We start from the raw sequence: 54,163 nt of genomic DNA on the forward strand, positions 1-54,163 counted from the left end.
CCAGCAGCCCGTCGGCCTGCAGGCCGCGGGCGAACTTGTGCGCGGCGGCCATCGGGCCGCCGGTGTGGGAGCTCGACGGGCCGATACCGATCTTGAAGAGGTCGAAGACACTGATCGCCATTGATACAGCCCAACTCTCAAGATATGCCGGGGTCCTGGCTGGACCCCGGCGGAGTGTGTCAGTTGTCGCCGGAGGTGAGCGCGGTGTACTCCTCCGCGCTCAGCAGGTCCTCGGGGTCGCCTTCCAGGCGGACGCGGAACATCCAGCCCTCGCCGTACGGCTCGCTGTTGACCAGGTCGGGCTTGTCGACGACGGCCTGATTGACCTCGACGACCTCGCCGCCGACCGGGGCGTAGATCTCGCTCACCGACTTGGTCGACTCGACCTCGCCGATGGAGTCGCCCGCCTCGACCGTGGTGCCGACCTCGGGAAGCTGCACGAAGACCACGTCACCCAGCGCTTCGGCCGCGTAGGCGGTGATGCCCACGGTCACGGTCAGGCCGTCGTCGAGTCCGGCGACCCACTCGTGCTCCTTGGTGTAGCTCAGGTCGTCAGGGATGGTGCTCACTTGTTCCTCCTGTAGAAAGGCAGCTCCACCAGGTCCACAGCCTCTTGGCTGCCCCGGATGTCAACGGCCAGACCTTCTTCTATCCCAGTGTCCACGTACGCCATCGCGATGGGCTTACCGAGGGTCTGCGACGGGGCGCCGCTGGTCACCTCGCCCACGACGACGCCGTCCTTGGTGACCGGGAACCCGTGACGCGGGACCCGGCGGCCCGTCGCGACCAGGCCGACGAGTCGGCGGCGCGGCGGAACATCCTTGACGGGCTCCAGCGCCGCCCTGCCGACGAAGTCACCCGGCTTGTCGAACTTCACCACGCGGCCGAGGCCGGCGTCGAACGGCGTGAGCGAGGCGTTGAGCTCGTTGCCGTAGAGGGGCATGCCCGCCTCGAGGCGCAGCGTGTCGCGGCTGGACAGGCCCGCGGGCAGCAGGCCGTACGGCTCGCCCGCCTTCGTCAGCGCGTGCCACAGCGGGGCGGCGTCGGCGTTGGCGACGAACAGCTCGAAGCCGTCCTCGCCGGTGTATCCGGTGCGCGCGATCAGCGCCTCGGCGCCCGCGACGGTGCCGGGCAGGCCCGCGTAGTACTTCAGGCCCTCGAGGTCGGCGTCGGTGAGCGTGGCCAGGATCTCCTGGGCCTTCGGGCCCTGGACGGCGATGAGCGCGTACTGGTCGGAGCGGTCCTCGACGGAGGCGCCGAAGCCGGAGGCGCGCTCGGTGAGCCGCGCGGCGACCATCGGGTAGTTGGAGGCGTTGGCGACGACCATGAACTCCTCGTCGCCGAGCCGGTAGACGATGAGGTCGTCGAGCACGCCGCCCTGCTCGTTCACGATCATCGTGTAGCGGGCGCGGCCGACGGCCAGCGCCGAGAGGTGGCCGACCAGCGCGTGGTCGAGCGCCTGACCCGCCTGCGGCCCGGTCACGAAGATCTCACCCATGTGGGACAGGTCGAACAGCCCGGCCCGCTCGCGGACGGCGTTGTGCTCGGCGGACTCGCTGCCGTAGCGCAGCGGCATCAGCCAGCCGGCGAAGTCGGTCAGCGTGGCGCCGAGACTCTCGTGGATGTCTCGCAGCGGCGTCGGTCGGGACATTGTGCGCACCTCAGAATGGGTCGGATGCCAGGATCCTCCCCCTCTGTCATCGGTGCCTGAGAGCTTCGCCCGAATTTTCCCGGACTTTCACCTTCGGCGAGGCCCAACAGGCCTGCTTTCCAGAGGTCACCTGGCCCGCGCGGTCCTTTGCCTTGAGAGGTTCGCGGGGAGGGCTTGCTCCTTCAGGGGTCATGGCCGGCTGCCAGGACGCTCTCCCGCGTGGGTTCATCGGTGTATGGGGGCAAGCCTAGTACGGATTCGACCACCAAGGGAAAGGTGCGGGCGGGGGGACTCGAACCCCCACAGTGTCTCCACCAACAGGACCTAAACCTGCCGCGTATGCCGATTTCGCCACGCCCGCGCGACTCCCGCTCAGAATAGCGCCCAGGGCGGCGGCGGAGATACTCGTTCACGATCAAGCCCGCCCGCGCGGCGGGCCCGACCGTGACGCCTCAGACGAGGCCGAGCTTCTTCTTCAGCGCCGCCACGTGTCCCGTGGCCTTCACGTTGTAGAGGGCCTGCTCGATCTTCCCGTCGGCGTCGATCACGAAGGTCGAGCGGATCACGCCGACGACCTCCTTGCCGTACAGCTTCTTGGCGCCGTACGCGCCGTAGGCCTTGTGCACCTCGAGACCGGGGTCGGACAGCAGAGGGAAGGTCAACGCGTCGCGCTCGACGAACTTGACCAGCTTGTCGGCCTTGTCCTTCGACACGCCGAGCACGACGAAACCCTCGTCGGTGAGCAGGTTCAGATTGTCGCGGAAATCGCACGCCTGCTTGGTGCACCCCGGCGTCATCGCGGCGGGGTAGAAGTACAGGATGACGCGCTTGCCACGGAAGGCGTCGAGGGAGACGGCGCCGCCGTCGGCTGCGGGCAGCGAGAAGTCCGGCGCGGCGTCGCCGGGCTGGAGCTTGGTTTCGGTCACGGGTCCTCCTTAGACGGCCCAACCTACCTCGCGCCCGCTGTGCCGTCCGGCACCGCGACCTGACAGACTGATCACCTGAGAGAGGAGAGCCATGGCCGACACCGACCCCGATGAGCTGGAGCGCCGGATCGCGCGGACGCGTGCGGAGCTCGCCCAGACCGTCGACGCCATCGCCGACCGGGTGAGCCCGAAGCGCGTCGCCCAGCGCGGCGTGGAGGAGGTCAAGTCGAGGGCCGAGCACCTGGTGTCGTCGGTCGGCGACCTCGTGGGCATCACGCCGCGGCCCGTGCGCTTCGGCGACGAGCCCGACGACCTGTGGGAGGACGAGCAGCCCAACCTCGGTCCCGCGCTGATCGCCGTGGGCGCCGTGCTGGTGATCGGCGCCACGCTGGTGATGTGGAGAAGGCGCAGGCGAGGCTGAGTCAGAGGAAGGTCTTGCCCTCGCCCCTGTAGGTCGGGACCTCCTCGACGACCTTGTCGCCCTCCACGAGCAGCAGGCCGGCGAACCGCTCGCACAGCTCGCCCGCCTTCGCGTGGCGGAACCACACCCTGTCTCCCACGCGCAGGTCCTCGGCGGGCTGGCCGAGCAGCGGTGTCTGCACCTCGCCCGCGCCCTCGTCGGCCGAGTAGCGCAACCCGGGGGGTAGGTACGGCTGGGGCAGCCGCGAGGGGCCTGGCGCCCCAGAGGCCAGGTAACCGCCGCCGAGCACGGTGACCACGTCGGGCGCGGGACGGCGGACCACCGGCAGCGCGAACAGCGCGGCGGGGCGCCCGCTGAAGCCTCGGTAGAAGTCGAAGAGCCTGGGGTGGAAGAAGCCCGACCCCGCCGCGCACTCGGTGACCGCCTTCTCCCTGACCGTACGCTCGATGCTGCCGGTGCCGCCGCCGTTGACGAACTCCAGGTCGGCCACCTGCCTGACGGCGTTGACGACGCGGCCGCGCCGCAGGATCAGCTCCCTGGCCGAGCGCGCCTGCATCAGCCTGACCACACGGGCGAAGGCGGCGCTGCCCGGAGGGTCGTCGCCGACGCCTGCGATCTGCGCCTCGTAGGCCATGAGGCCGACCAGCCTGAAGCCAGGACGCTTGGCGATGTCGGCCGCCAGGTCGGCGGCGTGCACGGGTTCGCGCACCGGCGAGCGCAGGGCGCCCGCGCGGAAGCGCCCGCCGAAGGCGAGATAACCGGCGTCGAGGTCGAGGCACAGGCGCAGCGGCGGGCTGTTCGCCGGCACGGCGGCCTCGATGTAGTCGAGATGCTCGGCCGAGTCGACCATGAGGGTGATCTCTCTCGCCGCCCGCTCCGACGCCGCGAGCCTGGCCAGCGCCGCCCTGTCGGCGGTCGGGTAGGCCACCAGCACGTCGGAGAAGCCGTGGGAGACCAGCCACAGCGCCTCCGGCAGGGTGAAGGCCATGACGCCGCGGAAGCCGTCCATGGCGAGGATGCGCTCCAGGATCGGGCGCGACCTGACGGACTTGCTCGCGACCCTGATCGGCTTGCCGCCCGCCCTGCGCACCAGGCTCTCGGCGTTGGCCCGCAGCGCCTCCATGTCGAGGATCGCGAAGGGCGGATCGAGCTCCGCTGTGGCCCTGTCGTAGCGCTGGCGGTCGTCCATACAAGCAGGGTAATACCGATGCTCGCGGGCAAAGATCCCGCAAACCGGCGGCGGGGAGGGCTTTATGGCCGGGCGGGCCCCTGTACCTCTGGTCGGTGTGATGACAACACTCCAGGAGCTCCTGCCTGGCGGAGCCGCCCTGACCGAAGGGGACACGCCTCGCCGCAGGGCGGCGAGAGTGCTCAAGCCCGCGCGCACCCCCGCGGGCGTCGTGGTCTCCGCCGCCCTGGCGGTGCTCTTCTCTCTGACCGCCGCCGAGGTCGTCGCCGCGCTGCTGGGCGGCAGGCTCGGCCTGGTGCCGATCGACAGGGTGGCGGACCTGGCCGCTGCCACCCCATGGTCGCACCCGAACCTGCAGTTGGGGGCCCTGGTCACCGCGGTCGTGGGGCTGGTGCTGCTCGGGCTCGCGGTGCTGCCGGGCAGGGCCAGGCTGCTGGCGCTGGGGACCTCCGATTCGAGGCTGGTCATCGGCATCACCAGGACGGGGCTGCGGCGCACGCTCAAGACCGCGGCCGAGGACGTCGACGGCGTGGAGAGCGTCAGGGTACGGCTGCGCCGCCGCATGATCGAGGTCACGGTCGTCTCCGACGCCGAGCGCACGGGCGCGATGCTGCGCAGGGCGGGCGTCGCCGTCGGCGACAGGCTGAACGGGCTGGGCGCGATCTACGCGGGCGAGGTCGTCGTGCGGCTGCGCAGGAAGGGGCTCTGATGCGGCAGTACGCGGGCAACAGGATCGGCCTGGCCGTGGTGGGTTTCGTCCTGCTGTCCGGGGGCGCCTACGCCTTCCTGCGCGGCTCGGGACGGCTGCCGCAGGCCAAGGACGCCAAGGTGCTGTCCTTCGACGTGGCCGCCTACCTCGCCGCCCACCCGTGGATCTCGTGGGCGGGCGCGCTGGCGCTGGTCATGGCCGCCATGGTCGCCACCAGGTGGCTGCTCATGGCGCTCGGCTGGGGCCGCTTCGGCCACCGGTCCGGCACGGGGACGGCGCTGCTGTGCGTCGGGCTGAAGGACGTGGAGGGCATCAGCCGTACCAAGGTGAGGCTCGTCGGCGCCGACAGGATGCGGATCTCGGTGACCTGCCCGTCCAGCGCGGACGTCGGCGCGGTGGTCGGCAAGCTGGACCGCGAGATCGTCGGCAGGATCAGGCGCGACGTCGGAGATGACGCCATGGGCGCGCTGGTCCGCCTCCACGTCCGCCGCTGAGCGTCTCTCCCGCCGCCCATACCGAGCCGGACGGCCGCCCTGGCAGCATGTGGACGAGGGGAGCTCCACCTGGTCCGGTGGGTCGGCGCGGACAGGGTGGAGGTGCGTCTGCCGGACGAGGAGCCGATCGGGGTCGACCTCGACCCCGCGACAGGCCGCCCCGTGGACGCGTGCCGGTAGGCGCTCAGCCTGTCGAGGTGGGGACGGGCGTCGGGACGCGGGTCTTGCTCGGCCCGGGGAACGGCACCGTCGGTGGATGGGCGGGATAGACGGGATACGGGTACGGGTAGGCGCAGGTTCTGCCGCCCGGGGTGTACCAGCACTCGCCGGGCTGCTGCCAGCCGTACCGCATGGGGCTCTGCCACTGGGCGGGATGGCGGTCGGCGATGCGATGGAGCACGGCGACCGCGCCGCCGCCGAGGATCGCGCCGATCAGCAGTCCGATGAGGCCCGCGCCGATGATCTGCGTGTACTTCTGCCGGACGAAGGCCGCGAAGCCGTCACTGTGAGCAGGAGGCGCGGGCCGAGGCGGTAAGGGGGCGGAAGCAGGTGGTGGGGCGCTCTCGGGGTCTGGGCCGCGCGGTGCTTCCTCTTCACCGCGCGGCCCGTCGGCGCGATCATGATCCGCCATCACGATCTCCCTTTACTCGCCCCTGAGGGCGCTCCCGATGCACAAGAATGCCGGACCCCCCATAAGTACCGTGTAAATGTGGTGTGCGACCAGGGTCGTACACCGACCTCCACCTCCAGGGGGAAGGAGGCACGCGCGGGCCTCCGTAGAGTGATGACGTGTTCGGCAAGATTCGCGCCTGGTCCCAGCGCCACCCCAAGCTCGTGGACTCCCTGTGGCTGGCGCCACTGGTCGGGCTGTGTGTCATGACCGCCATCAGTTACACCGGCCGCGCTCCCATCGGTCTGGGCGGCTACCTGGCCCTGTCGGCGGCGCTGCTGGTGCCGCTGTTCTGGCGGGGCAGCCATCCGCGCGTCGTCTTCGCGATCGTCTCCCTGATCAGCTTCTTCCAGTGGCTGGCCGGCGTCGACGCCTTCCCCGCCAACGCCGCGGTGCTGGTGGCCCTCTACACCGTGGCCACCAGGTGCGTGTTCAGATGGGCGCTGGCCGCCTGCCTGGTGTCAGAGTTCGGGATCTTCCTCGCGCTCGTGCAGTGGGACACCGTCTCCCTCAGCACGTTCTTCGGCTGCACGGTCTTCGTGGTCACGATCTGGCTCACCGGCCTGTACGCCAACACCCGCCATCGCTACCTCGAGGGCCTGGAGGAGCGGGCCGAAAGGGCCGAACGCGAGCGTGACCACCAGGCCAGGATGGCCGCCGCCGCCGAGCGGGCCAGGATCGCCAGGGAGCTGCACGACGTGGTCGCGCACAACGTCAGCGTGATCATCGTCCAGGCCGACGGGGCGGGCTACGCCATCGACAGCGACCCCGAGCAGGCACGCAAGGCCGTACAGGCGATCTCGAGGACCGGCAGGGAGGCGCTGGCGGAGATGCGGCGCATGGTCGGCGTCCTGAGGGAGGACGGCCCGGGCGCCGCCGACTACACCCCGCAGCCGGGGCTCGCGCAACTCGAGGAGCTGGTGCACGGCTCAGGCCTGCCGGTGGACCTGCGGGTCACCGGCGTCCCGCAGGAACTGCCCGAGGGTGAGCAGCTGGCGGTCTACCGGCTCGTGCAGGAGGCTCTGACCAACACGCTCAAGCACGGCGGTCCGGGGGCGCGCGCCCTGGTGGAGATGGAGTACGGCATGCACGAGCTCGTGGTGCGCGTGACCGACGACGGCAGAGGCGCCGCCGCGCCGCGCAGCCCCGACGGCCACGGCCTGCTCGGCATGCGCGAGCGCGTCTCCATGTACGGCGGCGCCGTCCAGGCCGCGCCCAGGCCGGGCGGCGGCTTCGAGGTGCTGGCCAGGCTGCCGGTCGCGGCATGATCAGGGTGATGCTGGTCGACGACCAGGAGCTGCTGAGGGCCGGGTTCAAGATGGTGCTCGCCGCCCAGCCCGACATCGAGGTGGTGGCCGAGGCGGCCGACGGAGCCCAGGCCCTGGAGCGGCTGGAGACGACCGAGGTGGACGTGGTCCTCATGGACGTGCGCATGCCCACCATGGACGGCGTCGAGGCCACCCGCAGGATCGAGGGACCGAAGGTGCTCATCCTGACCACCTTCGACCTCGACGAGTACGCCTACTCCGCGATCAAGGCGGGCGCCTCGGGCTTCCTGCTGAAGGACGTGCCGCCCTCCGACCTGGTGAGCGCGATCCGTTCGGTGCACAACGGCGACGCGGTGATGGCGCCGAGCGCCACGCGCAGGCTCCTCGACAGGTTCGGCTCGCACCTCACCACCGACAAGCTGCCCGACGGCAGCCTGCTGACCGCCCGCGAGCGCGAGGTCATGCTGCTGGTGGGCAGGGGGCTGTCCAACACCGAGATCGCCGAGCGGCTCACCCTGGCGGAGGCGACGGTGAAGACGCACCTGGGCAGGGTGCTGGCCAAGCTGGGGCTGCGCGACAGGGCGCAGGTGGTGGTCTACGTGTACGAGGCGGGGCTGATCGTGCCGTCGGATCGGCCGAAAGGTTGACCGGGGTCATCTGAGGGGTGACAGGAAGTCCGTCCTCAAGGCCCAGGGAAGGCCCGTTCCGCGCCCCTAGCGTGATCTGCGTGACGACGAACATGACATTCACCCAGGCCCCGCCCGCCGTCGTGGCCAGAGACGTGACGAAGACCTACGGCCTCGGTGACGCGCAGGTGCACGCGCTGAGGGGGGTGGACGTCGCGTTCGCCACCGGCGCCTTCACCGCGATCATGGGCCCCTCCGGCTCGGGCAAGTCGACGCTGATGCACTGCCTCGCGGGGCTGGACACGGTGACCTCAGGCACCGTCTCCATCGGCGACGTCGAGCTGACGGGGCTGGGCGACAAGCAGCTCACGCACCTGCGCAGAGACCGGATCGGCTTCATCTTCCAGGCCTTCAACCTGCTGCCCACGCTGACCGCCGAGCAGAACATCAGGCTGCCGCTGGAGATCGCCGGACGGCAGGCCGACCAGCTCCTGTTCGACCGCGTGATCCAGACCGTGGGGCTGCGCGACCGCCTCGGCCACAAGCCGACAGAGCTGTCGGGCGGCCAGCAGCAGCGCGTGGCCGTCGCCAGGGCGCTGATCAGCAAGCCACAGGTGATCTTCGCTGACGAGCCGACGGGCAACCTCGACTCGCGCAGCGGCGCCGAGGTGCTGTCCTTCCTGCGCACGAGCGTGCGGGAGCTGGGCCAGACCATCGTGATGGTCACCCACGACCCCCTCGCCGCCTCCTACGCCGACAGGGTCGTCTTCCTGCGCGACGGCGAGCTGGTCACCGAGATCTCCGAGCCCACCCCGCAGACGGTCCTCGACACCCTGATGAAGCTGGAGGCCTGAGTCCGTTGATCAGGACGACTCTCGCCGGACTGAAGGCGCACAAGCTGCGTCTCCTGCTCACCTCCGTGGCGATCACGCTGGGCGTGGGCTTCATCGCGGGCACGTTCGTGCTCACCGACACCATCCAGGCCGGTTTCCTGCAGAAGGTCACGGCGGACGCCGGCAGGGTGGCGGTGGCCGTCCTGCCGTCCCAAGGCGGGCAGCTGCCGGAGCAGGTGCTGGAGAAGGTACGCGGGATCGACGGCGTGACCGGCGCTCAGGGCCTGGTGCGTGGCAGCGCGCCGCTGCTAGGCGCCGACGGCAAGGCGGTCGGCGACCTTCCGACCTCCGCGATCTCCGTCAGCGACCGCACGACCATCACCGAAGGCGTGGCCCCCTCGGGCGGCGACGAGGCGATCGTGGACACCAACACCGCGAGGGCGCAGAACCTCAAGGTCGGCGACACCGTCGCGGTGCTCGACCAGAAGGGCGCCAAGCACGACTTCAGGCTCGTCGGCCTGTTCGACGTCGGCCTCGACCAGGAGCTCGGCTACACCGGGGCGGTCGGCTTCACCACCGCGACGGCGCAGCTCATGACGGGCGAGAAGGGCTACCGCGAGATCGACGTGACGGGCGCCGACCCCGACGCGCTCAAGCGGGCCATCGCCGCCGCCGTCGGCGGCGGCCACGAGCTCAAGACCGGCAAGGAGCTGGCCGCGGCCCTGTCGAAGAGCAACGGCGTCGAGCTGGAGTTCATCACGCTGGGCCTGCTGATCTTCGGCCTGATCGCGATGATGGTCGCCGCGCTGGTCATCTACAACACCTTCAACATCCTGGTGGCCCAGCGGACCAAGGAGATGGCGCTGCTGCGCTGCATCGGCGCGACCCGGGGCCAGGTGTTCGGCTCGATCCTGCTGGAGTCGGTGGTCGTCGGCCTGCTCTCCTCCGTGCTCGGCCTGGCCACGGGCTACGGGCTGGGTGCAGGGGCCATGGCTCTGCTCAGGGCGTTCGACGCGCCGCTGCCCACCGGCCTGGCCGCCACGCTGGCGCCCAGGACGATCGCCATCGGCCTGGTGGTCGGTCTCGTGGTCACCGTGGGCGCGGCGCTGCTGCCGGCCCGCTCGGCCACCGCCGTCGCGCCGATCGCGGCGCTGCGCGCCCAGGTGGAGGAGCAGACCTTCCGCGCGGGACTGGTCCGCGTGGTGCTCGCCGGGCTGCTGCTCCTGGCGGGGATCGGCGCCACCACCATGGCCGTGATGATGGAGCCCGGCAGCCAGGCGCCGCTGTTCATCGCGATGGCCGGCTGCTCGCTCGTCTTCCTCGCCGTGCTGGTCCTCGGCCCTGTGCTGGTCAAGCCGCTCAGCGCGCTGGTGGGCTGGATCCCCGGCAGGTTGTTCGGGGTGCCCGGCAGGCTGGCCGTGGACAACTCGGGCCGCAATCCGAGGCGGGCGGCGACCACCACGATCGCGTTGACCATCGGCGTGACGCTGATGACGCTCATCTCGGTGATCACGGCCTCGACGCGGGTGTCGATGGCCGCCAAGCTCGACTCCCAGTTCCCCGCCGACTACCTGATCACCGCGCAGGCGAGGGACGCCTCGATCCCCCGCTCGATCGGCGAGGGGCTGAGGGGCAGGCCCGAGCTCGACTCGGTCATCCAGCTGCGTGAGACGAGCGCCATGCTCGGCAGGAACGAGACCATGGTCGGCACCTTTGCCGGACCGGCCGCCATCAAGAGCCTCGGCCCCGGCGAGGTGGCGATCTCGGCGTCCCTGGCCAAGGAGTGGGGCCTGCGCAAGGGCTCCCCCGTCGAGCTCAAGACGAAGAGGGCGGGCACTGTCACGCTGAAGGTCAGCCAGCTGCTCGACAGCGAGAGCCTCCTGCCCGCGGTGACCGTGACCGCCCGCTCCTACGACGATTACTTCGGCAGGACGCCGGACTCGACGGTCTACGTCAAGATCAAGGACGGCGTCGATCCCGACCGGACCAGGAAGATGGTGGAGGCGGCCACCGCGGCCCACCCGACCGTGCAGGTGATCAGCTCCACCGACGTCCGCGGACAGTACGACGACGCGCTGGACATGACCCTCATGATCGTCACCGGCCTGCTGGGACTGGCGATCCTCATCTCGCTGCTGGGCATCGCCAACACGCTCTCGCTGTCGGTCCACGAACGCACCCGCGAGTCGGCCCTGCTGCGGGCGCTCGGGCTGACCAGGGCGCAGCTGCGCAGGATGCTCTCGGTGGAGGCGCTGGTGCTCGGCCTGATCGGCGCGCTGGTCGGGGTCACACTCGGCATCGCCTTCGGCTGGGCGGCCGTCAGAACGATGATGGACGGCGCGACCTTGGTGGTGCCCCTCGCGCAGGTCGCCCTGTTCGTCGCGCTGTCGGGCCTGGCAGGGGTCGTGGCGGCCGTGCTGCCGGCGAGAAAGGCCGCCAGGGCCTCGATCGTGGGCTCGCTGGCCGCGGGCTGAGCGACGGGCGGTGGCCCTGGCTGTCAGCGGGGGCGGCGGCCAGGCCACTGCTCGGCCACGGTCTCGGGGTTGAGCAGCGGTCTGATCACCACCTCGCCCGTGCTGCCGTCGATGACCACGCAGCCGCCGCCGACCGTCTCGGGAAGGGCGGCGGGGTCCTCCGGCTCGGGCGTCCTGGCCCACACCACGTAGCCGTCGCCGAAGGCGTACAGGCCCAGCTCAACCGGCTCCCTTGTGGCGCCGTTGAAGTACTCCTCCGCGACCGCGCGCGCCTGGTCCAGGTTCACCCCTGCTCCCCCCGCCTGTCGACGACCGCGCAGAACACCCCTGCCACCCGCTCGTAGGGCGGCTCCACCGCCATGTGCCCGCGCTGGCCGTCGATCCAGATGACCTCGCCCTCGGAGTTGACGGCGTTCCACGCGTGCGAGCCGCCGCCGGGCCAGCGGACCACGATGAGCGCGGCCGCCCCGTGTCCCGCCTCCGCCAGGCGTCGCGCGATCAGCGGGTAGGCGTGGCGGCCCTGGCCGACGTGCTCGAGCCGGCGGCCGATCCACCGCTCCATCCTGGCCGTTCCGCCGCTCTCCCCCGTGAGCAGCGGCCTGCCCACCGCGTCGTACTCGGGCTGCCGAGGCGCGGCCACCACCGGCTCCCCGTGCCAGGTGGAGAGCACCGCGAGCGCGCAGTCGGCCGCGTTGCTCGCCCTGAACGGGTCCGCGGCGGGCCCCATCCCGTTGACCAGCCTCACCCACGTGCCCCGCGGGTCGGCGAAGCGCGCGCCCTCGGGCACCGCGCGCGTCAGGTCCGCCTCAGACTGCGGGTCGGGGCGGGCCAGCCCGCCCTTCACGTCGTACGGCCTGCACTCGGTCAGCCTGGGCGGCCGGTGCGGAAGGTCGAACCAGTCGTGATCGCCCGGAACGGCCCTCTGCGCCGAGTCGGCGGCCCGTTCGTAGTCGCGCCATCGCACCCCGTCGGCGATCAGCGGGTCGTACCTGCCCTCGGGAAGGCTCTCGCGAAACATCTCGCCGCCTCCTTCGTGTTCGACGACCGATCGTAGGCGGCCGATCGCGCTCAGTCAGGAGCTTCGGAGATTTCCAAGGTGAAAGCAGGTCCCTCAGGCCACCCGTACGCTGACGGAGTGCCAGCCGGTCGCGCCGTCGGGCTCGATGGGGGCCTGCTGCCCCGTCTGGGTACGGCCAGCGGCGTCGGTCGCCCTCACCTCGATGGTGTGCTCGCCCGCCGGGGCGTCCCAGTCGAGCGCCCACTGCCGCCAGGTGTCGGGCCCCGGCACCTGCGCCAGCCTCGCCCGTTGCCAGGCGCCGCCGTCGATGCGCACCTCCACGGCCTCGATCCCGGTGTGCTGGGCCCACGCCACCCCCGCCACCGTCGTCCGGCCCGCCTGGACGGTCTGTCCCTGCTTGGGCAGGTCGATCCGCGACTGCGTCTTGATCGGCCCCTTCTCCGCCCAGCCTCTCGGCGTCCAGTAGGCCTTGTCGGTGTCGAACCTCGTCACCTTGATGTCCACGACCCACTTGGTGGCCGACACGTATCCGTACAGACCTGGCACGACCTGCCTGACGGGGAAGCCGTGCTCCACCGGCAGCGCCTCGCCGTTCATCGCGAAGGCGAACAGCGCGTCGCGGCCGTCCATCACCACGTCCACCGGGGTGCCGCAGGTGAAGCCGTCCGCCGACGTCGACAGCAGCATGTCGGCGTCGGCGCGCAGCCCCGCCTGCCTCAGGACGTCGGCCATCCGCACGCCGAGCCAGCGCGCGTTGCCCACGTACGGCCCGCCGACCTCGTTCGACACGCAGGTCAGCGTGATGTCGGCCTCGGTGAGCGGCCTCCTGAGCAGGTCGTCGAAGGTCAGCTCGACGGGCCTGTCCACCAGCCCGTGGATGCGCAGCGTCCAGTCCTTCGGGTCGACCTGCGGGACGACGATGGCGGTGTCGACGCGGTAGAAGTCCTTGTTGGGCGTGACGAAGGGCGACAGGCCGTCGAGGCGCAGGTCCGCTCCCCTGGGCAGCGGCGCGGCCGGAGTCGCCGGCCTGGGCAGGGCGATCTCCGCGCGCGCGGTGTCGCCCACCCTGCGCCCGGACAGCACCTGCCCCGCCAGCCCCGACGCGCCCGCCGCCGCGAGCCCGCCCGCCACGCCGACCATCAGTCGGCGCCGGTCGAAGGCGTACAGCTGCGCCCCTGCCCGCATGACGGCGGGCCGTTCGGCCTCCGCAGGCCCTTCGGGGTCTGGACGTGCCGGGGATCCTTCGCCGGCAAGGACTTCGGTCCGCGCCTGCTCGACCGGCGTGACCGCGCGGCCGAGCAGCAGCGTCAGCGCCCATGATCCGGCCAGCGCTCCCACCACCGTGGACAGGCCGTCGAGGGCGCCCGCGTCGGGCCTGGTGAGCACCGCCAGCAGCCCCACGACGGCGAACAGGGCCAAGCCCGCCTGCCCGAGGCGGACGCTCCGCCTGGACAGCACGCCGATCACCGCCGCCACCGCCGTCAGGACCACCGACACCCCGCTCACCAGAACGGTCTTGTCGCTCTCGCCGAAGGTCCTGATCGCCCAGTCCTTCAGCGGCGCGGGCGAGAGGTCCACCGCCGCGTCCGCCACGGCCACGACGGGGAAGGAGTCAGGCGCCAGCACCGCCGCGACCACGTAGGCGACGCCGAGCGCCACCGCCCCCGCGACCACACCGGCCAGCGCGCCCGCCCATGCGGGAACCACCTTGTTGCTGTCCACACCCCGACGCTACGCCGAGGGAGCGGAGGGAGATCTTACGGCCCTGTTACGAGGAGCCCCTCGGTCAGCTCAGCAGCGAGACGACGATGGGGGCCAGGGCGCGGAAGGCGCGGCCCCTGTGACTGATGGCGTCCTTCTCCTCGGCCGACATCTCCGCCGTCGTGCGCGACTCGCCGTCGGGCACGAAGATCGGGTCGTAGCCGAAGCCGTTGACGCCGCGGCGCTGCCTCAGCAGCCTGCCCTGGAGCACCCCCTCGACCACCCGCTCCTCGCCCGAGGGCAGCGCCAGCGCCGCCGAGCAGGTGAAGTGGGCGGTCCTGCGCTCGTCGGGGACGTCGGAGACCTGCGCGAGCAGCAGATCGAGGTTGGCGTCGTCGTCGCCGTGCCTGCCCGACCACCGCGCGGAGAAGACGCCCGGCATGCCGTTGAGCGCGTCGACGCACAGCCCCGAGTCGTCGGCCACCGCGGGCAGGCCCGACCCCTGGGCGACGGCGTGCGCCTTGAGCAGGGCGTTGTCGGCGAACGTCAGCCCGGTCTCGGCCACCTCGCCGATCTCGGGGAACTCCTCGAGACCGATCACGTCGAACCCGCCGAGGATGCGGCGCAGCTCGACGATCTTGCCCGCGTTGCGGGTCGCCAGCACGATCCTCATCGGCCCAGCGCCTCCTGCTGGTGGAGGGTGAGCTCCTCGCACCCGGCCACCGCCAGGTCGAGCAGCTGGTCGAGCGCCCGCCTGTCGAAGGGGGCGCCCTCGGCGGTGCCCTGCACCTCGACGAAGGTGCCCGACCCCGTCATCACGACGTTCATGTCGGTCTCGGCCGCGACGTCCTCGACGTAGCAGAGGTCGAGCATCGGCGTGGACTTGACCACGCCGACCGACACCGCGGCCACGGAGTCGACGAGCGGGTCGCCCGGGCACATCTTGCGCTCGCGCATCCACGCGACGGCGTCGGCCAGCGCGACGTAGGCGCCGGTGATCGCCGCGGTGCGGGTGCCGCCGTCGGCCTGCAGGACGTCGCAGTCGAGGACGATCGAGTTCTCGCCGAGCGCCTTGTAGTCGACGCAGGCGCGCAGCGAGCGGCCGATCAACCTGGAGATCTCGTGAGTGCGGCCGCCGATCCTGCCCTTGACCGACTCGCGGTCGTTGCGGGTGTTGGTCGCCCTCGGCAGCATGGCGTACTCGGCCGTCACCCAGCCCTGGCCGCTGCCCCTGCGCCAGCGCGGAACGCTGTCCTGGACAGAGGCCGCGCAGAGCACGCGGGTGCCGCCGAACTCGACCAGCACCGAGCCCTCGGCGTGGCCGAGCCACCCCCTGGTGATTTTCACGGGGCGGAGCTGGTCAGGTGTGCGTCCATCCTGTCGAGACATGCAGATCACCCTATCCCCGTGCAGGAACGGTCATGCCAGGGAGTACTCGGCGCCGCCGGCGGCCAGCTCGATCGGCCCGTCGAAGCCGCCGCCCGCGGCCTCCTCCAGCACCCTCGTGCTGTCGTTCCACGGCACCAGATGAGTCAGCACGAGCCTGCCGACCTCCGCCTTCGCCGCGTGAGCCGCGGCCTGCCGTCCCGTCAGGTGCAGGTCGGGGGTCAGGTCGGGGGCCTCGAGGAAGGAGGCCTCGCACAGCAGCAGGTCGGCGCCCTCGGCCAGCCTCACCAGTTCGTCGCACTCACCGGTGTCGCCCGAGTAGGCGAGCGTCACGCCGCCGTGCGTGACACGGAAGCCGTAGGCCTCCACGGGATGGTTCACCAGCCCCGCGGTGATCTCGAAGGGGCCGACGGAGAACCGGCCGGGCGACAGGGCGGAGAAGGCGAAGGCGGTCTCGAGGCCGGGCTCCTCCGGCATGCCGTAGGCCGCGGCCAGCCTGCGCGGGGCGTCCGCGGGCGCGTGCACGGGAACGCGCGGGTACGGCGCGGCGGGGCCGTACGTACGGGCCACGTGGTAGCCGCAGATGTCGAGACAGTGGTCGGCGTGCAGATGCGACAGGCAGATGGCGTCGACGTCGTACAGGCCGATGTGGCGTTGGAGGGCGCCGAGGGAGCCGCTGCCGAAGTCGAGCAGCATCCTGAACCCCTCGGCCTCGACCAGGTAGCAGGAGGCGGGGCTGTCGGGCCCCGGGAAGCTGCCTGAGCATCCGACGATCGTGACCTTCATGAGGACCTCCCGTTCGAGGTGGTGCTACCCCCAACAGCGGCCTGCTCGACGGCGTCGATCTCGGGTCCGAGAAAACGCCTGCCCAGCTGGGCGAAGAGCGCGGAGTCGCCGGTCGCGCGGAAACGGTGCAGGGGGGAGGTGGCACCGTTGACGAGACCGCGGTCGTGCAGGATCCGGTAGACGTCCTTGGCCGTCTCCTCCGCGCTGGAGACGAGCGTGACGCCGTCGCCGGCGACGTAGGAGATCGCGCCGGTGAGCAGCGGGTAGTGGGTGCAGCCCAGGATGAGGGTGTCGCATCCCGCCTCCTGGATGGGGGCGAGATACTCCCGCACCGCCTCGATGAGCTGCTCGCTCATCGTCTCGCCGCGCTCGACGTACTCCACCAGGCGGGGTGCGGCCACGCCTGTGAGGCTCACGTCGGGGGCGGCGGCGAAGGCGTCGTGGTAGGCCATCGACTCGATCGTGGCGCGGGTGGCGATGACGCCGACCCTGCCGTTGCGCGTCGCCTTGACCGCGCGTCTGGTCGCCGGCTGGATCACCTCGACCACCGGCACGTCGTAGCGCTCCCGCGCGTCGCGCAGGACCGCCGCGCTCGCGCTGTTGCAGGCGATGACCAGCATCTTGACGTCGTGCTCCACGAGGTGGTCCATCACCTCCAGCGCGTACTTGCGGACCTCGGCGATCCGCTTCGGCCCGTATGGCTGGCGGGCCGTGTCGGCCACGTAGGTGATGGACTCGTGGGGCAGCTGATCAATGATCGCTCTGGCGACCGTCAGGCCGCCGACCCCGCTGTCGAAGATTCCAATGCTCGCGTCCGGCACGCTTCAGAGGGTAGGCGACCTGCGAGATCGCAACAGCGTAAGAATCCTCACACGGCGTTTTCAGCCCCTCCCGACGCGGGCGAGCTGCCGCGACTGCGCCACCAGCCGTCCCGCCGAGTCCCAGACCTCGACCTCCTCGTCGAACCAGCCGTCGGCGATGAGCCTGCCGCCACCCAGCAGCGTGAGCCATCCGGGCGCGGGCAGCGCCCTCAGGTGCCAGGTCAGGTCGACGGTCGGAGCCCATCCGCGCAGCCCCGCCGAGAACACCACGGGCGGCAGGGCGTCGACCGCCAGCGCCAGCACGTAGGGGTCGGGGTCCTGGGGCTCGGCCATCCTGAAGTAGGCGCGCGCCTCGGGCCGCCCCGTCGGAGCGCCGTTGAGCCAGCCGATCGTGGGCGGGTCGAAACGCATCTCCATCTGCGCGTTCAGTGTCATGCCCGACTCGGGTCTGGGGTCGGGGAGCCTGACGCACTCGTCCACGGCCGGCATCGCCACACCGGGCTCCTCCGCGTAGAGCGGCTCCACCGCGGTCAGCGTGGCGGTCGTGACCAGCGCCTCGAGCTGTGCCACGTCGTCCTGCACCAGTCTCGCCCTGGTGAACGCCGCCGTCCTGCCCGCCTTCACCTGTTCCACCACGACCTTGGCGGGGCCAGGCCTGGGCGAGCGCAGGAACTGCGTGGTCGTGCTCACCGGATGCTCGTGCGGGGAGGCGTCGACCACGGCCCGCAGGATCACCGCCATCAGGTAGCCGCCGTTGAGCGGCCCGCCGATGGAGTAGCCGGGATCGAGGCACACGTCGTAGGTGCTCTCGTCGATCCTGATCGCCTGCGTCGCCTCGTCGAACTTCGTCATACCTGCTCCCGAACTAAGTTCTAGTGGCTCCATACTCTACGACATCTCGCCATCAGCGCGCCTACCTGCGGAAACACCCCCTGGGTGGAACAGTTGGATCATGAGTTTGACAGCCCTCATGGGGCAGTCGGTGTGGGACGTGCACGGCGTCTGGGTCGGCCACGTCGTCGACGTCCGCGTGATCAGGACCAAATCCGAGTCCATGCAGAGCCACACCGTCATAGGCCTCGTGGTGTCGGCGATACGCGCTCCCCTCCTGCTCGGGATCACGCGCGACAGGCAGGGCAGGTGGGGCTGGCTCTCGGAGTTGCTGGCCAGGGTGGTCTACGCGGGATGCACGTTCGTCCCGTGGGAGAGCGTGGACTCCAGCGACACGGGCGAGGTGCATCTGACGGCCATGCGCAAGGAGCTGACACGCGTCTAGCTGGATCACAAAACGGGCGTTTCAGTGCTTTGCAACCAGCGCTCTAGTCACATGCACTAACTTCTCAGTGGTCAATAAGTCCACTTTGTGAGTTGAGTGATGTCGGCGAATCTCCCCCCTGGCGGCCAGGACCCTGAGCGGACCACGGCCTACCGTTGGAATCAGGACCAGCCCCCGGCGCAGGGCGGTCAGCCGTACCAGCAGCCGTACCCACCCCAGCAACCCCCGTACGGGCAGCCCCAGCAGCCCCAGGGCCAGCAGCCCTACAACCAGCAGCAGCAGCCGTACCAGCAGCCGCAGCAGCCGCAGCAGCCACAGCAGCCGCAGTACGGGCAGCAGCAGGGCTACGGCCAGCAGCAGCCTGCCTATGGACAGCCACAGCAGCCCGCCTACGGGCAGCAGCCCCAGTACGGCCAGCAGCAGCCGCAGTACGGGCAGCAGCAGAACCAGCAGCAGCAGTCGTTCTCCTACGGTGAGCAGACCGTGCAGGAGCCCGCGCCCTGGCAGCAGGGCTCCGAGGGCTGGGGCCCGCCGCAGCAGCCGCCCGCCAAGAAGAGCGGCAGGGGCTGGCTGATCGCCGGCATCGCCGCGCTCCTGGTGGTGCTCGTCGGCGGCGGCGGCGTCTGGGCCGCGGGCGCGTTCCTCGGCGGCGGCGGCACGCAGCCCCACGAGGTGCTGCCCGCCGGCGCGATGGCCTACGTGCGGCTTGACCTCGACCCCGCGGCCAACCAGAAGCTCGCGCTGTTCGCTCTGGCCAAGAAGTTCACCGTCACCAAGGACAGGTTCACCGGCGACGACCCGCGCAAGGCGCTGTTCGACGCGGTCAAGGCCGACAGCGAGGACCTGGCGAAGGTCGACTTCGCCAAGGACGTCGACCCGTGGCTGGGCAGCAGGATCGGCATGGCCGTCCTCGCCCCCGCCGCCGCGGGTAAGGAGCCCGGCTTCGCCGTGGCCGTCCAGGTGAAGGACGAGGCGCAGGCCAAGGCCGGCATCGCCAAGCTGATGGGCGAGGAGAAGTACGGCCTCGCCTTCCGCGACGACTACGCGATCATCTCCGCCGACCAGGCGAACGCCGACAAGCACGCCACCGGCCCCACCCTGTCCGAGAGCGCCGACTTCACCGGCGACCTCGACGCGCTGGGCGAGCCCGGCGTGCTGTCGATGTGGATGAACGCCGGCAAGGTCGCCGAGCTCGGTGGCGAGGCCCTGCCCGCGGAGAACAAGGCGATGCTGAAGAACGCCAGGTTCGCCGCGGCGCTCCGCTTCGACTCCGCCTACGCCGAGTTCGCCGGCATCGTCCGCGGCGCCGAGGCCATGGCCGTCGGCGACCCGCAGGCCGCCGACATCTCGACGCTTCCCCCTTCCACGGTGGGCGCGCTGTCGATCTCCGGTATGGACGAGGCGATCACCAAGCAGTGGAGCCAGCTGCAGAAGAGCATGGCGGCCGCCCCCGACGGCGCCTCCTTCCAGCAGTTCGTGGACATGGCCCAGCAGAAGTACGGCCTGACCCTGCCCGCCGACCTGGCGACGCTGCTCGGCAAGAACCTCACCGTCGCGCTCGACGGCGACGGCCTGGCGACCATGGGTCAGAGCGGTCAGCTGCCCAAGGTCGGCGTCCGCATCGTCACCGACCCCGCCAAGGCGCAGGAGGTCATCGGCAAGATCGAGAAGGCCTTCACCGACGCGGGCCAGCCCGCTCCGCAGATCGCCAAGGTCCCCGGCGACGGCACGCTGACGCTGGCGACCACGCCTGAGTACGCCAAGCAGCTGTCGGAGGGGGGCACGCTCGGCGACAGCGAGGCCTTCAAGACGGCCATCCCCGACGCCGCAAGCTCCACCTTCGCGCTCTTCGTCGACGTGGACAAGCTGGAGCCGCTCTACCTGAACAGCCTCTCCGGCGACGACCAGGCCAACGCCAAGGTCTTCAGCGCCGTGGGACTCAGCGGCAAGCAGAGCGGCAGCGAGGCCAGCTTCTCGCTCCGCGTCCTGTTCAACTAGCCCGACCCGAAGGGGTCGCCGCCACGGATGGCGGCGACCCCTTCGTCATGTCCGCAGACCCGCTCGTCACGTTCGCAGGGTCGGTCGTCAGGCTCTCAGGCCCAGAGTTGGCCCTCGAGGCGGTCCTCCGCCTCGTCGAGTGTGCCCTCGTAGGCGCCGGTCGACAGGTACTTCCATCCGCCGTCGGCCACCACGAACGCGATGTCGGCCCGCACGCCCGCCTTCACCGCCTTGGCCGCCATGCCCAGCGCCGCGTGGAGCGCCGCGCCGGTGGAGACGCCCGCGAAGATGCCCTCGGCCGCCAGCAGCTCCCTGGTACGGCGCAGCGCGTCGCCCGAGCCGACCGAGAAGCGCGTCGTCAGCACCGACTCGTCGTACAGCTCGGGGATGAAGCCCTCGTCCACGTTGCGCAGCCCGTACACCAGCTCCCCGTAGCGCGGCTCGGCGGCGACGATCTGCACGTCGGGACGGTGCTCACGCAGGTAGCGGCCCACGCCCATGAGCGTGCCCGTGGTGCCGAGGCCCGCGACGAAGTGGGTGACGGTCGGCAGGTCCTGGAGGATCTCGGGGCCCGTGCTCTCGTAGTGGGAGCGCCAGTTGGCCGGGTTGCCGTACTGGTAGAGCATCACCCACGACGGGTTCTCCGCCGCGAGCTGCTTGGCCACCCTGACCGCCTCGTTCGACCCGCCTGCGGCGGGCGAGGAGATGATCTCCGAGCCCCACATGCGCAGCAGCTGGCGGCGCTCGTCGGAGGTGTTCTCGGGCATGACGCAGATCAGCTTGTAGCCCTTCAGCCTGGCCGACATGGCCAGCGAGATGCCGGTGTTGCCGCTGGTGGGCTCAAGGATGGTGCAGCCCGGGGTGAGCAGGCCGTCCTTCTCCGCCTGCTCGATCATCCACAGCGCGGGGCGGTCCTTGATCGACCCTGTGGGGTTACGGTCCTCGAGCTTGGCCCAGATCCGCACGTCGTCGGAGGGCGAGAGCCTGGGCAGTCCCACGAGCGGGGTGCGACCGACGGAGTCGATCAGAGAGTCAAAACGCATGATGTACGGCTTCCGCTTCGGCGTTCACAGGGATCTGGATGAAACGGGCCGCCGAACCTCGGCGCCCCTCGAAACCGCTCGTCTCCGGCGGCCAGGACCACCCCCAGGACCTCTGCCCCGGAGACCACGACCAACCCCGCCCTCTCGGCCCGGGACCTCGCGGCGGCCCCGGAACCCAGGATCCGGGGCCTCGGACCCAGCGGGGCGCCGGTCCCGGGGAGCTCGTAGCCACAGAGCCCGCGGTCCCCAGGCGCCGCATCCCTGAAGCCTGCGACCCTTGAAGACCTACGATCCCTGGAGACCTGCCGCCCCGAAGATCCACGGCTCGGAGAACCACAGCTCGGAGAACCACGCCCCGAAGATCCACGGCTGGGAGATCCGCAGGTCCGAAGACCCTGCGGATCCGAGGCCTCAGCGGCCTCAGCGGCCCGGTGCGGGTGCGGGTGCGAAGACCCTGCCGGTCCCCAGGCGTCATGCTCCCAGCCCTCCCTGACCCAAGGAGCCGCTGTCCCGAAGACCAGCGCCCCCGGAGACCTCCGGCCCGGCAGTCGGTCACCCGGCGGGCGGACGTGGGTGCTAGCGGGAGCCGCCCGCGACCGCGGGGAGCACGGTCACGGTGTCGCCGTCGGCGACGGGCGTGCCGAGCCCGCCCAGGAAGCGGACGTCCTCGTCGTTGAGATAGACGTTCACGAAGCGCCGCAGCGCCCCCTGGTCGACCAGACGGTCCTTGATGCCCGGGTGCTGGGCCTCCAGGTTGCTGATCAGCTCGTCGAGCGTGGCGCCCTCGGCGTCGACGGCTTTCGCGCCGTCGGTGTAGGTGCGCAGGATGGTCGGGATGCGAACCTCGATGGCCATCGCGGGTCAGTCTCCTCATTCATGTCGTCGTCCACCGGGGCAAACACCGGTGAGGGAAAAGGGATTCCGTGGAACTGCCGGTCAGCGACAGTCGTAGACGACGACAGACGGAGTGTGCGCGAAGAGGAAGCTCTGCACAGGCCGGACCGTCATGGACAGCAGTTTACCCATGGCGCGAGCGGCATGGACTCGCCGTCTCACGTGATGGTCACCTCCTCCTCGGTGATCACCCCGTCGACGATGCGGTAGGACCGGAGCTCGGCCTTCTCGCCCAGCTCCTCCCTGGTGGAGACGAGCACGTAGTGGGCGTCCGGCTCGGAGGCGTAGCTCACGTCGGTGCGCGAGGGGTAGGCCTCGGTGGCGGTGTGCGAGTGGTAGATCACGACGGGCTCCTCGTCGCGGTCGTCCATCTCGCGCCACACCCGCAGCTGCTCCATGGAGTCGAAGCGGTAGAAGGTGGGCGAGCGCTCGGCGTTCTCCATCGGGACGAACCGCTCGGGAACGCCACCACGCCCGGCGATCACCCCGCAAGCCTCGTCGGGGTGGTCGGCGCGGGCATGCGCAATGATCTTGTCGACAAGATCCTGCGAGATCGTCAGCATGGAGCAGAGAGTACCTGGGCCGCCAGAACCGCCTCGACGCCCGGTGCCGTGCCGCACGACGACCGAGCCGGACCGCCACCCTCCCAGGTGACACGAGCCGCCCCCGGCCTCACCAGAGGGCGCGGACCAAGGTGTCCTGGAGGTAGGTCAGCCAGTCGTAGGTCACGAACGCCGGGTACCGGGGGTCGTCCTCGGACATCGTCGCGATCTCCTCGTGCACCTCCTCGGTCACCTCCAGCCGCGTGCCGAGCGCCAGCCGTACGTCGTTGAGCGAGCGCAGCCACGCCTGGGCCTGCTCGGCCGTGAGCTCCGTGCGCCCCGGATGGGCGGTGTCGAGCATCGTCTGGGCGTCGGCCCGCTTGCCGTCGCGCAGTGTCGCCTCGGTGTAGCGGCGGAACTCCCCCGCCTCGGTCTCGTCGGCGTAGGCGGAGGGGAAGAGCCTGGCCAGCACGGGATCGGTGGGCTGCTGCGCGGAGCCGATGCCGAGCGCCCGCTCCAGCGGGTCGTCACCGGTTTCGCCCGGCGCCACCAGGCCGAGCACCTGAGTCACCAGCGAGCGCAGGATCGAGACCTCCGCGGCCTCGAACTGCGCGATGACCCCACCGCCGTGACGGGACTTGAAGCCCGAACTCACCTGCACCACCTCACGAGAGCGAGTCCGACTGGAGCGTCGCCCAGAGGCCGTAGGAGTGAAGAATCTGCACATCGCGTTCCATCTCTTCGCGCGTGCCGCTCGACACGACGGCCTTGCCCTTGTGGTGGACGTCCATCATGAGCTTCTCGGCCTTCTCCTTGGAGTAGCCGAACACGGTCTGGAACACATAAGTCACATACGACATCAGGTTGACCGGGTCATTCCAGACGATCGTGACCCATGGCAGATCGGGCCGGACGTCCGATGAAGGACGCTCGACGGCGATTGGAGCGGTGCTACCCACATCCTCGAGTCTGCCCTATCTGGGCCGTAGTCTCGAACTCGTGAGAATGACCATGAGCACTGCGTTGCTCACAGATCACTATGAGCTGACGATGTTGCAGGCCGCCCTCCGCAGCGGCGCGGCCCACCGGCGGGCGGTCTTCGAGGTGTTCGCGCGCCATTTGCCTGGAGGACGGCGGTATGGGGTGGTCGCCGGCACCGGCAGAGTGCTGGACGAACTGCGGCACTTCCGCTTCGGTGAGGAAGAACTCGCCTTCCTCCGCGAGCACAGTGTCGTCGACGAGCCGACTCTGGCGTTTCTGGCCGATTACCGATTTTCCGGGAGCTTGTACGGCTACCGCGAAGGCGACCTCTACTTCCCCGCCTCGCCGATCATGGTCGTGGAGGGCACGTTCGCCGAGGCCGTCCTCCTCGAGACCATGATCCTTTCCATCCTCAACCACGACTGCGCGATCGCCTCGGCCGCCTCCCGCATGACCAACGCCGCCGCAGGCAGGCCGCTCATCGAGATGGGCTCACGCCGTACGCACGAGAGGGCCGCGGTGGCCGCCGCCCGCGCCGCCTACATCGCCGGCTTCTCCTTCACCTCCAACCTGATGGCAGGGCGCGAGTTCGGCGTCCCCACGGCAGGTACGGCGGCGCACGCCTTCACGCTGCTGCACGACAGCGAGCGCGAAGCCTTCCAGGCGCAGATCGCCTCGCTCGGCGAGAGCACCACGCTGCTGGTCGACACCTACGACGTGCCCGACGCCGTACGCACGGCGGTGGAGCTGGCTGGACCGAAGCTCGGCGCGGTCAGGATCGACTCGGGCGACCTGGCAGCCGCCGCCCAGGAGGTGCGCGAGCAGCTCGACGCGCTCGGCGCGTTCAACACCCGCATCCTGGTCACCTCCGACCTGGACGAGTACGCCATCGCGGCGCTGGCCGCCGCCCCCGTCGACGGTTACGGCGTCGGCACCTCCCTCGTCACGGGCTCCGGCGTGCCGACTGCCGCGCTCGTCTACAAGCTGGTGGCCAGGGAGACGGCCTCGGGCACGCTCGAGCCGGTGGCGAAGCGCTCGGTGGGCAAGCCGTCGCGCGGCGGCCGCAAGGAGGCCTTCCGCCTGCTGGACGAGCAGGGCAGGTTCGAGACCGAGGTGGTCACGACCTCGGGCGTCGCACCGGAGGGCGGGCTCCCTCTCCTGCACGAGCTGGTCGTGGACGGCGAGATCGTCGGATCCGAGCCGCTGACCTCCGCCCGCGACAGGCACCGCGAGACCGTCGCCCTGCTCCCCCAGGACGCGCTCCACCTCGGCAGGGGCTACGCGGCCATCCCCACCGAGTTCGCCTGACCCGCTCGCCCCGCCCCTCTCCCCTCGCGCCCGGCCATGAGTAGGCTCGACGGTGTGAGCACCGCATTGATCATCGTGGACGTGCAGAACGACTTCTGCGAGGGCGGCAGCCTCCCCGTGTCGGGCGGCGCCGAGGTCGCGGCCGCGATCAGCGCGTACGTGGCCACGCACCCCTACGACCACGTGGTGGCCACCCGCGACTACCACGTCGACCCCGGCTCGCACTTCGCCGCCGAGCCCGACTTCGTCACCACCTGGCCGGCACACTGCGTCGCGGGCACGCGCGGCGCCGACTTCCACCCGGCCTTCGACACCTCGAAGGTGGAGGAGGTCTTCAGCAAGGGCGCCCACGCGGCGGCCTACAGCGGCTTCGAGGGCTCCTCTTCCGAGGGCGTCCCGCTGGCGGACTGGCTGGCGGGGCGGGGCGTCCAGACGGTCGACGTCGTCGGCATCGCCACCGACCACTGCGTCAGGGCCACGGCCATGGACGCGGTGGAGCAGGGTCTCGCCGTACGCGTGCTGCTCGACCTCACGGCCGGAGTGGCCAGGCAGACGACGGACACGGCCCTGGCGCAGCTCCGCGACGCCGGGGCCACCCTCGAGGGCGACCCGACCGTCCGCTGAGAGCACGTCCCGCGAGGTTAGACACCTCGCCACGCCCGGGTGATGTGATGGTCAAGGCGATGAGAACTGCCCGCTCCTGAACTACTACGGAGAGCCTGGAAGCTCATCCGACGTGTAGAGGACGCCCATGCTCGCCTTCGCTCTCGGCCTCGCCTGGCTCGTGCTGTCGCCTTTGTGCCTGTGGATCCTGGTGCGCGGCCGTAACCCGGCCCGTCTCGGCGCGGCGCTCACGCTGGTGGCGATGGAGGCGGCAACGGTGCTGATCAGCCAGGAGCGGGAGTCGCTCGTGGTGGTCGCCCACGACGCCCCCGCCGCCGCTCGTCGGCCGGCCGCCCCGGACTGCGCCGAGCGCGCTCCCGTGCCGCAGGCGGCCCGTCTGGGCAGGCGCCACGAACAGTTGAGGCTCTACTGGACGGCGGCGCCTGACGAGTGCGGCACCGCCGAGGTCCTCCTGCGCCGCAGGGGACGCGAGCTGAGGGTCTGGATAACCGAGGGCACCCCGCAGACCCACCCCGTCCCCGCGACCCGCACTAGCCCCGTTGACGCCCCTCAGACAGGCCACGCCACCCCGCCCCAAGCCCAGCTTCAGGACGCGTCCCGTGCCCAGGCTGACAACGCGTCCCGTGCCCAGCGTGAGGACGCGTCCCGTGCCCAGGCTGGAAGCGCGTCGTCGATCCGACGCGAAGGCGTCAGGACGGTTCCCGTCCACGTCGAGTACGGCACGGCCTCGCTGGCGCTCCCCCTCCACCACCTGCCCAGGCACACCCGCTACGTGACGGTGGACGGCCGCTCAGGTCGCCGCATCCCCCTGCAACGCTGACTCTCTGACCAGCCCCGCCGAACCGGACCGTCCGAACCGTTGAACCACCGAACCAGGCGTGACGGCGAGCGCCGGAGTCCCGCTGGAGCACGCGTGAAGGACGGACGGCCACCGGTGACCCCGGTGGCCGCCACCACGCTGTGCCGTACAGAGGGGCCCAGGAGAGCCCCACCACACAGAGAAGCCGCGCCTTGAAGGGCGCGCCGTGGAGACAAGCAGCCCGCACGACACGCCGCGCCGTACAGGAAGGGGGGTGCGGCCCGGTGCTGGGAGGAGCTCAGCGGGATCGCTGGGTGGCCCACTGGCGGATCTTGTCGATGCGCTCCTGGACCTGCTCCCCCGTCGCCTGGGCGATCGGAGGCCCGCCGCACGCGCGGCGCAGCTCCGAGTGGATCACCCCGTGTGGCTGCCCCGTGCGGTGGTTCCACGCGCCCACCAGCCCGTTGAGCTCCTTGCGCAGCTCGGCCAGTTGCTCGTGGGGCGACATGACCGGCTCCACGGGCTTCGGCGCGCGCCGCTTGGCCGCCTGCTGGTCGGCCTGGCGCTTGCGCAGCAGGGAGGCCACCTGGTCGGGCTCGAGCAGCCCTGGCAGGCCGAGGAAGTCCTCCTCCTCGGCGGAGCCGACCTCGGCCCCTGTGCCGAACTCGCCGCCGTCGAACAGCACCCTGTCGAAGGTGGCGTTCGTCTCCATGGTCTCGAACGGCAGCTCGTCACCGAGGACGTCGGGGTTGTCCTGGCGCCTGTTGGCGTTCTCGAGCAGGCTGTCGTCGAGGCCGTCCTCGGGCGGGCGCTTGTTGAGGACGTGGTCGCGCTCGAGCTCCATCTCGTTGGCCAGCCCCATGAGGGTCGGCACCGACGGCAGGAAGACCGAGGCCATCTCGCCCCGCTTGCGTGCGCGCACGAAGCGCCCGACCGCCTGGGCGAAGAAGAGCGGCGTGGAGGTGGAGGTGGCGTAGACGCCCACGCACAGGCGCGGGATGTCGACGCCCTCCGACACCATGCGGACGGCTACCAGCCACCGGTCCTGCGAGGCGGAGAACTGCTTGATCTTCTTGGACGCGCCGGGATCGTCGGAGAGCACGACCGTGGCGCCCTCGCCGGTGATGTTGCGCAGATGGCGGGCGTAGGCGCGGGCCGCCTCGTGGTCGGTGGCGATGACCAGGCCGCCCGCGTCGGGCACGCCGCGCCGCACCTCGGTGAGGCGGCGGTCGGCGGCCTGCATGACCTGGCGGATCCAGTCGCCCTTGGGGTCGAGCGCGGCGCGCCAGGCCTGGGAGAGCTGGTCCTTGGTGAGCGGGGTGCCGAGCGTGGCGGCGATCTCGTCGCCCGCTCTCGTGCGCCACTTCATCTCGCCGGAGTAGGCCAGAAAGATGACGGGGCGCACGACGCCGTCGGCCAGGGCGGGGCCGTAGCCGTAGGAGTAGTCGGAGACGCTGCGTTTGAAGCCCTCGGCGTCCTCGGCGTACTCGACGAAGGGGATGGGGCTGTCGTCGGATCGGAAGGGCGTGCCGGTGAGGTGCAGGCGGCGGGTGGCGGGCTCGAAGGCCTCGCGGATGCCGTCGCCCCACGACTTGGCGTCGCCCGCGTGGTGGACCTCGTCGAAGATGACCAGCGTCTTGCGCGCCTCGGTACGCGCCCGATGCAGCGCGGGGTGCATGGCGACCTGGGCGTAGGTGACCGCCACGCCGAGGTAGTCGCGCGAGGTGCTGCCCTGGCTGTTCTTGAACTCGGGGTCGATCGCCATGCCGACCTTGCCCGCCGCGTCGGCCCACTGGCGCTTGAGGTGCTCGGTGGGCGTGACGATGGTGATCGCCCTGATCACGCCCTGGGTGAGCAGCTCGCTGGCGATGCGCAGCGCGTAGGTGGTCTTTCCCGCACCGGGCGTCGCGACGGTCATGAAGTCGCGAGGCTCGCTCCTGAAGTAGAGGTCGAAGGCCTCCTGCTGCCAGGCGCGCAGTTTGGGCGCGGTGCCCCAGGCAGCGCGGTCGGGATAGGAGGGCGACAGGTGGGATGCCGCGAACGTACTCACGCCATCACCTCTGGGACTCGTGTGCTTCGCTCTCTCACAGTGACCCAAGGGTAATCGGGGACACCGACAAGACGTGCCGTGCTAAGCGGATCCTGGCCAAGCTCACCTCTGCGTGCTATTGGGCTTATCGCACGCTCGTCATGACCGCGTCGAGCGCCTGCCTGCTGGTGGTTTCGTCGGGTTGGAGCAGCCCGACGACGACGACCGTCCTGCCGGGTTTCGTGAGAAGCATCACTCGAAGATACGCCGGGCGGTTCACCACGTCCTTGTACTCAGCGCGCAGCGAACGCGTGTGCCCGCCGTACGTGCCGATCGTGATGGGCCTGTCCTCGACGACGCTCACCCTGTCGCCGTGGAGCAGCAGCCTGGAGTAGAGCTCGGCCGCCTGCGCCGTGGCCTTGGCCGCGTCGGAGGGCGCGCCGCTGGGCCTGGCCATGACCAGGGTGTCGAGGCCGTGCCGGGCGGCCGAGGTGAAGCCCGTGACGGGAGGAACGGGGTCCTGCCGCCACCCTTCGGGCAGCGAGATCTCCACGGCGGCCGTGGCGTCGATCAGCATCGCCGTCCTGGCCTGCTCGGGTACGGCCAGCCGCAGCACGACCGTGGCGAGCCCGGCGACCAGCCCGCCCGCCACGATCATGGCGAGCAGCGCCCCCGCCCTGCGCGACCACCGGCGCGGCCTCCTGGGCGCGGCCGGCGCGCCGTACAGCCTGGCCGAGGGGGGCAGCGAGTCGGGCGGCGAGTCGGGCAGGGAACGCTCCGCCGTCCGCCTGAGCTCCGGGTTCCACGGAGGGTCCGAGTCGTGCGAACCCGGCGGCCAGACCCGTCGATCGTCCTCCATCTGGCCGTCTTATCACTCATGCGGACGGCCATCAGGGGATTCGTGATCGCTGGGGCGAGAGGGGGAAATGAGTTCAGGTTCTGACCCTGGAGGCGATCACCACGGCGGCGAGCGAGACGGCGCCCATCAGCAGCGCGATCACGACGAAGCCGGTGGAGATCTGGGCGGGCGCGTGGCCGATGAGGTTGATCAGCGCGCCGCCGACGCCGATGGCGAGGGCGGAGCCGAGGGTGTCCATGACCTGCATCGCGGCGGAGTTCTTGCCCTGCTCGGCCTCGGGCGACTGCCTCAACATGGTCACGCCGACCGTGGTGACGGAGATGCCCATGCCGAGCCCGCCGACGATCCACGCGGGCACCGCGATCCAGCCGCTGACGAGGGGCAGCGCGGTGAGCATCGTGCCGAGCACGCCGACCAGCACGGCCGCGGCGCCGATCCTCAGCAGCTTCTCGGCGGGATAGCCGCTCCTGCTCTGCAGGTAGGCGCCCGCGGACCAGCCCAGCGCGCCGGTGGTGAGTGCGATGCCCGCCTCGGCGGTGCCGAACTGCTTGACCTGCGTGAGCATCAGCGGGATGAAGGAGTTGACGCCGAAGAACGCGGCGGAGTACATGCCGCGCATCATGATCGTGGTGGGCAGGCCCCTGGCGAACCTGAGCGCCCCCTTGGGCAGCAGCCTGGGCAGGCCCAGGACGAGCAGCGCCAGGCCGCCCACGGTGGCGAGGGAGCCCTCGACGGGCGAGGTGTGCACGCGGTCCACCCCGAACAGCAGCAGGGCCGCTCCGCCCGCCGTGGCGGCCGCGGCCATGACGCGGGGCAGAGCCCTCGCGCCCGGCTCGGGGGTGCCCCGCGAGCTCTGCCTGAGCGCGGGCAGCAGCATGAGCAGGGCGGGCACGATGAGCGGGCAGATGCCGTAGAAGACCCACCGCCAGCCGACGGTGTCGGCCACGAGGCCCGCGACGGCGGGGCCGACCATGGCGGGGACCACCCAGGCGGCGGAGATGGCAGCGAAGATCCTGCCTCTGGCCTCGGGGGCGTAGACCCTGGCGATCATGACGTAGATGGCCACGATGGTGGAGCCGCCGCCCAGGCCCTGCACGACCCTGGCCAGGACGAACAGCTCCTTGTTGAGCGCCGCGCCCGCCAGCGCCATGCCGATGACGAACAGCGTGATGCCGGCGATGAACGGCAGCCCGTAGCCCTTCCTGTCCGACCACAACCCCGCCACGACGTTGGCGAACAGTCCGCCGATGAGGAAGGCGGAGAAGCTCATGCCGTACAGGTTGAGCGCGTCGAGTTCTTCGGAGATGGCGGGCATGACGACGCCGACGGACATGCCCTCGAAGGCGACGAGAGTGACGCACAGGAGGATGCCGAGGCTCGCGGCGCGGTACTCAGGACCGAAGATGCGAGGGGTTGCGTATGGAGTGTCGAGTGCCTTCGGTGCTGTCACTCGAACATCCTAGTTGGACGGGGTCGGCTAGACCTGTGCGCGGTAGGCCGACCACATCTCGTGCATGCGGTCGACCTGCCCCTGCGTGAACTCCGACATGCAGCGATCATGGGTGTAGTCCATGTAGTTGTGGATCGGGTCGGCCCCCGGCGCGGTGCACGTGTCCTTGCTCTCGGGACATCCCACGGTGGGGGTGGCCTGGGGCGGGGTGTCCTCGACGCCGTCGCCCGGAGCCTCGCAGCCGTTCTCGAAGGTGTGGAACAGGCCCAGCCAGTGACCGATCTCGTGCACGCTGGTGAAGCCGCGGTCGAAGTCGGCCAGTGAGCCGGCGGGCAGGCTGCGCCAGTCGATGACGACACCGTCGAGGTGCGGGGCGGTCGAGTACCAGAAGGGATAGGTCGAGTACCCCAGCACGAGCTCGGCCAGCTGGCCGATGTACAGGTTGAGAGTGCCGGGGCCGCCCCGCCGCAGCTCGGTCTTCATCTCCGTCTCGTGGGCCAGCGGGTTGGCGAACCACTCGGCCTTGGCGGTCACCGTGACGCCTTCGAGACGGAAGCGCACGTGGGTGTCGACCCCGCCGTAGGTGCCCGCGTAGGCGGCGTTGAGGGTCGCCACCTGGGCCGTGACCGCCTCGTCAGGAGCCCTGCGGGCGCCGTCGGTCAGGACGTGGACCCACAGAGGGACGGCGATGGGCGCGGTGAGAGCGGCGGAGGTGCTTTCGCGCGAGGCGAGATCGGCGAGCATGGCCGCCACGGGGACGGGCTCAGGGCGTGCGTCGCCCCTGCCGTTTCTCGAGGCCGGCGAGCAGCCTCCCGCGGCCGTGGCGGGCGCGCTCGCCGCGGCCAAGGGCCAGGCGGCGAGCAGGCACACCAGAGCAGCGGCGGTCGTACGCCGGGCCATGCGATCCCCCGATGCGGCATGAGCTGGTCAATATCGCGACCTTAGCTGCGCCTCGGGGGATTTCACGTGATCAACACTCACTGCTTGCCGTCGTCACCGTCGCCGCCCTGGGGCAGCCCTTCGTAGATCTCCTTGCACTCCGGGCAGACCGGGTACTTCTTCGGATCGCGGCTGGGCACCCAGATCTTGCCGCACAGGGCGCGGATCGGCGTGCCGGTCACCATGCTCTCGGTGATCTTGTGCTTGTCGGCATAGTGGGCGAACCGTTCGTGGTCGCCGTCGCCGTGCGAGAGCCGCGGGGTTGTTTCCTGCTCTGGAAGGATCTTCGTGCTCACGCCATCGAGTGTATGCGGCCGACGCCTCCGCTCCACACAGAGAGACGGCTCCCGCCTTGGTCGGACGGGAGCCGTGGAAGGTGATGCCGAAGATCAGCCGACGTGGATGGGAGCACCCTCGGTCGGCGTGGCGCCACGCTTGACGAACAGCGCCAGCAGCGCGGTGAGGATGGCCACGCCCGTGCTCACCAGGAAGGCCAGGTGCATGCCGTCCATGAAGGAGTTGTGCACGGCGTTGGTGATCACCTGGGCCGCCTGCGCGGTCAGGCCCTGGGTGGGCGCGACGCCGAAGGCCGCGGCCTGTTCGAGCTGGCTCATCTGGGCGGGCGGGATGGCCTGCGCGGCGGGGCCGAGGTAGCCGGGCAGCCTGCTGGCGATCTCACCGGCCATGACCGCGCCCAGGATGGCCGTGCCCAGCGCGCCGCCGATCTGCATGGCCGACTGCTGAACACCACCCGCGACACCGGCGTACTGCGGTTCGACGTTGCCCACGATGATCTCGGTGGCGCCGACGAAGACCGGCGACAGACCGAAGGCGAGGACCAGGAACGGGATCCCGCTGTCGACGAACGAGGCCTCGATGCCCAGCCTGGACATGAGGAACATGGCCAGCGCCGTGATCACCAGGCCCGCGGCCATGGTGATCTTCGGGCCCAGCCTGCCGATCGCGATGCCGGCGAGTGGCGAGGCGATGATCATGCCGGCGCTCATCGGCAGCATGCGCACGCCCGCCTCGAGCGGGGTCAGGCCGTGCACGCCCTGGAAGAAGAAGCCGAGGAAGAACATCGCGCCGAACATCGCGAACGCGACCATCATCATCAGCACCGTGCCGATGGCGACCGAGGGGTTCTTGAAGATCGACAGCGGCACCAGGGGCTGCCTGGCCTTGGTCTGCCAGAAGACGAACAGGGCGGTCAGCACGGCGAAGGCGGCAAGGAAGCCCACCGTCTTGGTGTCGCCCCAGCCCCACTCGGGAGCCTTGATGATCGACCAGACCAGCGAGAACATCGCGCCCGACAGCAGCACCACGCCCAGCCAGTCGACCTTGGACAGCAGCTGCGTCTTGCTCTCGTTGATGATCAGCACGCCCATGATCAGGGCGATGATGCCCACGGGGACGTTGATGAAGAACACCGACTGCCAGCTGACGTTCTCCACCAGGAGGCCGCCGACGATCGGGCCCGCCGCGCTGGACAGACCGATGATGCCGCCCCACGCGCCCATCGCCTGGTTCAGCTTCGGGCCGGGGAAGGCGTTGCGCAGCAGCGCCAGGGCGGCGGGCTGAAGCAGCGCGCCGAACAGGCCCTGGAGCACACGCAGGATGATCAACTGGGTGATCGAGGTGGTGAAGCCGATCGCCAACGAGGTGAGCGTGAAGCCCGCGACGCCGATCAGGAAGATCCGCTTGTGGCCGAACAGGTCGCCGAGCTTGCCCGCGGTGATCAGGAAGACCGCGAGGGCCAGCAGGTAACCGCTCGTCACCCACTGCAGGTCGGACAGGGTCGCCTTGAGCTCCGCGCCGATGACGGGGTTGGCGATGCCCACCACCGTGCCGTCGAGCATCACCATGATGACGCCCAGCGAGACCGCCAGCAGCGTCAGCCATGGGCTGCCCTTCGCCCCCCCTTCTGGATCTGACGGCATCTTCGCCGTCATGGTCCCGGCTTCAGCCATGGAAGTCCCCCCTAATGCACACGAATCGGTAGTGCAGGCAATTTATGGCACAGCATGACAAATGACAAATAGGTTTTATTTGACACTGCCTGACATGTGGCACACTGTGACCGGGAGGTGTCCATGGGTCTACGGGAGCGTAAAAAAGAGAAGACGCGGCTGGCGATCCTCGACGCGGCGCTCGACCTGTTCCTCGAACAAGGATACGAGACGACCACCGTGGAGCAGATCGCGGGGTCCGTCGAGATCTCGGCCCGCACGTTCTTCCGCTACTTCACCAGCAAGGAGCATGTGGTCCTGTGGTTCCACGACCACAGCGAGGAGGTCGTCACCGAGGCGCTCCAGCGCAGGCCGGAGGACGAACCGCCCTTCCAGTCGCTCCTGCACGCGCTGCGCGTGATGCTGAGCGAGTTCAACGACGCGACACCTGAGGAGACCGAAAGATTCCTCAAGATGCAACGTCTCATCGAGAACAACCCCGCGCTGGCGGGCAAGAGCGTGGCCCGCGGCGTCGAGACCGAACGGCGCATGGCCGTCGAGGTCGCCAGACGGCAGGGCCTCGACCCCGCCGTCCACCAGCTGCCCCACCTGGTCGTCGCCTACGCCATGGCCACGGTCAGGGTCGGCTTCGAGTGCCCGAGGCCGAAGGTGACCGGCATGGGCGAGATGTTCGAGCGCGTGGACGCCGCGCTCGGGCTCGCCGAGCGCAGCTTCCGCCCCGGCTGGGACCAGGCGGGCTAGCCAAAAGCCCTCGAAGACCCTTCGGATACACGGCCTAGTTCATCGTCGGGTCGTCGGGGTGCGTGGCCACGAAGGCCAGCTCCCCACGCTGGCGGCGCAGCACCGAGCGCCACAGCCGTCCGGGATCGGCGTCGAAGGTGTCGCCGACCTCCGAGTCGACGACGTACCACGCCCCCTCGGCGATCTCGCTCTCCAGCTGGCCCGACGTCCAGCCCGCGTAGCCGGCGAAGATCCGCATCTGGGCGATCTCGCCTGCCAGGATCTCCGGCGGCGCGTCGAGATCGACCGTGCCGAGCCTGGAGACCGCGGGCGTGCCCGCGTGCAGGCGACGCCAGCCCAGCGGCTCCTCCCCGCTCGGCACCGCGGCCAGCGCCAGCGCGCTGTCGGTCTGCACAGGACCGCCCTCGAACAACACGGCAGGACCGCTCACCAGCGTGTCCCATACCGGCAGCACCTGCGTGACGGCGATCTCGCTGGGCCGGTTCAGCACGACACCGAGAGTGCCGCCGTCGGCGTCGTGTTCGAGGATCAGCACCACACTCCGCCGGAAGTTGGGATCGTCGAGCAGTGGCGTCGCCACCAACAACCCGCCGACGTAGATCGCCTCCGCCATGCCTCCATCATGACCGGTCCTGAGCCGATCCCGCGCCCCCGAGTGACGGATGTTACCGAGCGCACACATATGGGCACTGTACGTAGCAAAGATCACAATCTTGGAAGTGCTCGGGAGGACCAATGACCACCCGGAGACGCCTCGCCCTCTCCCTGCTGTTGATGCCGACAGGGGCGATGCTCCTCTTTCCGATGGCCGCCTCCGCGGATGACCGAAGAGACAGCGACCCGTTCACCATGACCGTCCGCGAGCAGAACTGCGCCACGAACATGGTGCCGGTGCTGCTCCAGAGCAACAGCGACTACGCCGCGGGCTTCACCGTGAAGAGGGACGACCACCTGGTCGAGCGGGGCACGGTGAAGGCGCGCAGGAGCACCACCGTCTACGTCCCCGTCCGCAGGGGAAGCTCGGCCAGCATCGAGGTCGACTACGTCGGCAACGCGCACGACGACAAGCTGGTCGACCGCCAGCGGGTCTACAACGACTGCACGAGCCGCTCAGGCGACTGGGGGCACGGCAGGTGGCAGAACTGGGGCGACCGCGACCACGGCCTGCCCTACACCGGGCCTCCCGCCGACCTGATGGGCAAGCTGGCGACAGGGGCGGCGCTCGTTCTGATGGGCGGCATCGTGTGGTGGTACGGCTCCATCTGGCCGCGTCAGACCCCCGACGGCGCCTTCTCCCCCACGCGGACGGCCGGCGGGCGCCACCCCGGCGTCAAGGACTGAAACGCGGGGGGCGGCACCGGTCAGGCCTCGGTGAAGCCGCGCGCCCTGCCGCCCGCCGACTCCCTGACGGCCGCCGCGACGGCGGTGGACACGTCGGGGTGGAAGACGCTGGGGACGATGTAGTTGGGGCCGAGCTCCTCAGGGGTGACCACGGCGGCCAGCGCGCCCGCCGCCGCCAGGAGCATCTGCTCGGTGACCTCCGTGGCCTGGGCGTCGAGCAGGCCACGGAAGACGCCGGGGAAGGCCAGCACGTTGTTGATCTGGTTGGGGTAGTCGGAGCGGCCGGTGGCCACCACGGCGGCGTGCTCGCGGGCGTCGTCCGGCGAGACCTCGGGCTCGGGGTTGGCCAGGGCGAACACCACGGCGTTCGAGGCCATGGTGGCGATGTCGTCGCCGGTCAGGATGCCGGGAGCCGAGACGCCGACGAAGACGTCCGCGCCCTTGACCGCGCCGCGCAGGTCGCCGGAGTAGCCCTCGGCGTTGGTGTGCTCGGCGATCCAGCGCAGGGAGTCGTCGAGGTCGTCGCGGCCCAGGTGGACGGCGCCGAGGTAGTCGCAGACGACCACGTTGCGGGCGCCGGCGGCCAGCAGCAGGCGCAGGACGGCGGTGCCGGCCGCGCCCGCGCCCGCCATCGCGATGCGGACGTCCTCGATGCGCTTGTCGACCACGCGCAGGGCGTTGGTCAGGGCCGCGAGCACGCAGATCGCGGTGCCGTGCTGGTCGTCGTGGAAGACGGGGATGTCGAGCAGGTCTCTGAGCCTGGCCTCGACCTCGAAGCAGCGCGGCGCGGAGATGTCCTCCAGGTTGATGCCGCCGAAGCCGGGCGCGATGGCGCGGACGATGGAGACGATCTCGTCGACGTCCTGGGTGTCGAGGCAGATGGGCCACGCGTCGATGCCGGCGAAGCGCTTGAACAGCGCCGCCTTGCCCTCCATGACCGGCAGCGCGGCGGCGGGACCGATGTTGCCGAGGCCGAGGACGGCCGAGCCGTCGGTGACCACGGCGACGCTGTTGCGCTTGATGGTGAGGCGGCGGGCGTCCTCGGGGTTGCGGGCGATGGCCATGGAGACGCGGGCGACGCCGGGGGTGTAGGCCATCGACAGCTCGTCGCGGTTGCGCAGCGGCACCTTCGACTGCATCTCGATCTTGCCGCCGAGGTGCATGAGGAAGGTGCGGTCGGAGACCTTGTGGATGACGACGCCCTCGACCGCCTCGAGCTGGTCGACGATCTGCTGGGCGTGGTCGGTGTCCCTGGCGGCGCAGGTGACGTCGATGCGGAGCTTCTCGTGCCCCGCGTTGGTGACGTCGAGTGCGGTGACCACGCCACCTGCCGACTCGACCGCGTGGGTCAGCTGGCTGACGGCCTTGCCGCCGGCGGGGACCTCGAGTCGCACGGTGATGGAGTAAGACACGCTCGGGACGGTGGCCACGTCAATCGCTCCTTTGCGCCTGACCAAGGATGCATCCATGGTGCCACCTCCGGCGAGTCCTCTCGACAACGCTCTTGACCGGATTGTTTACGGACATTTCCGAAATGGGAGAACTATTTCTTGATCGGGTGTTCATCACCCCCGGCGACTGTCGGGGGCGCCCCCCACGAACCCCTCGAGGAGCCACATGTCCCGTGTGACCGCCCTGCTCGCCGCGACCGCGCTCGCCGTCCTCAGCTCCGCCGCCCCCGCCGTGGGGACGACAGCCAGGTCGGACGTCAGGATCAACCAGATCCAGACGATCGCCACCCACAACAGCTATCACCGCGAGGTGACCGACGCGGAGAAGGACGTCCAGCGGAAGACGGACGCCAACTGGTGGAACCTGCAGTACTCGCACGCGGCGCTCCCCCACCAGTTCGCCTCGCAGCGGGTGCGCGGCATCGAACTCGACGTCTTCCCCGACCCGCAGGGCGGCCTGTACTCCAAACCGCTGGTCAGGCGCGACGCGGGCCTGCCGCCCCTCGACGACCCGGACCTCACCAAGCCCGGGTTCAAGGTGCTGCACTGGGGCGACCACGACTACGCCACCACCTGTTCGGCCCTGGTCACGTGCCTGCGCCAGGTGCGCGAGTGGTCGGACGCCAACCCGGGGCACGTCCCGATCACGATCCTCACCGAGCTGAAGACGACCGACCCCGCCAAGGAGGCCGCGGGCGGCGCCAAGAGCGGACCATGGACCGCCGCCCTGCTCGACGCCCTGGACGCGGAGATCCGCACGGTCTTCCCCGACGACCGGCTCATCACCGCCGACGATGTGCGCAGGCCCGGCCTGTCCCTGGAGGAGAGCGTGCTGCGGCACGGCTGGCCGCGGCTCAGCGACTCCCGCGGCAAGGTGCTGTTCTTCATGGACAACCAGTCGGCCGCCGTCCAGACGCCCTACCTGGCCGGGCGTCCGAACCTGGAGGGCAGGGTGCTGTTCACCAACTCCAGGCCGGGCCGTCCCGACGCCGCCTTCATCGGGTGGAACGACCCGCTCGGCGCCAACACCGCCCAGATCCAGGACTTCGTGCGGCGCGGCTACTACGTCCGCACCCGCTCCGACGTGCCGTTCACCGAGGCCCGCTCGGGCGACACCACGCGGCTGAAGGCGGCGCTCGACAGCGGCGCCCAGATGATCAGCACGGACTTCCCCGTCATCGGCCTGTCGGCCCGCAACGGCAGCGACTACGTCGCCGAGCTGCCCGGCGGGGCGATCGCGCGGTGCAACCCGCTCGTCGCACCGCGCGGCTGCCAGGACCACCGCCTGGAGCCGCGCCTCAGTTCACAGCCTCAGCAGCGATGACGATCAGCTCGACGCAGGCCTGCACCGGGATGGTCGTGCTGTCGACCACCAGCTGGTAGAGCCGCGGATCGGCGGGGTCGGCCCGGTAGAAGTGCCTGACATAGGCCGACCTCGCCCTGTCGTTGTCCTCGACCAGCTTGCGGGCCGCCCGCTCGGAGACCTCCGACAGGGCGGCGGTCTGCAGGATCCGCCTGCGCGCCGGCGCGTCGAGGCGCACGTGCAGGGCCCCGGGGTGCTCGGCCAGCACGAGCGCCCCCGCGCGGCCGAGGAAGACCCCACCGCTCGCCCGCGCGGTCTCCTTGATCATGCGTTCGGTCCTGGTGACGAACTCCTCCGGCGGGAGCGGCATCGCGCCGGGCAGGTACATGTCGACGCCGCCGAAGGTGACCGTCGGCAGCCGCATCGCCCCCGACAGCAGGCGGCCGAGCCCGTGCTCGGCCCTGTCGTCGTGGACGAGCGCCTCCTCGATCGAGCAGCCGAGCTCCTCGGCCACCGCACTCGGGATCGCCCTGTCGACGAAGGGCACACCGAGGCGTTCGGCTACCGCCGGGCCGATGACGCTGCCGGCCGTGCCGTACGTCGCCGAGATCGTGACGACCCGCATACCTCTCAGACTAGAACAGTGCGCTCGAAAGCGCTCTTCTCGCTTTCACCAGGGCGGGGTCGTCACCAGGCAGCGCGTCGAACAGGCCGAGCAGGTGCTTCCTGACGGTGTCGCGCTCGTCGCCCGAGGTGCGCTTGACGACGGAGACCAGCCTGTCGAAGGCCTGCTCGACGTTTCCGGAGAGCATCTCCAGGTCGGCGGCCAGCAGCTGGGCCTCGATGTCGGCGGGGTCGCCCAGGCGGCGGTCGACGTCGGCGGGGTCGACCGAGGCGGTCCTCCTGATCAGGCCGACGCCCGCGAGGCCCATCTTGGCGTCCTCGTTGCCGGGGGCGCGGGCCAGCAGCCGCTCGTAGGCGGCGGCCGCCGCGTCGAGGTCGCCCTGGTCGATGGCCTGCTCGGCGGCCACCAGGTCGGGGTCGGCGGGCGGGCCGTCCTGCTCGGGCGCGCCCGCGGCCTCGCCCTGCTCGCCCTTCGGCCTGGCGTCGGGGTTGGCCTCGTAGAACTGCTCGACGGCGCCCATGAGCTCGTCGAGCCAGCGGCGCACCTCCTGCTCGGGCAGCACCTGCTGGAAGCCGGTCACCGCCTGCCCCTGGAAGATGGCCAGCACGGTCGGCACGGCCTGCACGCGCAGCGCCTGCGCGACCTGCGGGCTGGCGTCGACGTTGACCTTGGCGAGCACGGCCCTGCCGCCCAGGTCGGTGATGACCTTCTCGAGGATCGGGCTGAGCTGTGCGCTGCCCTGGGCACGCGGCGACCAGAGGTCGAGGATGACGGGGACCGTCATCGACCGGTCGATGACGTCGGTCGTGAACGTCTCGTCCGTCACGTCGACCACCGACGCCGCAGCCTGGGGCCCCGCGGCCTCTCGCCGGGCCTGCGCCTCGATTGCCTGCTTGCGCGCGCCCAGATCCACTGCTCCGTAGAGCGATCCGGGCCTAGAGATGTCGGCCATGCTCCTCATCTTGCCGCATCGCCGCCGCACCGAGCGCAGGAGCCCGGCCGGAGAGAGCGACGAAGGAGCCGACAAAGGAGCCGACGAAGGCCGGGGCGGGCGCGGCCTTCAGAGGCCGGAGCGCAGGAGCGGGGCGGGCGCGACCGTCAGGCGCTGAAGTCACCCGCCGCCACTCGCAACGTGCGCAGCAGGCCGAACATCTCGCTGAGTTCGCTCTCGCCGTACATGGTCATGCCGAAGTCAGCGTTCATCAGGTCAGCGGTAGCGGCGTCCACGATCTCCCTGCCCCTGTCGGTGATCTCGGCGAGCACGCCCCTGCCGTCGCGCGGGTTGCGCAGACGGACCACCAGACCGGCCTTCTCCAGGCGATCGACGGTGTTGGTGACGCTCGTGGGATGCACCATGAGGCGCTCGCCGATCTTCGACAGCGGGAGGGCGCCTGTTCTGCTGAAGGTCAACAACACGAGAGCTTCGTATCTGGCGAAGGTCAAGTCATACGGCTTGAGGAGCGAGTCCAGTTGCGACAGCAGGATCTGGTGCGCTCTCATGATCGAAGTGACCGCGGCCATGGCGGAGGACGGCCCGAAGTGAACACGCCAGGTCTCAGCAGCGCGCTCGATCGGATCGAACGGCAGGTTGAGCGACACAGCGCTACGTTAGCGTGCCGCTCGTCCTGGTTCGTATAGTTACCGAGCGCAACCATATTCACCGCTTGACCAAGAACCTGGGCGCTAATCATCACGCTCAGTTATGGTTCTCGCACGAAAAGGTGACGCGGAGCCAGGGGACGGCCATGAGCCGGTGTTCCGCGATCGCTGACCGGGCACGGGGGGTGCTTGATGTATTTCAGCGGGAGGTTTCGCCGTGCGTGAGCACGCCGGCGTCACACGCGAGGAGCTGAAGCAGAGCGCGGCTGTCACGACCGCCGTTCTGCTGGCCGTGGGGCTGGTGGCCGCATGGAGCGTCCTGATACCGGGCGTCGACGCCTGGGAGAACATCGTGGTGGCGGTGATCGGGTCGCTCAAGCTGACCGGTCCCGTCGCGGCCGCTTTCGCGGCCTGGGTGGCCGCGCGCAAGCGCCGCGCCCTGCGCGGCAGGTCGGTCACGACCTGGACCGCGCTCAAGGCGCCACTGGCCATCGTGGTCGTGGTCGTGGGGTCGTTCACCGCGACGGTGCTGGTGCTGGCGGTCAAGACCGTGCTGACCGAGCAGGCGGGGCGGCTCAACCTGGCAGGACTCGGCATGGGCATGGCGGGTCTTGCCCTGTACGCCGTCATCGGATGGGTGACGGGCTGGCTCGTGCCGAACGCGATGACACCACTGGTGGCGGGTCTCGGGTGCTACGGGCTGTTCACGTGGCTGGCCGAGGGCAAGACGTGGGCCGACAGGCTCGCACCCGGCACGGGTGAGCCTTACGACCTGTTCCAGGGGCTGGCGGGGGCGGCCTTCCTCGACCAGACGCTGTGGCTGCTCGGCATCGCGCTCACCCTGCTGCTCGGCTGGGCGGCGGTGGTGACGCGCCAGGCGCTGGTGCTGGCCTTCGCGCTGCTCGCGGTGCTGGCGGCGGGCACGGGGGTGGCCAGGCTGCTGACCGAGCCCAAGCCCGCCAGCGCGCAGCCGCTGGCCTACAGCTGCCAGGAGTGGCCGATCACGGTCTGCCTGCATCCGGGGATGCGCGGCGGCCTCACCGAGCTCGGCGACGCGTTCACCAAGATCGCTTCCAAGCTGTCGGGCACGCCCGCGGCGTTCACCAGGGTGGAGCAGCGGCCGCTCGGAGAGAGCCTGCGCGCCTCGACCGGCATCGTGCCGATCCACCTGCCCGACCTGTCGGCGGGCTTCGCCGACGAGGCCGCCTACGACTACGTCGAGAGCCTGGCCGCCCCCTGCGGGGACGATCCTGCCGGCGGCTACAGGGAGATCGTGATGGCCTGGCTGCGCGGGGAGCCGCTGCCGGGAGGGCCGCTGCCCGAGCACCAGTACGCCGCGGCCTGGTTCTCAGGGCTGACCGAGCACCAGCGTCGCGACTGGCTGCGCATGTTCTACACCGACTTCAAGGCCTGCCAGCTGTCGGCCAGGCACTTCGGCGGCGGACCCGCCGTGGCCTCGCCCGCCCCGACCGCCACGAACACCTATCCGGTCTACCCCACATCCAGCGGTGAGAGCTGGGGACCGGAGATGTCACCGCAGAGCTGGCGTTGATCATCTAGACAGGGGCAGTGAGTTCTACATGACCGTGCAGACGGCGGCCAGGCGCCGCCGATGGCGATATGTGGCGACGGCGTTAGTTCTCGCCGTCCTGGCAGTGGTGGGCGGGCGACTGGCGTGGTCGTGGCTCAACCCCTTCGAGGAACGCAGCGTGGACCGCAGCCAGCCCGTGCTGCTGCAGTCCATCCATGACCTGGCCAGGTTCGAGGCGGCGACGGGCAGCTTCCAGGTCGTGGTCGACCTGGAGAAGGACGCGCCCTTCCTGCCCGACGGGATCAAGGGCACCCGCACCCTGTTCGTCGGCGCGGGCAACGTCGACGCGTACGTGGACTTCGGCGCGCTGGCGAAGGACGCGATCACCGTCTCGGCCGACCGCACCCAGGTCACCGTACGGCTGCCGGCCGCCCAGCTGGAGAAGCCGAACCTGGACAACAAGCGCTCCTACGTCTTCGCCCAGCAGCGAGGCCTGTTCGACAGGGTGACCGACTTCCTGTCCTCCTCCCCGCAGAACCAGCAGGAGCTCTACGTCCTGGCTGAGAAGAAGATCGCCGAGGCGGCCGTCGCCAGCGACCTGCGGGCTCGTGCCGACGCCAACACCAAGGCGATGCTGGAGGGCCTCATGAAGTCGCTGGGCTTCACCAAGGTGACGATCGTCGCGGCCGCGGGCCCGTAGGCATCGCGACCTGACGCTCTAGGCATGTCCCCTGCCGACTTAGGCGCAGGGGACCTGCGAGCACGTCCGGAGATAGGGCATCCACCCGATGTGCGGGGGTGGGCCTTAGCCCGAATCTAGAGAGTGTCAGGAAGACGACGAACACCACGGGAGAACCCCATGAGCCCCGAGCTCAACTACCAGATGATGCAGAGCAGGGTCGACGAGCTCCACGCGGCCGCGGCGCACCAGCGCCAGGTCGCCGAGGCCCGCAGGGCGCAGGTCTCCGAGCGCGGCGGCCGCACCAGGGCCTTCATCGCCCGCCTTCGCACGGCATGACCTCGCACGAAGAGCCCGGCCGCCGACACCTTCGCGGCCGGGCTTTCTGCTTTCCCTAGGGAGGGCTAGGGGACGCGGATGATCAGGGCGTCGCCCTGGCCGCCGCCACCGCACAGGCCCGCCGCGCCGAGACCGCCGCCGCGCCGCCTGAGCTCGTGGGCGAGGGTCAGCACGATGCGCGCCCCCGACACCCCGATGGGGTGACCGAGCGCGATGCCGCCGCCGTTGACGTTCACCTTGTCGTAGGGCAGCCCGAGCTCCCTGGCCGACTGGATCACCACGCTGGCGAACGCCTCGTTGATCTCCACCAGGTCGAGGTCGTCCACCGACAGCCCCTGCTTGCCGAGCGCGTGCTTGATGGCGTTGGCCGGCTGCGACTGCAGCGAGGCGTCGGGGCCGGCCACGTTGCCGTGCCGCCCGATCTCGGCCAGCCAGGTCAGCCCGAGCTCCTCCGCCTTGGCCCTGGACATGACGACGACCGCGCACGCGCCGTCGGAGATCTGCGAGGCCGACCCCGCGGTGATCGTGCCGTCGGCGGCGAAGGCGGGCCGCAGCTTGCCCAGCGTCTCGACGGTGGTGTCGGGCCTGACGCCCTCGTCGTCGGTGACCAGGCCGCGCTTGGGGACCTCCACGGGCACGATCTCGTCCTCGAACACGCCGTTCTTCATCGCGGCGGCGGCGAGCTGGTGGGAGCGGGCGGAGAACTCGTCCTGCTCGGCCCTTCCGATGCCAAGGCGGGCGTTGTGGCGCTCGGTCGACTCGCCCATCGCGCACTGGTCGAAGGCGCAGAACAGGCCGTCGTGCGCCATCGAGTCGACGACCTGGGAGCCGCCGTACTTCACGCCCTTGCGCAGGCCGGGCAGCAGGTGGGGGGCGTTGGTCATGGACTCCATGCCGCCCGCCACCACGATGTCGAACTCGCCCGCGCGGATCAACTGGTCGGCCATCGCGATGGCGTCGAGGCCCGACAGGCAGACCTTGTTGATGGTCACCGAGGGCACGGTCATCGGGATGCCCGCCTTGACGGCGGCCTGGCGGGAGGGGATCTGTCCCGCGCCGGCCTGGAGCACCTGCCCCATGATCACGTACTCCACGGCGGAGGGCGCGACTCCGGCGCGGTCGAGGGCGGCCTTGATGGCAAGAGCGCCGAGATCGACGGCCTGGAGGCCGGAGAAGGCGCCGAGCAGGCGTCCGATGGGTGTACGAGCTCCGGCGACGATGACGGAACCAGACATGGCAGGGCCTCCTGTGCACACGAGGGGTCGTTTGACACGATACCCAGGACCACAGGGCCGACCACCATGGAGGCGGGACACACGTGTTTATGCGGATCGACCACATCGGGATCGCCTGCCACGACCTGGAGGAGAAGATCGCGTTGTTCGAGCGGACCTTCGAGCTGACCGTCGTGGCCCGCGAGGTCAACGAGGAGCAGGGCGTCAAGGAGGCCATGCTGCACATCGCCGACGGCGAGGGCGGCGGCTCCTACATCCAGCTCCTCGAACCGCTCTCGGAGGACTCCCCCGTCGGCAAGTTCCTGGCCAGACGGGGCGAGGGGGTGCACCACGTGGCCTTCGGCGTCCCCGACGTCTCGCAGGCCATGGAGAAGATCGGCGCGAAGGGTGTCAGATTGCTCGACGAGCGGCCCAGGCACGGCTCCATGGGCTCGTCCATAGCGTTTCTGCATCCGAAGGATGTGGGCGGAATGCTCACAGAGCTGGTCCAGGCCGCAGAGGGCCGCTGAACGTAAAAAACGTTCATATGTAACTAGTCGCGCAGATAGTTGGACGGGGCCTCCAAGGCGGCAACAGCGGAGTACGCTGGCCTTCCACCGGACAAGGAGCTTGCTGCCAGGAGCAGGCTCCTGGCTCGGATGTCCCGAACCCCCCGTCCGGCCCGTGTAGCCGTCTCGACAACCCAGGATCGAGCCTCCATGCAGTCCGACATCGACGCCCAACTCAACAACTTCTTCGAGGACGCCCCAGCCCGCGAGTTCGACGTGGTGCTCCGTGGTTACGACCGGCACCAGGTCCACGACCACCTCAAGCAGCTCGACAACGAGCTGCGCCAGGCTCGCGAGCAGGTCACCGGTCTTCAGCGCGACCTTACCGACTCCCAGCGACAGCTCCAGGAGCAGGAGCGCCCGACCTACTCAGGTCTCGGCGCCCGCATCGAGCAGCTGCTGCGCCTCGCCGAGGAGCAGGCCACCGAGCTCGTCCAGGCCGCCAGGTCCGAGGCCAACGAGATCAAGGCCCACGCCAAGGTCGAAGCCGCCGACATGCGCGCCGCCGCCGAGAGCGAAGCGGCCGAGAAGCGTGCCCAGGCCACCCGCGAGGCCGACGACATGCGCACCACCGCCGAGCGCGAGGCCGAGGAGATCCGCTCGACCGCCCGCCGCGAGGCCGAGGAGCTCACCAACACCACCGAGCGCGAGGCCGCCAAGCTGCGCGCCACCGCCGACCACGAGGTGGCGGAGAAGCGCGCCGACGCCGAGCGCGAGATCGCCAAGCTGCGCACCACCACCGAGCGCGAGGTCGCCCAGCTGCGCGCCTCGACCAAGCGCGAGCGTGACGAGGTCCTCACCACCGCCAAGCGCCAGGCCGACGAGATGCGCGCCCAGGCCCAGCGGGTGCTCGAGGAGTCCGAGGCCAAGCGGGCCCAGGACGAAGCAGAGTTCGAGATCCAGCTCGCCGCCCGTCGCGAAGAGGCCGAGCGTCAGGAGGCCGAGCGCCACTCCACCGCGCAGGCCGCCACGCAGAAGCTGGTCGCCGAGGCCGAGCAGCGCGCCGCGACCGCCGAGTCCCGCGCCACCAAGGCCACCCAGCAGGCCGACCAGACCCGCCGCGAGGCCGACACCCACGCCAAGCAGCTGGTCGCCAACGCCCGCAAGAACGCCGACCAGATCGCGGCCGAGGCCAAGGCCAGCGCCGAGCACATCGTGAGCGAGGCCAAGTCCGAGGCCGAGCGCACCCGCTCCAACATGCAGCGCCAGGTCGACGAGCTGACCAGGCAGCGCGACAGCATCACCAGCCACCTCGCGCAGCTGCGCCAGCTGCTCGGCGGCGCGCCCCTTCCTGGCATGGAGCCGGAGCCCGCCGTCACCGCCGCCCCGCCGAAGCCGGCCCTGGCTCCTTCGGCCTCCAACGGCAACGACAAGCCGGTCCCCGCGCCGGCCCCCGCCCCCACGCCCGCGTCCGCCAAGGCCGAGGCCAGGGGCGACGACGACTCGGAGTGGTGGCAGGAGTAGCCCCCCTTGATCCGGGGTTGATCGACGGCTGGGAGAGCCTGGCGACCTGGAGGTCGCTAGGCTCTCTTGTTGTCTTTGTACGGCTTGCCCGGATTGCCCCCCAACCGCATGGAGCCATCGTGACCGCCAGCCCCGACGCCCAGACTCCCTCCAGCGAGGCCGACGAGTCCGAGCCCGCGGCGCCCGCGAAGGCGGAGGAGGAGGCGGCCGGCAACGGGGGGCTCTCCGGCGGCGAGGCCTCAGGCCCGGCGCGGGGGCCCGACCAGCCGTCTGGTGAGAGGGCCGCCCTGCCGTACGGCATGCCGGGCAAGCCGCTGGCCAGAGGGCCGTTCCTGTTCGGCCTCGTGGGCGGCCTCGGTGTGCTGACCGCGATCGCCATCGGCCAGCTGATCACGAGCTCGTTCAGCGTGATCATCCTCATCGTGGTGGCGATGTTCCTGGCCGCGGGGCTCAACCCCGCCGTCGAGACGCTGCAGCGGCGCGGCATGAAGCGCCGGACGTCGATCTCGATCGTGTTCGCCGGCGTGATCGTGATGTTCGGCCTGTTCGGGCTGGCCATCGTGCCGCCGGTGAGTCAGGAGTCTGCCGACTTCATCGCCGCGGTCCCCGGCTACTTCGACCAGCTCACGGCCAACCCGACCCTCAGGCAGCTCGACTCCGACTACCAGCTGCTGCCCAAGCTGGCGGCCTTCGTGACCGACACCCTGGCCCCCTCGCTGGCCAGCGGGGTCGTCGGCGCGGGGCTCGTCGTGCTGGACGGGGTGTTCACCGGGCTGACCCTGCTGGTGCTGATGCTCTACTTCCTCGGCTCGCTGCACACGATCAAGGAGTACTTCCTCAAGCTCGTTCCCGCCTCCCGCCGTTCCAGGACCGAAGCCATCACCGACGAGATCCTCAGCGGGATCGGCGGCTACGTCGCGGGCAACGTGCTCATCTCCGTCATCGCGGGCGCGCTGAGCTGGGCCTTCCTGACCATCGCGGGCGCTCGCTACGCGCTGGCCCTGGCCCTGGTGATCGCCCTCACCGACCTGATCCCGCTGGTCGGGGCGACGATCGGGGCCGTGCTGGTGAGCGGCGTGGCGTTCCTGCAGTCGGTGCCGCTCGGCATCGCCTGCGCCATCTTCTTCGTCATCTACCAGCAGGTGGAGAACTACCTCATCTACCCGCGCGTGATGAAGCGCTCGGTGGACGTGGCGCCCGCCGTGACCGTGATCGCGGCGCTGTTCGGCGGCGCCCTGCTGGGCATCGTGGGCGCCCTGCTGGCCATCCCGGTCGCCGCCGCGATCGCGCTGATCATCCGTGAGGTCGTGCTGCCTCGCCAAGCTCGGAGCTGATGAACGAGGCCACGGCCGCGTTGAACGCCTCGGGCTGCTCGACCGCGCTCAGGTGACCTGCCCGCTCGACGACCGTCAGCCGCCCGTCGGGTACGGCCCGCAGCATCGCCTCGGCGTCGTCGCGCGTGGTGAGCTGGTCCTCCTCGCCCACGATCACCAGGGCGGGCGCCTTGAGCGCGGCGAGGGTGTCGAAGGAGTCGGGCCTTCCCGCCATGGCCCGCTGCGCCCACGCCACCGCGCCGGGCGGAGCCGACTGGACCAGCCCTCTGACCCTGCCGAACACCATCGCCCTGCGTTCCTTGGTCGTCTGCCCGAGCAGTCCTGGCAGGACCTCCTCGACCAGCACCCCCGTGCCGTCGGCCAGGACCTGCCGCGCGATCCGCTCCCTGTTCTCCCTGGCCTGCTCGGTGTCCTGGCTCGCCTTGGTGTCGGCCAGGATCACCCCTGCCACGCGGTCGGGATGGCGGCGGCAGAAGGCCATGGTCACGTAGCCGCCCATGGACTGCCCGCCGACCACGGCCCGCTCGATGCCCTCCTGGTCGAGCAGGGCGGCCACGTCGTCGGCCATGAGGTCGATGGAGGGCTCGTCGTCGCCCAGCCTGGAGCCGCCGAAGCCGCGCAGGTCGGGGGTGATGACCTGGCAGGAGGCCGACAGACCCTCCCGCTGGGCCAGCCACATGGCCGACGAGAGCGGAAAGGCGTGGAGCAGGACGACAGGGACGCCGGTCCCGGCTGATCTCGTGTAGAGCTGCACGGACCACACGGTAACCCGGTTCTCGCCGACAATCACCGTGCGGCCCATACCGATATCCGGCCTAGGGCGCGACCGCTATCCCTCAGATGGCCGTGGCGCCGCCGTCGATGAACAGCACCTGGCCCGTCATGTAGGCCGAGGCCTGGCTGGCGAGGAAGACCGCGGGGTGGGCCATCTCCTCGGCCGTCCCCCAGCGCCGCATCGGCACGCCGCCGATCGTGGAGGCGCTGACCGCCTCGTCCTCCCACAGGTTGCGGTTGAGGTCGGTGGCGGTCCATCCGGGGCACAGCGCGTTGACCCGCACCCCCGAGGTGGCCCACTCCACGGCCAGCGTCTTGGTCAGGGCGACCAGGCCCGCCTTGGCCGCGGCGTAGGGGGCCAGGAAGGGCGCGCCGAGCGCGGCCACCGAGGCGACGTTGATGACCGAGCCCGAGCCGCGCTCCAGCAGGTGCGTGGCGGCGGCGTGGCAGACGGTCATCGCCGAGTCGAGGTTGAGCCGCATGAGCTTGTCCCAGCCCGACAGCCGCAGATCCTTGAACTCGACGAGGAAGTTGGAGCCGCCCGCGTTGTTCACCACGATGTCGAGGTGGCCGAGCGCCTTGATCGCACCGTGGACGGCCGCCGCGGCGGCGTCCCTGTCGGTGAGGTCGGCGGGGATGACCACGGCCTGCCGTCCGCGTGCCTCGACCTCCTTGGCCACCTCGGCCAGCGACTCGGGCGAGCGGGAGACCAGGGCGAGGTCGGCGCCCGCGTCGGCGTAGGCGAGCGCGATGGCCCTCCCGATGCCCCTCGACGCCCCGCTGACGAAGGCCTTCCTGCCCGAAAGATCGAACGCGCCCATGCCGCCTCCTTGCCCGTGACCGAACAAGATTCTATGGAACGTCCGTGGGCAGGGGGAAGGCGTCGGGGGTGACCCGCTTGACGATCTCGTTCAGCGCGATCCTGACGTACGGCTCGCCGACCCACAGATGCTTGGCGCCTTCGACGCCGATCACCTCCGCCTGGGGCACCCTGGCGAACCTGGCCCTGGCCTCCTCCGGCCGCAGGTAGTCGTCGAACTCGGGCACCAGCGCCACCAGCGGCCGCCCGAAGGCCGCCCAGGCGTCCAGGTCGGCGTCGGTGGCCCTGTGCAGCGGCGGCGACAGCAGGATGGCCCCCTCCACCAGCGGGTCGTGCGCCCACTTGAGCGTGAGCTCGGTGCCGAAGGACCAGCCGACCACCCAGACCTTCGGCAGGTCGTGGAACTCGGCGTACTCCAGTGCCGCTGCGACGTCGTACCGCTCGCCCTCGCCGCCGTCGAAGGCGCCCTCGGAGGTGCCTCTCTCGGAGGAGGTGCCCCTGGTGTTGAAGCGCAGCACGGCCAGGTCGGCCAGGGCGGGCAGGCGGTTGGCCGCCTTCTTGTAGACGTGGCTGTCCATGAACCCGCCGTGGGTCGGCAGCGGGTGCAGGGTGACCAGCGTCGCCACGGCAGGACGGTCGGCCGGCAGCGCCAGCTCGCCCACCAGGGTCAGCCCGTCGGCGGTGTGCAGCTCGATCGGCTCGCGCCTGGCGGGCAGGACGGTGGCCGCGCGGATCTCCAAGACGTGTCTCCTCAGTACCTGGTGCGCCCTGGACCGCGGTCCAGGCGCTTGCGCCAGCAGGTGGTGTGCCAGTGGCGGCGTTCCTCGTCGCCGCCGCTCCAGTCGGGCCAGCTCACGATGTGCGGGGCTCCGGGGCGGATCTCCTGGTCGCAGCCGGGGCAGCGGTAGTTCTTCGCCGAGGAGGACCCGCTGAGCATGCGGACCTTCCAGTCGCCGTCGGGCCAGTGCTCCACCCTGTCGGTCGAACTGGGGAAACCGATCGGGCGGGTGGACTCCTTGCGGCGGGCTCGGCGAGGGCTCATGCGCGGGGGAAGGCGTCCAGCCCGGCCGTGACGAGCTGGTCGAGCAGCGGCGCGGGGGCGAAGGACGGAGACAGGTGCTCGGCGTAGAGGGCGCGCAGCCCGTCGCGCACCTTCGCCAGCCCGATGGACTCCATCAACTCGAAGGGCCCCTGCGGATACCCGCAGCCGAGCCGCATCGCCGCGTCGATGTCGGCGATGGAGGCGTATCCGGAGGAGTACATGTGGACGGCGTCGTTCAGGTGGGCGTAGAGGAGCGCGTCGATCACGGACCTCCTGCACGGCACCGGCGTGTACCCGGCCACCCTCAGCAGGTCGCGGGCGCAGAGCACGGCTTGGCGGGAGGTCAGCACGGAGCCCGACAGCTCGGCTACCTTCCCCGTGACGCGCACCTGGACGACCCGCTCCCCGAGCGCGGCCTCGCCCACCCGCAGGACCACGTCGGGCTCCGCTGAGTCCTTGAACCCCGCCGCGGCCAGCGTCGCCGCCAGTTCCTGCGACCCCTCGACGCGGACGGTGCTGGCCGCCGCCTTCTCGGGCGTGGACTCCGCGGCGGACTCTCCGTAGAAGCCTCTGCCCGACTTGCGGCCGAGCCACCCCGCGGCCACGTAGGAGCGCAGCAGCGGCGAGGGGACGTGCCGTTCCGAGCGCGACTCCTCGAACAGCACGCCCATGATCTCGTAGGAGGTGTCGAGCCCGATCAGGTCGAGCAGGCTGAAGGGCCCCATCGGCAGGCCGACGCCGAGCCGCATGGCGTTGTCGATGTCGTCGCGGGCGGCCACGCCGTGGTCGAGCAGGGTGACCGCGTGGTTCAGGTACGGCAGCAGCAGCCTGTTGACGACGAACCCCGCCCTGTCGCCCACCGCGACCGGCGTCTTGCCGAGCCGTACGGCAAGGTCGGAGACGGAGGTGACGACGCCTGGCTCCGTGACCACGGTGCCGACGACCTCGACCAGGCCCATGACGGGAGCGGGGTTGAAGAAGTGCATGCCGACCACCCTGCCGGGGCGCCCCGTGGCGGCGGCCAGCGCGGTGACCTGCAGCGAGGAGGTGTTCGTCGCCAGGACCGCGGACGGCTTGCAGATCCTGTCGAGGTCGGTGAAGAGCGCGACCTTGTACTCCATGACCTCGGGGATCGCCTCGACCACCAGGTCGGCGTCGCGAAGGTCGTCGCGCGACGTGGTGAGCGTCACCCTGGAAAGGATCTCCTCCCGCTCGCCGGCGGAGAGCCTGCCCTTCTCCAGCGCCCTTCCCGTGGACGCCTCCAGGTGCCCGAGCCCTCTGTCCAGGGCCTCCTGATCGGCCTCGACGCCGACCACCCTGATCCCCGCTCTGGCGAAGACCTCCGCGATGCCGGCCCCCATCGTGCCGAGACCGACCACTCCCACCGTTTCGAACACCATGCGCCCAGTTTTCCAGAGCCGGTAGGGTTGGCCGTCATGCGGCTGGTCATCGCGCGATGCAGCGTGGATTACATGGGAAGGCTCACGGCACACCTGCCGATGGCGCCGAGGCTCGTCCTCATCAAGGCGGACGGCAGCGTGAGCATCCACGCTGACGACCGCGCGTTCAAGCCGCTCAACTGGATGAACCCGCCGTGCAAGCTCAAGGAGGACGGCCCGACCTGGACCGTCACCCACGGCAAGACCGGCGAGAAGCTCGTGCTGACGATGGAGGAGATCCTCCACGACTCCTCCCACGAGCTCGGCGTCGACCCCGGCCTGATCAAGGACGGCGTCGAGGCGCACCTGCAGGAGCTGCTGGCCGAGCACATCAGCACGCTGGGCGAGGGCTACACGCTGATCCGCAGGGAGTTCATGACGGCCATCGGCCCCGTCGACATCCTGTGCCGCGACTCCTCGGGCGCGACGGTCGCCGTGGAGATCAAGCGGCGCGGCGAGATCGACGGCGTCGAGCAGCTCACCCGCTACCTCGAGCTGCTCAACCGCGACCCGCTGCTGGCCCCCGTGCGCGGTGTCTTCGCCGCTCAGGAGATCAAGCCGCAGGCCCGGGTGCTGGCGGCCGACCGCGGCATCGACTGCGTCACGCTCGACTACGCCGCCCTGCGCGGCATCGAGCCGGAGAACCCGACGCTGTTCTGAGCGGGCTCTCGCTCACCTCAGCCTGGACAGGATCTCTCCGATCCTGGCGCGGGCCGCTTCGTCGGCCGAGCGGCCGGCGAAGTCCGTGCCCGCCTCCCGGCACTGGCGCACCGCCTCCTTGAGCTCGGCGCCGAGCGCCCTGCGCCGCTGGCCTGACGCCTGCGACATCTGCAGCCTGATCTCCTGCGCCCTGGCGAACAGCGCCTGGGCCTCCTGCTCCAGCGCGTGGAGGTTGCCGGGGTCGGCCCTTCTGATCGAGCGCAGCTCCTCGACCAGCGCCGTCAGCGCGCCCCCTCGCGCGTTGTGCGGCTGCACGACGAGCCTGCGGCGTTCCTCGACGGTCTCCTCGTCCGTCCAGGGCGACAGGTCGCGGGTGATGTCGGCCACACTGGCCCCTCCTCGGCGGCCTCGGGCCCGACTCCCAGCCGGGCGTAGTGGGTGTGGTGGGGCAGCACGAGCGGAAGGGGGAAAAGCGACATGACGCCTTTCGGGGGAGCTGTGGATCTGGAATGCCATTGTTTTGCTCGCCTGTCAGGGCAGCAACCCCCTTCTGGATAAACAAGGGTCCGCGCAGGCCAGAGCGACAATCCGGTGGGCCGAAAATGTATTTTTCGGGCCGATATGACCCTTGTAAGTGAGTGGTTACGAATCTATCGTGGCGCCATGACTTTCGACTCGTTGAATCCGGCCACAGGCGAGGTCGTGGGAACGCATCCTCAGCACGACGCCGAGGCCGTAGGGCTGGCCGTCGCCAGGGCCGAGCAGGCGGCCGCCTGGTGGGCGGAGCTGGGCGCGGGCGAGCGCAGACGCAGGCTCCTCGACTACAAGGCGATCGTCACCCAGAACCTCAGGCCGCTGGCCGAGCTGGTCCACCAGGAGACGGGCAAGCCCAGGGGCGACGCCGTCCTGGAGATCGTCCTGACGATCACGCACCTCGACTGGGCCGCGCGCAACGCCGAGAAGGTGCTGGGCAGGCGCAGGGTCGCCACCGGCCTGGTCGGGCTCAACCTGGCCGCGACGCTGGAGTACCTCCCGCTCGGCGTCGTGGGCGTGATCGGCCCGTGGAACTACCCCGTCTTCACCCCGATGGGCTCCATCTCCTACGCGCTGGCCGCGGGCAACGCCGTGGTGTTCAAGCCGAGCGAGCTCACCCCCGGCTGCGGCGTACGGCTGGCGGAGCTGTTCGCCCAGGCCGTGCCCGAGCACCCCGTCCTGCAGACGGTCACAGGGCTCGGGGAGACAGGCGCCGCGCTGGCCGGCGACCCGCGGGTGAAGAAGGTCGCGTTCACCGGCTCCACCGCCACCGCCAAGCGGGTGATGGCGGCCTGCGCGCGCAACCTCACCCCGATCGTCGCCGAGTGCGGCGGCAAGGACGCCTTCATCGTCGACGCGGACGCCGACCTCAGGGCCGCGGCCGACGCCTGCCTGTGGGGAGCGCTGTCCAACGCGGGGCAGACGTGCGTGGGCGTGGAGCGCGTCTACGTCGTCGACCAGGTCTACGAGCCGTTCATGCGCGAGCTGAAGGAGCTGGCCTCGACGGTCAAGGCGGGCGA

60 protein-coding genes, 1 tRNA gene and 2 riboswitches (1 of these 63 cut by a window edge) are annotated in these 54,163 nt (G+C 70.4%); of the genes, 23 read left to right on the top strand and 38 right to left on the bottom strand.

Going from position 1 to position 54,163, the window contains the following annotated elements:
* The 5 genes from ABFX50_RS35385 to bcp all read right to left on the bottom strand — a co-directional run.
* The coding region (locus ABFX50_RS35385) for a serine dehydratase beta chain (protein ID WP_346152838.1) at positions 1-121 on the bottom strand (121 nt) is incomplete at its 3' end.
* Between the two features lie 58 nt (positions 122-179).
* Positions 180-569, bottom strand: a complete 390-nt coding sequence (gcvH, locus tag ABFX50_RS35390; RefSeq protein ID WP_183648903.1) for a glycine cleavage system protein GcvH — start codon at positions 567-569, stop codon at positions 180-182.
* Positions 566-1,651: a glycine cleavage system aminomethyltransferase GcvT gene (gene gcvT / locus ABFX50_RS35395; RefSeq protein WP_183648905.1), complete on the bottom strand. Its 1,086-nt coding sequence runs from the start codon at positions 1,649-1,651 to the stop codon at positions 566-568. The genes gcvH and gcvT overlap by 4 nt, the downstream gene beginning before the upstream one ends.
* A gap of 33 nt (positions 1,652-1,684) precedes the next feature.
* A riboswitch (glycine riboswitch) is annotated at positions 1,685-1,781 on the bottom strand.
* A riboswitch (glycine riboswitch) is annotated at positions 1,782-1,879 on the bottom strand.
* Positions 1,880-1,928: 49 nt separating this feature from the next.
* Positions 1,929-2,012 (bottom strand) — tRNA-Leu (locus ABFX50_RS35400).
* Positions 2,013-2,103: 91 nt separating this feature from the next.
* Positions 2,104-2,577 carry a thioredoxin-dependent thiol peroxidase gene (bcp, locus tag ABFX50_RS35405; RefSeq protein WP_183648907.1) on the bottom strand — a complete coding sequence of 158 codons (474 nt, stop codon included), beginning with the start codon at positions 2,575-2,577 and terminating at the stop codon, positions 2,104-2,106.
* A 91-nt stretch (positions 2,578-2,668) separates the two neighbouring features.
* Here bcp and ABFX50_RS35410 point away from each other — a divergent pair, with 91 nt between their 5' ends.
* Entirely contained in the window at positions 2,669-2,998 is a 330-nt protein-coding gene (locus ABFX50_RS35410) for a DUF3618 domain-containing protein (RefSeq protein ID WP_346152682.1), read from the top strand.
* 1 nt (position 2,999) lies between these two features.
* On the opposite strand, the gene ABFX50_RS35415 is transcribed toward ABFX50_RS35410, so the two are convergent.
* Entirely contained in the window at positions 3,000-4,187 is a 1,188-nt protein-coding gene (locus tag ABFX50_RS35415) for an amino acid deaminase/aldolase (RefSeq protein ID WP_346152683.1), read from the bottom strand.
* A gap of 100 nt (positions 4,188-4,287) precedes the next feature.
* On the opposite strand from ABFX50_RS35415, the gene ABFX50_RS35420 reads away from it, so the two are divergent.
* Together ABFX50_RS35420 and ABFX50_RS35425 are read left to right on the top strand one after the other, a co-directional pair.
* Positions 4,288-4,896, top strand: a complete 609-nt coding sequence (locus tag ABFX50_RS35420) for a DUF6286 domain-containing protein (RefSeq protein WP_346152685.1) — start codon at positions 4,288-4,290, stop codon at positions 4,894-4,896.
* Positions 4,896-5,390: a hypothetical protein gene (locus tag ABFX50_RS35425; protein ID WP_346152687.1), complete on the top strand. Its 495-nt coding sequence runs from the start codon at positions 4,896-4,898 to the stop codon at positions 5,388-5,390. Before ABFX50_RS35420 ends, ABFX50_RS35425 begins: the two co-directional genes overlap by 1 nt.
* A 184-nt stretch (positions 5,391-5,574) precedes the next feature.
* On the opposite strand, the gene ABFX50_RS35430 is transcribed toward ABFX50_RS35425, so the two are convergent.
* Positions 5,575-6,021: a hypothetical protein gene (locus ABFX50_RS35430; RefSeq protein WP_346152689.1), complete on the bottom strand. Its 447-nt coding sequence runs from the start codon at positions 6,019-6,021 to the stop codon at positions 5,575-5,577.
* Between the two features lie 158 nt (positions 6,022-6,179).
* Here ABFX50_RS35430 and ABFX50_RS35435 point away from each other — a divergent pair, with 158 nt between their 5' ends.
* The 4 genes from ABFX50_RS35435 (at position 6,180) to ABFX50_RS35450 (ending at position 11,261) form a co-directional block, all read left to right on the top strand.
* Positions 6,180-7,328: a sensor histidine kinase gene (locus ABFX50_RS35435; RefSeq protein WP_312895596.1), complete on the top strand. Its 1,149-nt coding sequence runs from the start codon at positions 6,180-6,182 to the stop codon at positions 7,326-7,328.
* Complete coding sequence (locus tag ABFX50_RS35440; RefSeq protein ID WP_183648926.1) at positions 7,325-7,975, top strand: response regulator transcription factor; 651 nt, start codon at positions 7,325-7,327, stop codon at positions 7,973-7,975. The genes ABFX50_RS35435 and ABFX50_RS35440 overlap by 4 nt, the downstream gene beginning before the upstream one ends.
* A gap of 92 nt (positions 7,976-8,067) precedes the next feature.
* Positions 8,068-8,808: an ABC transporter ATP-binding protein gene (locus ABFX50_RS35445; protein WP_346131264.1), complete on the top strand. Its 741-nt coding sequence runs from the start codon at positions 8,068-8,070 to the stop codon at positions 8,806-8,808.
* A 5-nt stretch (positions 8,809-8,813) separates the two neighbouring features.
* Positions 8,814-11,261: an ABC transporter permease gene (locus tag ABFX50_RS35450; protein WP_346152691.1), complete on the top strand. Its 2,448-nt coding sequence runs from the start codon at positions 8,814-8,816 to the stop codon at positions 11,259-11,261.
* 23 nt (positions 11,262-11,284) lie between these two features.
* On the opposite strand, the gene ABFX50_RS35455 is transcribed toward ABFX50_RS35450, so the two are convergent.
* The 8 genes from ABFX50_RS35455 to ABFX50_RS35490 form a co-directional block, all read right to left on the bottom strand.
* A complete protein-coding gene (locus tag ABFX50_RS35455; RefSeq protein ID WP_346152693.1) occupies positions 11,285-11,548 on the bottom strand; it encodes a hypothetical protein in 264 nt (87 codons plus the stop codon).
* A complete protein-coding gene (locus tag ABFX50_RS35460; protein ID WP_346152695.1) occupies positions 11,545-12,279 on the bottom strand; it encodes a toxin glutamine deamidase domain-containing protein in 735 nt (244 codons plus the stop codon). The genes ABFX50_RS35455 and ABFX50_RS35460 overlap by 4 nt, the downstream gene beginning before the upstream one ends.
* 93 nt (positions 12,280-12,372) lie before the next feature.
* A complete protein-coding gene (locus ABFX50_RS35465) occupies positions 12,373-14,001 on the bottom strand; it encodes a molybdopterin-dependent oxidoreductase (protein WP_346152697.1) in 1,629 nt (542 codons plus the stop codon).
* 64 nt (positions 14,002-14,065) lie between these two features.
* A complete protein-coding gene (gene rdgB, locus ABFX50_RS35470) occupies positions 14,066-14,653 on the bottom strand; it encodes an RdgB/HAM1 family non-canonical purine NTP pyrophosphatase (RefSeq protein WP_183648941.1) in 588 nt (195 codons plus the stop codon).
* Positions 14,650-15,369 carry a ribonuclease PH gene (rph, locus tag ABFX50_RS35475; RefSeq protein ID WP_183648944.1) on the bottom strand — a complete coding sequence of 240 codons (720 nt, stop codon included), beginning with the start codon at positions 15,367-15,369 and terminating at the stop codon, positions 14,650-14,652. Before rph ends, rdgB begins: the two co-directional genes overlap by 4 nt.
* A gap of 30 nt (positions 15,370-15,399) precedes the next feature.
* Entirely contained in the window at positions 15,400-16,152 is a 753-nt protein-coding gene (locus ABFX50_RS35480) for an MBL fold metallo-hydrolase (protein WP_346152699.1), read from the bottom strand.
* Positions 16,149-16,973 carry a glutamate racemase gene (gene murI / locus ABFX50_RS35485; RefSeq protein ID WP_346125671.1) on the bottom strand — a complete coding sequence of 275 codons (825 nt, stop codon included), beginning with the start codon at positions 16,971-16,973 and terminating at the stop codon, positions 16,149-16,151. The genes ABFX50_RS35480 and murI overlap by 4 nt, the downstream gene beginning before the upstream one ends.
* A gap of 60 nt (positions 16,974-17,033) precedes the next feature.
* On the bottom strand, positions 17,034-17,825 hold the full coding sequence (locus tag ABFX50_RS35490) for a thioesterase family protein (RefSeq protein WP_346152701.1): 792 nt from the start codon (positions 17,823-17,825) through the stop codon (positions 17,034-17,036).
* Positions 17,826-17,925: 100 nt separating this feature from the next.
* Here ABFX50_RS35490 and ABFX50_RS35495 point away from each other — a divergent pair, with 100 nt between their 5' ends.
* Positions 17,926-18,249 (top strand): hypothetical protein, encoded by a 324-nt coding sequence (locus ABFX50_RS35495; RefSeq protein ID WP_346152703.1) that lies wholly within the window; start codon positions 17,926-17,928, stop codon positions 18,247-18,249.
* A gap of 99 nt (positions 18,250-18,348) precedes the next feature.
* The gene (locus ABFX50_RS35500; RefSeq protein WP_346152705.1) at positions 18,349-20,247 is read left to right on the top strand and encodes a DUF3352 domain-containing protein; all 1,899 of its coding nucleotides are present in this window, start codon (positions 18,349-18,351) and stop codon (positions 20,245-20,247) included.
* A gap of 95 nt (positions 20,248-20,342) precedes the next feature.
* Here ABFX50_RS35500 and ABFX50_RS35505 read toward each other — a convergent pair whose 3' ends face one another.
* The 5 genes from ABFX50_RS35505 to clpS form a co-directional block, all read right to left on the bottom strand.
* Positions 20,343-21,290: a PLP-dependent cysteine synthase family protein gene (locus ABFX50_RS35505; RefSeq protein ID WP_183648960.1), complete on the bottom strand. Its 948-nt coding sequence runs from the start codon at positions 21,288-21,290 to the stop codon at positions 20,343-20,345.
* 576 nt (positions 21,291-21,866) lie between these two features.
* Entirely contained in the window at positions 21,867-22,145 is a 279-nt protein-coding gene (locus ABFX50_RS35510; protein WP_192780346.1) for a MoaD/ThiS family protein, read from the bottom strand.
* A 197-nt stretch (positions 22,146-22,342) separates the two neighbouring features.
* Positions 22,343-22,747, bottom strand: a complete 405-nt coding sequence (locus ABFX50_RS35515) for a M67 family metallopeptidase (protein WP_346152708.1) — start codon at positions 22,745-22,747, stop codon at positions 22,343-22,345.
* 109 nt (positions 22,748-22,856) lie between these two features.
* Positions 22,857-23,381, bottom strand: a complete 525-nt coding sequence (locus ABFX50_RS35520; protein WP_183648965.1) for a DUF2017 domain-containing protein — start codon at positions 23,379-23,381, stop codon at positions 22,857-22,859.
* Between the two features lie 10 nt (positions 23,382-23,391).
* Complete coding sequence (gene clpS, locus ABFX50_RS35525) at positions 23,392-23,685, bottom strand: ATP-dependent Clp protease adapter ClpS (protein ID WP_183648967.1); 294 nt, start codon at positions 23,683-23,685, stop codon at positions 23,392-23,394.
* A 46-nt stretch (positions 23,686-23,731) separates the two neighbouring features.
* On the opposite strand from clpS, the gene ABFX50_RS35530 reads away from it, so the two are divergent.
* From ABFX50_RS35530 to ABFX50_RS35540, 3 genes are all read left to right on the top strand, one after another.
* Positions 23,732-25,015, top strand: coding sequence for a nicotinate phosphoribosyltransferase (locus ABFX50_RS35530; RefSeq protein WP_346152840.1), 1,284 nt, complete (start codon positions 23,732-23,734; stop codon positions 25,013-25,015).
* Positions 25,016-25,069: 54 nt separating this feature from the next.
* The gene (locus ABFX50_RS35535; protein ID WP_312895597.1) at positions 25,070-25,639 is read left to right on the top strand and encodes a nicotinamidase; all 570 of its coding nucleotides are present in this window, start codon (positions 25,070-25,072) and stop codon (positions 25,637-25,639) included.
* A gap of 127 nt (positions 25,640-25,766) precedes the next feature.
* Entirely contained in the window at positions 25,767-26,459 is a 693-nt protein-coding gene (locus ABFX50_RS35540) for a hypothetical protein (RefSeq protein ID WP_346152711.1), read from the top strand.
* Between the two features lie 277 nt (positions 26,460-26,736).
* Here the strand turns inward: ABFX50_RS35540 and ABFX50_RS35545 are convergent, their stop codons facing one another.
* The 6 genes from ABFX50_RS35545 to ABFX50_RS35570 form a co-directional block, all read right to left on the bottom strand.
* On the bottom strand, positions 26,737-28,488 hold the full coding sequence (locus ABFX50_RS35545) for a DEAD/DEAH box helicase (protein ID WP_183648975.1): 1,752 nt from the start codon (positions 28,486-28,488) through the stop codon (positions 26,737-26,739).
* A gap of 124 nt (positions 28,489-28,612) precedes the next feature.
* Positions 28,613-29,326, bottom strand: coding sequence for a hypothetical protein (locus ABFX50_RS35550; protein ID WP_346152714.1), 714 nt, complete (start codon positions 29,324-29,326; stop codon positions 28,613-28,615).
* 73 nt (positions 29,327-29,399) lie between these two features.
* On the bottom strand, positions 29,400-30,776 hold the full coding sequence (locus ABFX50_RS35555) for an MFS transporter (RefSeq protein ID WP_344839544.1): 1,377 nt from the start codon (positions 30,774-30,776) through the stop codon (positions 29,400-29,402).
* Between the two features lie 27 nt (positions 30,777-30,803).
* Positions 30,804-31,676, bottom strand: coding sequence for a zinc metalloprotease (locus ABFX50_RS35560; RefSeq protein ID WP_346152716.1), 873 nt, complete (start codon positions 31,674-31,676; stop codon positions 30,804-30,806).
* Between the two features lie 77 nt (positions 31,677-31,753).
* Positions 31,754-32,011: a DUF3039 domain-containing protein gene (locus tag ABFX50_RS35565; protein ID WP_183648981.1), complete on the bottom strand. Its 258-nt coding sequence runs from the start codon at positions 32,009-32,011 to the stop codon at positions 31,754-31,756.
* A 93-nt stretch (positions 32,012-32,104) separates the two neighbouring features.
* The gene (locus tag ABFX50_RS35570; RefSeq protein WP_346152719.1) at positions 32,105-33,685 is read right to left on the bottom strand and encodes a DHA2 family efflux MFS transporter permease subunit; all 1,581 of its coding nucleotides are present in this window, start codon (positions 33,683-33,685) and stop codon (positions 32,105-32,107) included.
* A 123-nt stretch (positions 33,686-33,808) separates the two neighbouring features.
* On the opposite strand from ABFX50_RS35570, the gene ABFX50_RS35575 reads away from it, so the two are divergent.
* Complete coding sequence (locus ABFX50_RS35575; RefSeq protein WP_346152721.1) at positions 33,809-34,426, top strand: TetR family transcriptional regulator; 618 nt, start codon at positions 33,809-33,811, stop codon at positions 34,424-34,426.
* Positions 34,427-34,460: 34 nt separating this feature from the next.
* Here ABFX50_RS35575 and ABFX50_RS35580 read toward each other — a convergent pair whose 3' ends face one another.
* Positions 34,461-35,039: a YqgE/AlgH family protein gene (locus ABFX50_RS35580; protein WP_346125703.1), complete on the bottom strand. Its 579-nt coding sequence runs from the start codon at positions 35,037-35,039 to the stop codon at positions 34,461-34,463.
* Between the two features lie 122 nt (positions 35,040-35,161).
* Here ABFX50_RS35580 and ABFX50_RS35585 point away from each other — a divergent pair, with 122 nt between their 5' ends.
* Positions 35,162-35,767: a hypothetical protein gene (locus ABFX50_RS35585; protein WP_346152723.1), complete on the top strand. Its 606-nt coding sequence runs from the start codon at positions 35,162-35,164 to the stop codon at positions 35,765-35,767.
* A gap of 20 nt (positions 35,768-35,787) precedes the next feature.
* Here the strand turns inward: ABFX50_RS35585 and ABFX50_RS35590 are convergent, their stop codons facing one another.
* The gene (locus ABFX50_RS35590) at positions 35,788-37,197 is read right to left on the bottom strand and encodes an NAD-dependent malic enzyme (RefSeq protein ID WP_183648994.1); all 1,410 of its coding nucleotides are present in this window, start codon (positions 37,195-37,197) and stop codon (positions 35,788-35,790) included.
* 187 nt (positions 37,198-37,384) lie between these two features.
* Here ABFX50_RS35590 and ABFX50_RS35595 point away from each other — a divergent pair, with 187 nt between their 5' ends.
* Positions 37,385-38,542, top strand: a complete 1,158-nt coding sequence (locus tag ABFX50_RS35595) for a phosphatidylinositol-specific phospholipase C1-like protein (protein ID WP_346152725.1) — start codon at positions 37,385-37,387, stop codon at positions 38,540-38,542.
* On the opposite strand, the gene ABFX50_RS35600 is transcribed toward ABFX50_RS35595, so the two are convergent.
* The 3 genes from ABFX50_RS35600 to ABFX50_RS35610 all read right to left on the bottom strand — a co-directional run bounded on the left by ABFX50_RS35600 (position 38,517) and on the right by ABFX50_RS35610 (position 40,745).
* A complete protein-coding gene (locus ABFX50_RS35600) occupies positions 38,517-39,146 on the bottom strand; it encodes a cytidylate kinase-like family protein (protein WP_183649000.1) in 630 nt (209 codons plus the stop codon). The two genes, ABFX50_RS35595 and ABFX50_RS35600, sit on opposite strands and share 26 nt — an antisense overlap.
* A 10-nt stretch (positions 39,147-39,156) precedes the next feature.
* Positions 39,157-40,098: a tetratricopeptide repeat protein gene (locus tag ABFX50_RS35605; RefSeq protein ID WP_346152727.1), complete on the bottom strand. Its 942-nt coding sequence runs from the start codon at positions 40,096-40,098 to the stop codon at positions 39,157-39,159.
* Between the two features lie 146 nt (positions 40,099-40,244).
* Positions 40,245-40,745 (bottom strand): MarR family winged helix-turn-helix transcriptional regulator, encoded by a 501-nt coding sequence (locus tag ABFX50_RS35610; RefSeq protein ID WP_183649006.1) that lies wholly within the window; start codon positions 40,743-40,745, stop codon positions 40,245-40,247.
* A 217-nt stretch (positions 40,746-40,962) separates the two neighbouring features.
* Between ABFX50_RS35610 and ABFX50_RS35615 the strand changes: the two genes are divergently transcribed.
* The 3 genes from ABFX50_RS35615 (at position 40,963) to ABFX50_RS35625 (ending at position 43,294) form a co-directional block, all read left to right on the top strand.
* Positions 40,963-42,297 carry a hypothetical protein gene (locus ABFX50_RS35615; protein ID WP_183649009.1) on the top strand — a complete coding sequence of 445 codons (1,335 nt, stop codon included), beginning with the start codon at positions 40,963-40,965 and terminating at the stop codon, positions 42,295-42,297.
* Positions 42,298-42,325: 28 nt separating this feature from the next.
* A complete protein-coding gene (locus tag ABFX50_RS35620; RefSeq protein WP_346125715.1) occupies positions 42,326-42,976 on the top strand; it encodes a DUF4230 domain-containing protein in 651 nt (216 codons plus the stop codon).
* Positions 42,977-43,135: 159 nt separating this feature from the next.
* A complete protein-coding gene (locus ABFX50_RS35625) occupies positions 43,136-43,294 on the top strand; it encodes a hypothetical protein (RefSeq protein WP_346152730.1) in 159 nt (52 codons plus the stop codon).
* Between the two features lie 65 nt (positions 43,295-43,359).
* Here the strand turns inward: ABFX50_RS35625 and ABFX50_RS35630 are convergent, their stop codons facing one another.
* Positions 43,360-44,529, bottom strand: a complete 1,170-nt coding sequence (locus ABFX50_RS35630; RefSeq protein WP_346152732.1) for an acetyl-CoA C-acetyltransferase — start codon at positions 44,527-44,529, stop codon at positions 43,360-43,362.
* 83 nt (positions 44,530-44,612) lie between these two features.
* Here ABFX50_RS35630 and mce point away from each other — a divergent pair, with 83 nt between their 5' ends.
* The 3 genes from mce to ABFX50_RS35645 all read left to right on the top strand — a co-directional run bounded on the left by mce (position 44,613) and on the right by ABFX50_RS35645 (position 47,875).
* Positions 44,613-45,038 (top strand): methylmalonyl-CoA epimerase, encoded by a 426-nt coding sequence (mce, locus tag ABFX50_RS35635; RefSeq protein ID WP_346152734.1) that lies wholly within the window; start codon positions 44,613-44,615, stop codon positions 45,036-45,038.
* Positions 45,039-45,227: 189 nt separating this feature from the next.
* Positions 45,228-46,541: a DivIVA domain-containing protein gene (locus ABFX50_RS35640; protein ID WP_183649027.1), complete on the top strand. Its 1,314-nt coding sequence runs from the start codon at positions 45,228-45,230 to the stop codon at positions 46,539-46,541.
* 119 nt (positions 46,542-46,660) lie between these two features.
* Complete coding sequence (locus ABFX50_RS35645; protein WP_346152737.1) at positions 46,661-47,875, top strand: AI-2E family transporter; 1,215 nt, start codon at positions 46,661-46,663, stop codon at positions 47,873-47,875.
* On the opposite strand, the gene ABFX50_RS35650 is transcribed toward ABFX50_RS35645, so the two are convergent.
* The 5 genes from ABFX50_RS35650 to ABFX50_RS35670 all read right to left on the bottom strand — a co-directional run bounded on the left by ABFX50_RS35650 (position 47,835) and on the right by ABFX50_RS35670 (position 51,911).
* Positions 47,835-48,629, bottom strand: a complete 795-nt coding sequence (locus ABFX50_RS35650) for an alpha/beta fold hydrolase (protein WP_346152739.1) — start codon at positions 48,627-48,629, stop codon at positions 47,835-47,837. The genes ABFX50_RS35645 and ABFX50_RS35650 overlap by 41 nt on opposite strands.
* 82 nt (positions 48,630-48,711) lie before the next feature.
* A complete protein-coding gene (locus ABFX50_RS35655; protein ID WP_346152741.1) occupies positions 48,712-49,470 on the bottom strand; it encodes an SDR family NAD(P)-dependent oxidoreductase in 759 nt (252 codons plus the stop codon).
* A gap of 31 nt (positions 49,471-49,501) precedes the next feature.
* Positions 49,502-50,209: an alpha/beta hydrolase gene (locus tag ABFX50_RS35660; protein WP_346152743.1), complete on the bottom strand. Its 708-nt coding sequence runs from the start codon at positions 50,207-50,209 to the stop codon at positions 49,502-49,504.
* Between the two features lie 11 nt (positions 50,210-50,220).
* Positions 50,221-50,511, bottom strand: a complete 291-nt coding sequence (locus ABFX50_RS35665) for an ATP/GTP-binding protein (protein ID WP_183649035.1) — start codon at positions 50,509-50,511, stop codon at positions 50,221-50,223.
* A complete protein-coding gene (locus ABFX50_RS35670; RefSeq protein WP_346152745.1) occupies positions 50,508-51,911 on the bottom strand; it encodes a 3-hydroxyacyl-CoA dehydrogenase in 1,404 nt (467 codons plus the stop codon). The genes ABFX50_RS35665 and ABFX50_RS35670 overlap by 4 nt, the downstream gene beginning before the upstream one ends.
* Positions 51,912-51,947: 36 nt before the next feature.
* Here ABFX50_RS35670 and nucS point away from each other — a divergent pair, with 36 nt between their 5' ends.
* On the top strand, positions 51,948-52,610 hold the full coding sequence (nucS, locus tag ABFX50_RS35675) for an endonuclease NucS (protein WP_346152747.1): 663 nt from the start codon (positions 51,948-51,950) through the stop codon (positions 52,608-52,610).
* A 12-nt stretch (positions 52,611-52,622) separates the two neighbouring features.
* On the opposite strand, the gene ABFX50_RS35680 is transcribed toward nucS, so the two are convergent.
* The gene (locus ABFX50_RS35680) at positions 52,623-52,997 is read right to left on the bottom strand and encodes a hypothetical protein (RefSeq protein WP_346152749.1); all 375 of its coding nucleotides are present in this window, start codon (positions 52,995-52,997) and stop codon (positions 52,623-52,625) included.
* Positions 52,998-53,273: 276 nt separating this feature from the next.
* Here ABFX50_RS35680 and ABFX50_RS35685 point away from each other — a divergent pair, with 276 nt between their 5' ends.
* Positions 53,274-54,163, top strand: partial view of an aldehyde dehydrogenase family protein gene (locus ABFX50_RS35685; RefSeq protein WP_346152751.1) — the 5' portion only. 574 nt of this gene lie beyond the right edge of the window; 890 of the gene's 1,464 nt are visible here — the first part of the coding sequence; the start codon lies at positions 53,274-53,276; its stop codon lies beyond the right edge, outside the window.

This window comes from Nonomuraea recticatena, assembly GCF_039533245.1.
GTDB lineage: Bacteria > Actinomycetota > Actinomycetes > Streptosporangiales > Streptosporangiaceae > Nonomuraea > Nonomuraea roseola.

Excerpts from the sequence above, each read along its gene's own strand:
- gcvT (WP_183648905.1), bottom strand. The coding sequence starts at position 1,651 with ATGTCCCGACCGACGCCGCTGCGAGACATCCACGAGAGTCTCGGCGCC.
- ABFX50_RS35410 (WP_346152682.1), top strand. The coding sequence starts at position 2,669 with ATGGCCGACACCGACCCCGATGAGCTGGAGCGCCGGATCGCGCGGACG.
- ABFX50_RS35415 (WP_346152683.1), bottom strand. The coding sequence starts at position 4,187 with ATGGACGACCGCCAGCGCTACGACAGGGCCACAGCGGAGCTCGATCCG.
- ABFX50_RS35420 (WP_346152685.1), top strand. The coding sequence starts at position 4,288 with ATGACAACACTCCAGGAGCTCCTGCCTGGCGGAGCCGCCCTGACCGAA.
- ABFX50_RS35425 (WP_346152687.1), top strand. The coding sequence starts at position 4,896 with ATGCGGCAGTACGCGGGCAACAGGATCGGCCTGGCCGTGGTGGGTTTC.
- ABFX50_RS35430 (WP_346152689.1), bottom strand. The coding sequence starts at position 6,021 with ATGGCGGATCATGATCGCGCCGACGGGCCGCGCGGTGAAGAGGAAGCA.
- ABFX50_RS35440 (WP_183648926.1), top strand. The coding sequence starts at position 7,325 with ATGATCAGGGTGATGCTGGTCGACGACCAGGAGCTGCTGAGGGCCGGG.
- ABFX50_RS35445 (WP_346131264.1), top strand. The coding sequence starts at position 8,068 with ATGACATTCACCCAGGCCCCGCCCGCCGTCGTGGCCAGAGACGTGACG.
- ABFX50_RS35460 (WP_346152695.1), bottom strand. The coding sequence starts at position 12,279 with ATGTTTCGCGAGAGCCTTCCCGAGGGCAGGTACGACCCGCTGATCGCC.
- rdgB (WP_183648941.1), bottom strand. The coding sequence starts at position 14,653 with ATGAGGATCGTGCTGGCGACCCGCAACGCGGGCAAGATCGTCGAGCTG.
- rph (WP_183648944.1), bottom strand. The coding sequence starts at position 15,369 with ATGTCTCGACAGGATGGACGCACACCTGACCAGCTCCGCCCCGTGAAA.
- ABFX50_RS35480 (WP_346152699.1), bottom strand. The coding sequence starts at position 16,152 with ATGAAGGTCACGATCGTCGGATGCTCAGGCAGCTTCCCGGGGCCCGAC.
- ABFX50_RS35490 (WP_346152701.1), bottom strand. The coding sequence starts at position 17,825 with ATGACGAAGTTCGACGAGGCGACGCAGGCGATCAGGATCGACGAGAGC.
- ABFX50_RS35495 (WP_346152703.1), top strand. The coding sequence starts at position 17,926 with ATGAGTTTGACAGCCCTCATGGGGCAGTCGGTGTGGGACGTGCACGGC.
- ABFX50_RS35500 (WP_346152705.1), top strand. The coding sequence starts at position 18,349 with ATGTCGGCGAATCTCCCCCCTGGCGGCCAGGACCCTGAGCGGACCACG.
- ABFX50_RS35505 (WP_183648960.1), bottom strand. The coding sequence starts at position 21,290 with ATGCGTTTTGACTCTCTGATCGACTCCGTCGGTCGCACCCCGCTCGTG.
- ABFX50_RS35510 (WP_192780346.1), bottom strand. The coding sequence starts at position 22,145 with ATGGCCATCGAGGTTCGCATCCCGACCATCCTGCGCACCTACACCGAC.
- ABFX50_RS35515 (WP_346152708.1), bottom strand. The coding sequence starts at position 22,747 with ATGCTGACGATCTCGCAGGATCTTGTCGACAAGATCATTGCGCATGCC.
- ABFX50_RS35530 (WP_346152840.1), top strand. The coding sequence starts at position 23,732 with ATGACCATGAGCACTGCGTTGCTCACAGATCACTATGAGCTGACGATG.
- ABFX50_RS35540 (WP_346152711.1), top strand. The coding sequence starts at position 25,767 with ATGCTCGCCTTCGCTCTCGGCCTCGCCTGGCTCGTGCTGTCGCCTTTG.
- ABFX50_RS35550 (WP_346152714.1), bottom strand. The coding sequence starts at position 29,326 with ATGGAGGACGATCGACGGGTCTGGCCGCCGGGTTCGCACGACTCGGAC.
- ABFX50_RS35560 (WP_346152716.1), bottom strand. The coding sequence starts at position 31,676 with ATGGCCCGGCGTACGACCGCCGCTGCTCTGGTGTGCCTGCTCGCCGCC.
- ABFX50_RS35570 (WP_346152719.1), bottom strand. The coding sequence starts at position 33,685 with ATGGCTGAAGCCGGGACCATGACGGCGAAGATGCCGTCAGATCCAGAA.
- ABFX50_RS35575 (WP_346152721.1), top strand. The coding sequence starts at position 33,809 with ATGGGTCTACGGGAGCGTAAAAAAGAGAAGACGCGGCTGGCGATCCTC.
- ABFX50_RS35580 (WP_346125703.1), bottom strand. The coding sequence starts at position 35,039 with ATGGCGGAGGCGATCTACGTCGGCGGGTTGTTGGTGGCGACGCCACTG.
- ABFX50_RS35585 (WP_346152723.1), top strand. The coding sequence starts at position 35,162 with ATGACCACCCGGAGACGCCTCGCCCTCTCCCTGCTGTTGATGCCGACA.
- ABFX50_RS35595 (WP_346152725.1), top strand. The coding sequence starts at position 37,385 with ATGTCCCGTGTGACCGCCCTGCTCGCCGCGACCGCGCTCGCCGTCCTC.
- ABFX50_RS35600 (WP_183649000.1), bottom strand. The coding sequence starts at position 39,146 with ATGCGGGTCGTCACGATCTCGGCGACGTACGGCACGGCCGGCAGCGTC.
- ABFX50_RS35605 (WP_346152727.1), bottom strand. The coding sequence starts at position 40,098 with ATGGCCGACATCTCTAGGCCCGGATCGCTCTACGGAGCAGTGGATCTG.
- ABFX50_RS35620 (WP_346125715.1), top strand. The coding sequence starts at position 42,326 with ATGACCGTGCAGACGGCGGCCAGGCGCCGCCGATGGCGATATGTGGCG.
- ABFX50_RS35625 (WP_346152730.1), top strand. The coding sequence starts at position 43,136 with ATGAGCCCCGAGCTCAACTACCAGATGATGCAGAGCAGGGTCGACGAG.
- ABFX50_RS35630 (WP_346152732.1), bottom strand. The coding sequence starts at position 44,529 with ATGTCTGGTTCCGTCATCGTCGCCGGAGCTCGTACACCCATCGGACGC.
- ABFX50_RS35640 (WP_183649027.1), top strand. The coding sequence starts at position 45,228 with ATGCAGTCCGACATCGACGCCCAACTCAACAACTTCTTCGAGGACGCC.
- ABFX50_RS35655 (WP_346152741.1), bottom strand. The coding sequence starts at position 49,470 with ATGGGCGCGTTCGATCTTTCGGGCAGGAAGGCCTTCGTCAGCGGGGCG.
- ABFX50_RS35665 (WP_183649035.1), bottom strand. The coding sequence starts at position 50,511 with ATGAGCCCTCGCCGAGCCCGCCGCAAGGAGTCCACCCGCCCGATCGGT.
- ABFX50_RS35670 (WP_346152745.1), bottom strand. The coding sequence starts at position 51,911 with ATGGTGTTCGAAACGGTGGGAGTGGTCGGTCTCGGCACGATGGGGGCC.
- nucS (WP_346152747.1), top strand. The coding sequence starts at position 51,948 with ATGCGGCTGGTCATCGCGCGATGCAGCGTGGATTACATGGGAAGGCTC.